The sequence below is a fragment of the Actibacterium sp. genome (genome assembly GCF_055134745.1).
Genome location: NZ_JBSRVX010000035.1, coordinates 1 through 56925, shown reverse-complemented (window position 1 = coordinate 56925; position 56925 = coordinate 1). Strand labels below are relative to the sequence as shown.

Here is a 56925-nt window from a genome sequence, read left to right as displayed (position 1 = left end):
AACTGACCCAGATTGCCCTTGGCATCCGCGAAGGCGGCGGCGGGCTGATCGAACTGGTCTCGGACTGGGAACTGGGCCACGCCAATGAATTCGCCATGATGCGTCGCGTCGTGGAAAATTCCGGCCTGCCGATGGTGTTCTCAATGAACCAACGCAATGCCGAACCCGATAAATGGAAGATCGTGGTCGAGGCCTGCGACCGCGCTGTTTCCGATGGTCTGAACATGCGCCCGGTCTTTCCGCCCCGCGCCATCGGCGTGATGATGGGCCTGTCGTCCACGCAAAACCCGTTTTCGGGCTGCCCGACCTATAAATCAATTTCCCACCTTCCGCTGACCGAGCGGGTCAAGGCCATGCGCGACCCCGAAATCCGCGCGAAGATCCTGTCGGAAGACCCTGTAAAGGAAAGCACTTTCCCGTTGATGCATCTATTGGGATACGACTGGATGTTCCCGCTGGGCGATCCGGTCGATTATGAACCCAAACAGGAAAACTGCATTACCGCCATCGCCGCGCGCGAAGGCCGCAGCGCGCCCGAAGTTGCCTATGACATCCTGCTGTCGGATGAAGGCCGCAACTTCATCTATGTCGCGATCGTGAACTATGCCTCTTACGATCTGTCCTTTTCCGAAGCATTGCTGGCCAACAAGAATGCCATCGTCGGGCTGTCGGATGGCGGGGCGCATGTCGGCTTCATCTCGGATGGCGGGTTCCCGACATTCCTGCTGACCCATTGGGGCCGTGACCGCGCGACCGGAAAACTGCCCCTGGCCGAACTGATACGCCGCCAGACCAGCGACACCGCCCATACGATGGGCCTGTATGATCGCGGCGTGATCGGGCTGGGCAAGAAGGCCGATGTGAACGTGATCGACTTTGACAGGCTGGCGCTTAAACGCCCCTATCTGCGGGCTGATCTTCCCTCGGGCGCCAAACGCTTTTTGCAGGATGCCGAAGGCTATACCGCGACGATAAAGTCCGGGGCGATCAGCTATCGCAATGGCGAAAGCACCGGCGCGCTGAAAGGCGTGTTGTTGCGCGGCGGTCCACGTGCCGCAACGGCCGCAGCCGCCGAATAGAAGCATGACGCTGCGCCACTGTTCGGCGCAGCCTTTTGCAGACCCGTCAAGGCAGGGCTGTGGCCCGGCCTTGACAGTGGCAAGGACCGATAAAATCGGTGTTTTAATTTTTGGCACTTTTGCCTAGTGTGGCGCGGAATCACAGGGAAGAGACCATGCCAACAGAACACCTCGCAACCGGCTTTCATACCCCGGATGAAACGCTCAGTGCCCGTGAAATGCATGACTTCGCGTCGCGCGCGGCCAGCGGCTTTCGTTCGCTGGGTATCGTCGAAGGCGATGTCGTCGCAATCTTGATGCGCAACGACCTGCCCTTCCTGCAGGCCATGATCGGGGCCAATATCTGCGGCGCCTATGCAGTGCCGGTGAACTGGCACCTGGCCCCTGCCGAAGTGGACTATGTGCTGAAAGACTGCGGCGCACGCGTTCTGGTCGGTCATGCCGATCTACTGCACTCTATCCGCCAATACGTTCCCGATGACATGGTCCTTCTGTCGGTGTCCACCCCGCCGACCATCGCCGGGATATACAAGGTTTCGCCCGAAAACGCTGCCAATCCAGCCGGGGCGCAGGATTGGTATGGCTGGGTCAAGACGTTTCAGCCCTGGGATGGCCCATCACTGCCTGTGCCGGGCTCGATGATCTATACATCGGGCACCACCGGCAAGCCCAAGGGCGTGAAGCGCGTCCCGATGGCCCCTGACGCCCTGCGCCGCTATACCGAACAATTCAAATCCGTCTACGGCGTGGATGAACATATCCGCACGATGATCTCGACGCCGCTTTATCACGCCAGCCCCAATTCCTTTGGCCGCTTCGCCATGATGGGCTCGGATTTCACGCTGCTGCTGTCGAAATTCGATGCCGAAGAAATGCTGCAAATGATCGAAAAGCATCGCATCAACAACATGACCACCGTGCCCGCGGTCTTTGTGCGCCTGCTGAAGCTGCCGCAGGACGTGCGCGATAAATACGATATGTCCTCGCTGAAATGGATCAGCCATACCGGCGCCGCCTGCCCGCCCGAGGTCAAGAAGGCGATGATGGATTGGTGGGGTCCGATCATTCACGAAACCTATGGCGGCACCGAGGTCGGCATGGCTCTGCATTGCAACCCGCAGGACTGGCTGTCGCATCCCGGCACCGTGGGGCGCACCGTCAAGGATTGCGACATCAAACTGTATGATGACGATGGCAACGAGGTGAAACAGGGCGAACCCGGCGAGATCTACGTCAAGAACGATGCCTTTCCCAATTTCACCTATCTCAACAGCCCCGAAAAACGCGCCTCGGCCGATCGCGGCGGTTATGTCAGCATCGGCGATGTCGGCTATTTCGACGCGGATGGCTTTTTGTATCTGTGCGACCGCAAATCGGACATGGTGATTTTCGGGGGCACCAATGTCTATCCCGCAGAAATCGAATCCGCGCTGGTGCAGAATCCCGGTATCGCGGATTGCGCGGTGATCGGCATTCCCGACCCCGATTTCGGCGAGGTGCTGATGGGCTATGTAACCCGCGCCAAGGGCAGCACCGTCACGGCCGAGGAATTACAGAAATGGCTGTCCGACAAGATCGCCGGCTACAAGATCCCCAAGAAATGGGAATTCGTCGATCAGCTCCCGCGTGAGGAAAGCGGAAAGATCATGAAGCGCAAACTGAAAGAGCTGCACAAACCCGCCGCGTGACGCATGACGCCAAGAATAAAAGGGCCATGTCCTTGGACGTGGCCCTTTACCGATTCAGTCAGACCCCCGGAACGGATCAGTCGAACACGATCACATTGCGCAGGATCGACCCTGTCTTGGTCGATTTGAACGCCTCGTTGATCTCTTCCAGCTTGTAGGTTTTCGAAACCAGCTCATCCAGCTTCAGCCGGCCCTGCTTGTACAGCGACACAACCTTGGGAATATCGATACCGATATGGAATTCACCCATTTTCGACCCGGCAATGGTTTGGCCCATCGACACCATCCCCACCGGTGAGTATTCCGCGCGGTCCTTGGAATCGGCCAGACCGATGATATAGGCCTTGCCCAGCTTGGCCATCAGGCCCTGTGCCTGCTCGATGGCAACCTTGGACCCCACGGTGACAAAGACATATTCCACCCCGCGCCCCTCGGTAAGATCCTTGACCTTCTGCGCAAGGTCGTTGTCACGGGCATTCAGCGCATGCGTCGCACCGAAGCTTTTGCTGATCTCGCCCTTTTCGTCAGAGATATCGATACCGATGATGGTCTTGGCACCGCCGATGGCCGCACCCTGCACCGCGTTCAGACCCACGCCGCCCAAACCGATGATGGCCACATTGGCCCCGACCGGCATCCGCGCCGAATTCCAGACCGCCCCCAGCCCGGTGATCACACCACAGCCCATCAGGCTGGCTGTCACCAGGGAAATATCCTTGGGAATGGCGCAAACCTGGCTTGCGTTCACAGTGGTATACTCGGCGAAGGCACCGGTGCGAATGCCCTGCTGCACAGGCTCGCCCGCCGCATCCTTGAAGGGGCTGGAACGGTCCAGCGGAAAGACCGACTCGCAATGCACATGATGCCCCTCGACACAGGTATGGCAATGTCCGCAGGATGCGATCAGCGTGACCACCACGTGATCGCCCGGTTTCACATTCGTCACACCCGGTCCGACAGATTCGACCACCCCGGCCGCCTCATGCCCCAAAATCATCGGCGGCTTTGCGGTAAGCGCCCCGCCGGTGTGGAACCAAAGATCGCTGTGGCACACGGCACAGGCGGCGATCCTGACCTTGACCTCATTATCCGAAGGCTCGGCCACCTGCACATTTTCGATTGTAATCGGTCCGTTGAACTCACGGATAACGGCTGCTTTCATGATACTCTCTCCCTTGATAAATCCGCTGCTATCACAAGACGAAACCAATGGAATCTTTTTTTGTCCCTCGCCCGGCGTCATCCATATCTTTTCCCATCACCTTGGCGCAAATACTCTCGCCGAAGGCACCGGGCCGCATCAGCGGCCAGGAATGAATTGACGCGCGCAGCGCGTCGCATCCGGCTATCCCAGCACCCGGCGATATAGATGCCAGGTGGCATGCCCCAGCACCGGCAAAACCACCAGAAGCCCCGCAAAGCCGGGAAGCATACCGACGAACAACAGCGCCGCAACGATCATCGCCCAGGGGATCATCGCGCCCAAATTCTCGGTCACGCTGCGAAAGCTGGTGATCATGGCGGTCACGAAATCCACCTCGTGATCCAGCAGCAGCGGCAGGCCGGTGACGGTAATGGCAAAGATCAGCGCCGCCAGCGCCCCGCCCACCAGCGTGCCCACCCCCAGCATCATCAGCCCGTTTGCCGTCAGAAACACCTCATGGGAACTCGAAATATTCGTCATCGTGCTCAACCCCAGAAACAGGGCAAAGATCATGTGGCCGATAAAGGTCCAGAACAGCAGGATCAGCACGATGATCGCGCATAGCGAGGGCAGCTGGCGGTTTTTCTGGCGCCAGATCACGCCCAGAATTTCGCGCCACTGCAACGGCTGCCCGGCCTCGCGCCGGCGGCTGATCTCATAAAGGCCCACGGCGGCAAACGGGCCCAGCAGCGGAAAGCCGAATACCGCAATACCCAACCAATAGATCTGACCGGTGGCGCGGGTAAACCACCACAACCCCAGCCCGATCAGAACATAAAACCCGCCGAAAAACAGCCCGTATCCCGGCGCTGCCAGAAAATCACGCCATCCCTGCGCCAGTGACTGGCCGATATCCGCCAGCGTCACATGCCGGATTTCGGGCCGGTACGGCCCTGCAATATGTGTCATTCTTTCCTCCCTCGACCGCCCTTTGGGCGTTTTGGAGAGAGTTTAACCCGATTGACGGGCAATCAGGCAAGATCAGTCGGCACCCTGCGCCTCGGCGCGGCTTTTGCCAGACACGTTCAGCGCCAGCGTCGCGGCCATGAACCCGTCCAGATCACCATCCAGCACGCCCTTTGTGTCAGAGGTCTCGTAGCCGGTACGCAGGTCTTTGACCATCTGATAGGGCTGCAGCACATAGGACCGGATCTGGTTGCCCCAGCCGGCATCGCCCTTGGCCTCATGCGCCTCGTTGATGGCAGCGTTTCGGCGATCCAGCTCCATCTGATACAGCCGTGATTTCAGGGCCTTCATCGCAATATCGCGGTTCTGGTGCTGCGATTTCTCGGAACTGGTCACCACGATTCCGGTTGGAATATGCGTGATGCGCACCGCGGAATCGGTGGTGTTCACATGCTGGCCGCCCGCACCCGACGACCGATAGGTATCTATGCGGATATCAGAGGGGTTTACCTCGATCTCGATATTGTCATCGACCACGGGATAAACCCAGACCGAGCTGAACGAGGTGTGTCGTTTTGCCGCGGAATCGAAGGGCGAGATACGCACCAGCCGATGCACGCCGCTTTCGGATTTCAGCCAGCCATAGGCATTGGGGCCGGAAATCTTGTAGGTCGCGGATTTGATCCCCGCCTCTTCGCCCGCGCTTTCGGATTGCAGTTCGACATCGTAACCCTTTTTCTCGGCCCAGCGCACATACATGCGCGCCAGCATATTGGCCCAGTCGCAGCTTTCGGTGCCGCCCGCACCCGCATTGATTTCCAGAAAGGTGTCATTGCCGTCGGCCTCGCCATCCAGCAGGGCTTCCAGTTCTTTCTTTGCGGCCCTGTCGGCCAGCGCCTTCAGCGCGGCCTCGGCCTCGGCCACCACGGCTGCATCGCCTTCCATCTCGCCCAGTTCGATCAGTTCGATATTGTCGGACAGGTCCTGGGCGATACCGTCATGGGTTTCCATCGCATCGACCAGCATCTGCCGGTCGCGCATCAACTTTTGCGCGGCGGTGGGGTCGTTCCACAGATCGGGGTCTTCGACGCGGGCGTTGAATTCTTCCAGCCGGTAAGGCGCGGTTTCGACATTCAGGCGCTGCGCCAGCAGGGCCAGCGATTTGCGGATGGCATCAATGGTGTTTTGCGTATCGGCACGCATGGGCGGCAGGCCTTTGGGTTGGATCGGTCAGATGGCGGTGATACAGGGTCGGGCCGGGTCGGGCAAGTCTGCCCGCCCCTAATACAGCCCACCAGACGACACAGTGCCAAAGGTGGCTTTTGGGCCCACCGTGGCCTTTTTACCTGTCGAGGTCGTCACCTCTTCGCCGTCATCCACCTCGCCCGGGGCGTATAGCGGCAGGTTCGATCCCATCGCAAAGCCGCCGTCGATCATCGCAGCCATGCCGAACAGCGGGTCTTCGCCATCGCGGAAATATTCGGCCACCACATTTTCGCCCGCGGCCCCGTCGGCCAGGCGTTCGCCGGTAAACCGGTCGATCTTGATAAAATGCCCACCCGGCGGCACGCGGAACGGCCCGCCGCCATATTTTTCGGTTGCCGCCTGCATGAACTGGTTGAAGACCGGGCCGCACATCCCGCCCCCCGATGCGCCCCGCCCCAGCGGTTCGGGCTGATCGAACCCGATATAGCAGCCCGCAACGATATTGGATGTGAACCCCACGAACCAGACATCCTTGGCGTCATTGGTGGTGCCCGTCTTGCCGGCCGTGGGCACCGGCAGGTTCACGGCGCCCGCCGCCGTTCCGCGCTGCACCACCCCTTGCAGCATAGAGGTCAGCTGATAGGCGGTGATCGCGTTGATGACCCTTTCACGGTCCGACACGATGCGCGGGGCGGCGCCGGCATCCAGCGACGCCACCTGACAATCGGCGCAGCGGCGCGGATCATGGCGATAGATCGTGCGGCCCCAGCGGTCCTGCACCCGGTCCACCAGCGTGGGCTCAACCCGTTCGCCGCCATTGGCGAACATCGCATAGGCCGCCACCATGCGGAACAGCGTGGTTTCCTGGCTGCCCAGTGCATTGGCCAGATAGGGATCAAGCCGGTCATAGACGCCAAAGCGTTCGGCATATCGGGCGACGGTTTCCATCCCCACCTCTTGGGCCAGGCGCACCGTCATCAGGTTGCGCGACCGTTCGATCCCGGTGCGCAGCGGTGTCGGCCCATAGAATTTCTGCGAGGCATTCTGTGGCCGCCAGATCTCGCCACCGGATTCGATTTCGATCGGCGCGTCGATGATGATCGTGGCCGGGGTGAAACCGCTGTCCAGCGCCGCGGCATAGACAAAGGGCTTGAAGCTGGAGCCCGGCTGACGCGTGGCCTGCGTGGTGCGGTTGAACACCGATTGCTGATAGGAAAACCCGCCCTGCATGGCGATCACCCGGCCGGTGTTCACATCCATCGCCATGAACGCGCCCTGGATCCTGGGCACCTGCCGCAGCGACCAGCGCACGAACGACCCGTCGCTGTCCTTGGTGATCTTGCGCACATGCACGACATCGCCCACGGCAACCAGATCATCGGCCCCCTTGGCACGCGGCCCCAGCTTGCCATCGGCATTCAGCTTGCGCGCCCAGGTCACGTCGGATGCCGGTATCCAGTTGCCCTCGGCGCTGTCGGGCATGTCTTCGATGCCAACACGGGCCTGTCCCTTGGACAGTTCCAACACCACCGCCGGATACCAGCCGTCGATATCGCGCGATACATCCACGGCCCGCAATGCCGTGCGCCAGTCGTCTTCGGCTGTCAGCGTATCAGGGGCAATAACCTGCCCGGTGCCGCGCCAGACACCGGCGCCCCGGTCATAGCTTTCCAGCCCGTCGCGCAGGGCACGCGCGGCCTGAACCTGCATATCCGGGGCAATGGTCGCGCGGATGGTCAGCCCGCCGCCAAAGAATTCGTCCTGCCCGAAATCCTTGCTCAACTGCCGGCGAATTTCATCCGTGAAATAATTGCGCGGTGGAAGCGTGGCGCGAAAGGGCGGGAAATCGCCATTCTGCACGGTCTGCAGCGGCGCATTGCGGGCGTTCTCATAGGTGGCAAGGTCGATAAATCCGTTTTCATGCATCTCGCGCAGCACGAAGTTACGCCGCTCCAACGCGCGCTCCATTGCGCGCACGGGGTGATAGGTCGACGGCGCCTTGGGCAGCGCGGCCAGATAGGCGGCCTCTTGCGAGCTCAGCTCGTCCAGCGTCTTGTTGAAATAGGTCTGGGCGGCGGCGGCCACACCGTAAGAATTCTGGCCCAGGAAAATCTCGTTCAGATACAGTTCCAGAATGCGATCCTTGGACAGCGTATCCTCGATCCTGGTGGACAGAATCAGTTCCTTGATCTTGCGCTCGCCGGTGCGGTCGCCCGACAGCAGGAAATTCTTGGCCACCTGCTGGGTGATGGTCGATCCGCCACGCAATGTCTGGCCGCGGCTTTTGATCACGTCGAACGCCGCTGACAGCATCCCCCGCGCATCATAACCGCGATGCTGATAGAAATTCTTGTCCTCGGCAGAGATGAATGCCTGCTTCACCAGATCGGGAATTTCGTCGGCCGGGGCGTAAAGCCGCCGTTCCTCGGCGAATTCGTCGATCAGGCGGCCTTCACCCGAATAGATTCGGCTGATGGTCTTGGGGGTATAGCTGGCCAGTTCTGCATGATTGGGCAGATCGCGCGCATACATCCAGAACACCGCGCCGATCACCAGCGCGACCAGCGCCACGCCGATCGTGACAAAGCTGAACAGCGCGCCCCAAAAAGACAGAAATATCCTCAACAAGCCCGCATTCCTTTTGTCTTGACCCCGCCCTTATAGGGCTGGCCGCGGACCGGGTCAAAACTTACGCCCCGTCCAATGGGCCGAAACATGCCATTGCGCCCATCACGATATGGCGAGGGGCTTGTGCGCGGGCGCGCCGCGCTATAGCGGCTGTTGCATGCGCCCTGATGACATCTTGACCACCTATGCCCGCATCGCCGCCGGTTTCGATCGAAACCGCGACAAGACCCTGTTCGAACGTCCCTGGCTGGATCGGCTTCTGGCCCATGCCGTGGGGCGCGAGGTGCTGGATCTGGGATGCGGCACCGGTCGCCCCATCGCCGCCTATCTGACCGAACGCCGCGCCCATGTCACGGGTGTGGATGGCGCAGCGGAAATGGTGACGCTGTTCGCCCGCAGCCTGCCCGGCGCAACGGCAGTTCAGGCCGATATGCGCGGTCTGGATCTGGGCCAGAAGTTCAACGCGATCCTGGCCTGGAACAGCTTTTTTCACCTGTCCCCGGATGACCAGCGCGCGATGTTTCCGGTCTTTGCGGCCCATGCCGCGCCGCGCGCGGTGCTGATGTTCACATCCGGCCAGACCGCCGGCGAGGCAACCGGCCAGATCGAAGGCGAACCGGTCTATCACGCCAGCCTGTCGCCCGAAGAATATCGCGACCTTCTCGCCGCAAACGGGTTCGAGGTGATCGCCTTCACCCCCGAAGACCCCGATTGCCGGGGTCATTCGGTCTGGCTGGCGCGTCTTCGACCTATTGCCGCAAAAGACCGGCCTGCGCCGCGTCGCTGATCGCCCAGGCCTGCAACCCCTGCGCGATGCCTTGTGCCGCACGCGCGCGCCAGTCGGGATCGGTCAGGTTGGCCAGATCACGGGCCGATGACAGAAAGCCAAGTTCGACCAGCACGGACGGAATATCGGGGGCCTTGAGAACCGAAAACCCGGCCGTCAGGCGGGGCCGCTTGTGCAGCCGCCCGATCCGGGCGCGCAACCCTTCGACCAGCGCATCGGCCAGTTGATCGGCGCGCGGTGCGGTTTCGCGCCGGGCCAGTTCCATCAGCACATTGGCTACCACGTCATCCTTGTCTTTCAGATCAACCCCCGCCAGCAGGTCGGCGCGATCGTGGCGCTCGGCCAGTTTTTGCGATGCCTCGTCCGATGCGCTGTCCGACAGGGTATAGATCGTGGCACCGCTGGCATTGCCTTCGGGCACGATATCGGCATGTAGTGAAATGAACACATCGGCACGGGCGGCGCGCGCGATCGAGATTCGCGCTTCCAGCGGCACGAAACTGTCATCCGACCGGGTCAGCGCCACCTCGTGCCCCGCGCGCAGCAGAACCTCTTGCAGCTCCAGCGCGAAGGTCAGCATCAGATCGGCCTCGCGCACCTGATCGCGTTCGGCGCCTGGATCAATGCCGCCATGGCCCGGGTCCAGCACCACACGCAAGGGGCGGCTGCCATCCTGGCGCTTGCGCGGCGGCGGCAGGTCCTGGGCCTTGGGCAACCCCCACAAAACCGATTCCGGCGTCGATACCCGGGTTGCAAACTCTGCCATGCTGACCGGCGCAAGGGCCAGGTTCAGCACCGCCCGGCCCGTCACATCATCGCGCCGCATCACCGCCGACTGGATGTCGAATGGCCCGGACATCTGCACCACCATCCGCGACCAGCCCGGCCGCACCGGCCCGGTCTGCACCGCGACAACCCTGTCACCGCTGGCCAGCGCCGGCGCATCGACCCCGGCCCAGTCGATTTCCCGGAAATCGGCAACCAGCCGCGGCGGGTCGGCCAGAAGCCGCAGCCGATAAGGCACGGGCTGGCTCAGATCCAGCCGCAGCACGATTCCCGCCCCGTCATCGCGCAGATACGACGCCGCCGCATCAACCCGCGCCAGCGCCGACAGTTCCTGGGCCCGCGCCCCGATGGCCGAAAGCCCGACCAGCAGGCACAGCCCCATTATCCTTGCCATTTGCCGCATTTGTCCGTCCCTGCCCGACCGAAAAATCTTCCAGAAGATTTTTCGCACGAAGAAAATTCGTGAATTTTCTTCTTCTACCACCCCGCGCGGCCGTATCACAGCCCGCGCGCGGCCATGAAACGTTCCAGCCGCGCCAGCCCTTCCACGATATCCTCTGTCGCCCGCGCATAGGAAAATCGCAACATGCCCGCGCCCCGCGCCGGATCGAAATCAAGGCCCGGCGTCACCGCCACACCCGCCTTGTCCAGAATCTCGGCCGCAAGGGCGCGGCTGTCATCGGTCAGGTCCGACACATCGGCATAGATATAAAAGGCCCCGTCGGGCGGCGCGATCCGGTCAAAGCCCGCGCGCGGCAAGCCATCCAGCATCAGGCGGCGATTTTCCCGGTAAACCGCCAGATTGGCCTGCAATTCCGCAGTGCAATCCATCGCCGCCAGCGCCGCAACCTGTGCCGCATGCGAGGCGCAGATGAACATGTTCTGGGCCAGTCTTTCGATCACCCGCACATGGGCCTGCGGCACCACCATCCATCCCACGCGCCAGCCAGTCATGGAAAAATACTTGGAAAACGAATTGATGACATAGACATCGTCGCTGATTTCCAGCGCGCTGACGGCACGCTGTTCATATTCGATACCGTGATAGATTTCGTCGGAAATGAACGCCGCCCCGCGCGCCTGACAGGCCCCGATCAGCGCCGCCAGCGCATCGCGCCCCAGCATCGTGCCGGTGGGATTGGCCGGCGATGCCACCAATAGCCCGGCCAGCCCGTCTGGCAGATCGCCCGGCACCGGCTGCAAACGGTTTTCCGATGATGTTTCGATCAGATCCGGCACCAGCCCCAGCGCGGTCAGGATATGCCGATAGGACGGATAGCCCGGCGCGCCGATGCCGACCCGGTCACCGGTGTCGAACAGCGCCGTAAAGGCCAGCAGGAACGCCCCGGACGATCCGGCGGTGACGATCACCCGTTCCGGATCAAGATCGACATCATACCAGTCCCTGTAATGGATTGCGATCCGTTCCTTCAGTTCCGGAAGCCCGGTTGCGACGGTATAACCCAGCGCATCCCGCCCCATTGCCTGCACCAGCGCCGCGCGCGCATCGGCGGGGGCTGGCGTGCCCGGCTGGCCCACCTCCATATGGATGATATGGCGGCCTGCCGCTTCGGCGCGGGCGGCGGCCTGCATCACATCCATCACAATGAAGGGATCGACAACGCCGCGTCTTGAGTTCCGCATCTTCCTCTCCCAGACTGGGGCAATGCGGTTTTTTCAGCACCGGTCGGCACAGTCAAGACATCCTGCACGACGCCGTTGGGCGGCGGCGGTGGCGCTTTGCCTGGGGCTGGCGGCACCGATGGCGCAGGCCCAAGGTCTGATCCGCGACGCCGAGATTGAATATGCCCTGCGTGAACTGGCCCGGCCAATGGCCAATGCGGCGGGCCTGCCGCCGTCGCAACTGCGCCTGCTGGTGGTGGCCGACCCGTCGCTGAACGCCTTTGTGGCCGACAGCAGCACCATCGTGCTTCATTCCGGCCTGATCCTGAAACTGGGCAGTGTGGCCGAATTGCAGGCGGTTCTGGCCCATGAACTGGCCCATATCGCCAATGGCCATATCGCGCGGCGGGCCTCGAACGCACAGGGCGCGCAATCGCTGGCCATACTGGGCGCGGCCCTTGCCGCTGCCGTAGCCATGGCGGGCGACAGCCAGGCGGCGATCGGGCTGGCGGTCGGCTCGGGGTCGGCGGCCATGCGCGGCCTTCTGGCCCATACCCGCGCCGAGGAAGCCTCGGCCGATCAATCGGGGCTGCGCTACATGGCGCAGGCTGGTGTTGATCCCGACGCGATGCTGCGGGTGCTGGATATCTTTCGGGGGCAAGAGGCGCTGAATGTCGGTCGGCAAGACCCCTATGTAATGACCCATCCGCTGACGCGCGACCGTATCCGCGCGGTCGAGGCCTTTGCCCAGGCCTCTGGCGCCAGAACGGCCCAGCCCGACGCCACGACGCAATACTGGTTCGCCCGCGCGCAAGGCAAGCTGGGCGCGTTTCTGCAGGCGCCATCCTTCACTCTGCGCCAGATCGCGAAGGGGGATACATCCGATGCTGCGCTGATGCGCAGGGCGGTGGCCTATCACCGTCAGGCCAATGCCGGGGCGGCACTGGCACAAATGGATCAGCTTGCGGCGCGCCGCCCCGAGGACGCATTCATTCAGGAACTGCGTGGCCAGATCCTGCTGGAATCTGGTAATTTTGGCGCGGCGGTGGCCGCCTATGGGCGCGCCGTGCAACTGGCCCCGCGCGAGTCGCTGCTTCAGGCCGGCCTTGGCCATGCCCTGCTGGCGCTGAACACGCCCGACGGCAACCGGCGCGGACTGGCCGCCCTGGAACAGGCCCGGGGGCGCGATGCCTTTGATCCGCGCATGCTGCGCGATCTGGCGCTGGCCTATGCGCGCGCCGGCAATAACGGCATGGCTTCGGTGGCAACCGCGGAACGCTATGCCGTTCTGGGCCGCCTGGCCGATGCCGCAATCCACGCCAGGCGGGCGCAAGGGTTGCTGCCGCACGGATCACCCGGCTGGCTGCGCGCCGAGGATATCCTGCGCGCCGCCCCACCCGCCAAATAATAACCCGCAGATTGCCGCCCTTCCCGCGCCATGCGATACTGATCCGAACCACCTGCGGCCCCGGTCGCCCCAAATGGAAAGACCTGCCATGATCCGCAATATCATCGCCGCTGCCCTGCTGGCCCTTTCGGTGGCCGCACCCGCCGGCGCCATGGACCTGGCCACGATGTCAGACGCCGACCGCGCGGCATTCCGTGCCGAGGTGCGCGCCTATCTTCTGGACAATCCCGAGGTGCTGATGGAGGCTATCGCCGTTCTGGAACAGCGCCAGGCCCGCGATGCAGCGCAGACCGACATCGCCCTGGTCAAGGCCAATGCCGCATCCCTGTTCGACGATCCCGCATCCTGGTCGGGCGGCAACATGCAGGGCGACATTACCGTGGTCGAATTCATGGATTACAAATGCGGTTATTGCCGCAAGGCGTTCGAAGACGTCGAAGAGCTGATCGAATCCGACGGAAACATTCGGTTTGTCCTGAAGGAATTGCCGATCCTGGGCGACGAATCCGTTCTGGCCGCACGCTTTGCCATCGCCACCCTGCAAGTGTCCGGGGATGACGCCTATAAGGCGGTGCATGATGCGATGATGACCTTCAAGGGAAAATTTACGCAGGCATCCCTGCAAAAGCTGGCCGACAAGCAGGGGCTGGACAGCACCGCCATACTGGCCGCCATGGACAGCGCGGCAGTGACAAAGGTCATCGCCGATAATAACGCGCTGGCCCAGCGGATGCAGATTTCGGGCACGCCCACCTTCGTGATGGGCGCCACGATGCTGCGCGGCTATGCGCCGCTGAACGTCATGCAGAAGATCGTGACCGATGAGCGTGCCCAATAGACCGGCACACGATCGCATCTTGTAATGCGCCGCCCCTGCGCCTAGATTAGTCAGGTCCTTTCGGGGACTATGGCGATAAACGCGCCCGTAATAAGCGGATCGGACCCGGGGGCGGTACCCGGCGACTCCACCAATCATCCTTCATTTGGGGATCATGGGGTCGAAACAGGATCGACGGACGTCTAAAGGGGTTTGCTTTTGCCCGGTGAGGTACCACCGTTATCGGTCCGACAAAGCTAGTTGCAAATGACAACAAAGCTCCGATGGCTCTCGCAGCGTAAGCTGTGCGAAATATCGAAAACTAAGCCCTTGCGCTTAGCAGCGTAAGGCGGGGTTCGCAGGCACCTGGCAACAGAAGCCTGCACTTTCCTTTTCCATATCCCGCAGATCGGCGATTGACAGCGCGACCTGTCTTTTGCCATCACTGCCCCATGGGGCCACGCGCGAACGCCCCGTGAGGCGTCAGCCCAAGTTTCGCATCCGCTGAACCATTTTTCAGGAAGGATGCCCGATGCCCGCCCCCAACGAGATCACCCCACAGCAGTTGATGCGCCTGATCGGCACGCCCGATGCGCCGCTGATCGCCGATATCTGCACGCCCGACGATTTTGCGCTCGATGCGCGTCTGATCCCTGGGGCCAGACGGATGAGCCATACCGACATGCCGGCACTGGCCCGCCAGATCGGTGATGCCCGCGTGGTGGTAAGCTGCCAGAAGGGCGCCAAGCTCAGCCAGGGTGCGGTGGCCTGGCTGCGCGATGCAGGCCTGCAGGCCGAATATCTGGCGGGCGGCCAATGGGGCTGGCGCGATGCCGGGCTGCCGCTGGTGCCTGCCGCAGCGATCCCTGCCCCGGTGGATGGCGCAACGCTGTGGGTCACCCGCCACCGGCCCAAGATCGACCGCATCGCCTGTCCCTGGCTGATCCGCCGCTTTGTCGATCCGGGCGCGCGGTTCCTGTTCGTCGCCCCGGCGCAGGTTTCGGGCATCGCCGAACGCTTTGGCGCGACGCCCTTCGATGTCGAGGATGTGGTTTTCAGCCACCGGGGCGATGACTGCACCTTTGACACGATGCTGCAGGAATTCGCGCTGGTGACCGAGCCGCTGTCGCGCATGGCCACCGTCATCCGTGCCGCCGATACCTACCGGCACGATCTGGCGCCGCAGGCCGCGGGGCTGCTGGCGCTGTCGGTCGGCCTGTCGCGGCAGTTCCGCGACGATCATCAGCAATTGGCGGCCGGGATGGTTCTTTATGACGCGCTCTATCGCTGGGCGCGCGATGGCGCGGATGAAGGCCATGACTGGCCTGCCGGGCGGGTGTAACAGATGGAACCGCACAGCTATCGCAACCTGTTCACCGTTTTTGGCCGGATCGGCCTGCTGTCCTTTGGCGGACCCGCCGCCCAGATCGCGCTGATGCATCGCGAACTGGTCGATCGCCACGGCTGGCTGGACGAGGCGCAGTTCCTGCGCGCGCTGTCGTTCTGCATGTTGTTGCCCGGCCCCGAGGCGATGCAGCTTGCCACCTATGCCGGCTGGCGGCTGCGCGGGGTGCCGGGCGGGTTGCTGGCCGGATTGCTGTTCGTGGTGCCCGGTGCCTGCGTGGTGCTGGGACTGGCGATGGCCTATGCCGCCTGGGGCAACCTGCCGCTGATGCAGGCGCTGTTTGTCGGCGTCAAGGCGGTGGTCGTGATCGTGGTGATCGAGGCGCTGTTGCGGGTGTCGAAACGCGCGCTGAAAACCGCTGCGGCCTGGTGGGTGGCGGGGCTGTCGTTTCTGGGTCTCTTCGTGCTGAACCTGCCCTTTCCGCTGATCATCGCGCTGGCGGCCCTTTGGGGCTATGTCGCATCGCGCAACGCCGCCGTTCCCACCGCCGCCCCCGTCCATGTTTCGCGCGCTGGCACCGTGCGGACCGTTCTGCTGTGGTCGGGCCTGTGGCTGGGTCCGGTGGCGGCGCTGTGGCTGTTCCAGCCCGGCCTGCTGGCCGATGTCGCGCTGTTTTTCTCGAAACTGGCCGTGGTCACTTTTGGCGGCGCCTATTCGGTGCTGGCCTATATGACGCAGGCGGCAGTGCAGGATCACGGCTGGCTGACAACCGCGCAGATGATGGACGGGCTGGGGCTGGCCGAAACCACGCCGGGGCCGCTGATCCTGGTCACGGAATTTGTCGGCTTTCTGGCCGGATATCAGGCGGGCGGCTGGAGTCTGGGGCTGGCGGGCGCGGCGATCACGCTGTGGGTCACGTTCACCCCGTGCTTTTTATGGATCTTCGCCGGGGCGCCCTATATCGACCGTCTGGCGACGCGCCCGCGCCTGTCGGGCGCGTTGGCGGGGGTTACGGCGGCGGTGGTCGGCGTGATCGCCAATCTGTCGGTCTGGTTCGCCGCCCATGTGTTTTTCGGGCAGATCGCGATATGGCAGGCCGGTCCGATCCGGCTGATCCTTCCCGGTCTGGCATCGCTGGATACCGCTGCCTTGGGGCTGGCCGCCCTCGCCGCCGCGCTGCTGTTGTGGCGGCACTGGCCACTGCCGCTGGTGCTGGGGCTGATGGCCCTGCTGGGTGTTGTGGTTTCGGGCGACGTCTGGGCTGTATTTTCCCGATAACCGCCCCTTTCATAATATCCCGAATCCCCTATTGTGAGGGCAGGCACGTCAAGAAGGCAGACCATGTCCAAACGCATCGATTATGGAAATCTCATGCACAGTGCGATGCGCGGCCTGATCCGCCACGTATTGCAGGATGTCGCGGCGGATGGTCTGCCCGGCCAGCACCACTTCTTCATCACCTTCAGCACCCGTCACCCCGATGTGGTGATCGCGGATTGGCTGCGCGAACGCTATCCTGAAGAAATGACCGTGGTCCTGCAACACTGGTATGACAATCTGATCGTCGAGGATGATGCCTTTTCGGTGACGCTGAATTTCGGTGACAATCCCGAGCCGCTGTTCATTCCCTATGACGCGATCCGCACCTTTGTGGATCCTTCGGTTGAATTCGGGCTGCGATTCGAAACCCATGACAGCGATGACGATGACGAGGATGATGACATCGACATGGTGGATGACGATCCCGATACGCCCCACCGCGATGCCGAGGTCGTCAGCCTGGACAGTTTCCGAAAGTAACCCCGCCGGCTGGCCTGATCGGGCCAATGCCGCATTCTCCAGAAAATGAGAAAGCATGGCACGCGATCTGTCCCTGTTCCTGGGTCAGTTGATCCGCAAACCCGACCAGGTTGTATCCCTTGCCCCGTCCAGCGAAGCACTGGCGCGAGCAATGTGTGCGGCGATCGGGCCCGAAACCGGATCTGTAGTCGAACTTGGGCCCGGCACCGGCAAGATCACCCGCGCCATTCTGGCCCGCGGCATCGCGCCAGCCGATCTGAGTGCGTTCGAACTGAACCCCACCTTTGTCGACATCCTGCGGGCCGGATTCCCCAGTATCGACCTGCATCATGCACCGGCGCAGGAAATGGCCAGACTGACCCAGCGTAACTTCGGCGCCGTTATATCGGGCCTGCCACTGCTGTCCATGCCGCTACCCGTGCAGCGCGCCATTGTCGGCGCTGCCTTTACTGTGATGAAACCCGACGGCATCTTTGTGCAGTTCACCTATGGCCCAAACCCGCCCGTCGCCGCAAACCTGCGCACGGAATTGGGCCTGACCTGGGAACGTTCAGCCAAGATCTGGGGCAATCTGCCTCCTGCCCGCGTTTATACCTTTCGCCGCACCATCATCTGAGCGGATAGCGATAACAATCGCGCGCCCCGCGCCCCGGTAATTGTCAAGCCGGGACGCGGGCCTTATAGGCGTGGGTGAAATCCAGCCCTTGAAGGACCGCCCGATGACCCAGACCCGCACCGAGACCGACAGTTTTGGCCCGCTAGAGGTTCCCGCCGACAAATACTGGGGTGCGCAGACCCAGCGCAGCATCATCAACTTTCCCATCGGCTGGGAACGCCAGCCGGTCGCGATCATCCGCGCCCTTGGCGTGATCAAGAAGGCCTGTGCGCTGGTCAACAAGGCGCAGGGCGACATGGAACCCCGGATCGCCGATGCCATCGCCGCCGCCGCCACCGAGGTGATCGACGGCAAGTTCGACGACAATTTCCCCTTGGTGGTCTGGCAGACCGGTTCCGGCACCCAGTCGAACATGAACGCCAATGAGGTGATCAGCAACCGCGCGATCGAGATGCTGGGCGGTGTGATGGGATCGAAAAAGCCCGTGCACCCCAATGACCACTGCAACATGGGCCAGTCCTCGAACGATACCTTCCCCACCGCGATGCATGTGGCAATCGGCATGATGGCGCGCGATGTGCTGTTGCCGGGGCTGGAAAAGCTGCACGGCGCGCTGGCGGCCAAATCCGAAGAGTTCAAGGATATCATCAAGATCGGCCGCACCCATACCCAGGATGCCACGCCGCTGACGCTGGGCCAGGAATTTTCCGGCTATGCCAAGCAGGTCGAAAAGGGCATCGCGCGGGTGAAATCCTGCCTGCCCGATATCTATGAGCTGGCACAGGGCGGCACGGCAGTCGGCACCGGGCTGAACACGCGCGTCGGATTTGACGCGCGCGTGGCGGCCGAGATCGCAAGCATCACCGCCCTGCCCTTTGTCACCGCCCCCAACAAGTTCGAGGCGCTGGCCGCCCATGACGCCATGGTGATGTTTTCGGGCGCGCTGAAAACCGTGGCCGCCAGCCTGTTCAAGATCGCCAACGATCTGCGGCTGCTGGGGTCAGGCCCCCGGTCCGGTCTGGGCGAGCTGATCCTGCCGGAAAATGAACCCGGCAGTTCCATCATGCCGGGCAAAGTCAACCCGACCCAGGCCGAGGCGCTGACCATGGTCTGCGCCCATGTCATGGGCAACGACGCCGCCGTGGGTTTCGCCGGCAGCCAGGGTCATTTCGAGCTGAACGTCTATAACCCGATGATGTCCTATAACGTGCTGCAATCGATGCAGTTGCTGGGTGACGCGGCAGGCAGCTTCACCGACAACATGGTGGTGGGCACCCAGGCCAATACCGTGCGGATCGACAAGCTGATGAAGGAAAGCCTGATGCTGGTGACCGCATTGGCCCCCACCATCGGCTATGACAATGCCACCAAGGTCGCCAAGACCGCGCACAAGAATGGCACCACCCTGCGCGAAGAGGCGATTGCGCTGGGCTTTGTCGATGGCGAGACCTTTGACCGGGTGGTGCGCCCCGAAGACATGATCGGCCCCAAGGGCTGATCATTCCCGCATGGACAAGGCGGGGCATCCTGTGCCCCGCTTTTTCCCGCATTGGCGCCGCGTGATCCCGATTGGCGGCGCAGCGCGACCGGGCTATGCTGCCACCATGAGCGAAATCACGAATCTGAAGCGATTCCGCAAGGAACGCGATGCCGCGCTGAAACGCGCGCAGGCCGATGCCAATGCCGTGAAATTCGGGCGTGGCAAGGCGCAAAAGGTGCTGGATGCCGCCCGCGCCGAACAGGCGCGGCGCAAGCTGGACCAGCACCGGATCGAGGATGACGAGGCATGACAGCCCGGCCCGTCAAACATTCGCTTACCTTGAACGGGCACCGCACAAGCGTATCACTGGAAAGCGATTTCTGGCAGGCCTTTCGAGAAATTGCCGCCGAAAAACATATGCCCATCAACGCGTTGGCCAGCGAGATTGATGAAGGTCGCGGTGTGGATACCGGCCTTGCAACCGCGATCAGGCTGTATGTGCTGCGACACTTTCGCAACCGCTGACATGCCCTAGCCTGCCGCCGCCTGTGCCAGCGTGCGGATACGCTCGATCATGGCCCGCAGCCCGTTTGAACGCTGCGCCGACAGATGGTCGGTCAGCCCCAGCCGCGCCAGTTCGCCACCCGCATCGACGCGCAGCACATCGGCCACGCGCAGCCCGTCATACAGCGCATGCAGGATGGCAATCAGCCCACGCACGATCATCGCATCGCTTTCCCCCTGGAACCGGAACACGGCGTCGGGGCCCGTTCCGGCGATGCTGGGCACCAGCCACACCTGGCTGGCGCAGCCCTTCACCTTGGTCGCGGGCACGCGCAGGGCCTCGTCCAGCACCGGCATGGCCCGGCCCAGGTCGATCACATGGCGATACCGGTCTTCCCAGTCGTCAAGAAATTCGAACGTGTCGACAATGTCTTCAAAGGCTGCGCTTGCCATTGGCTTCTCCGTTTGGGCCAGAACTAGGGCCTGGGCGGCCAAAGGTCCAGAGCAAGGCGCAAGACGGGTTTTCAAGGGGTCCGCTTTGCGCTACCCATCAGGCACATGCGGGGGGTTGTCATGAAAAGATCGGTTCTTGGCGTCATGGCTGTGGTCGTCCTTCTGGGCGGATGCAGCACGGTTGGCCAGTCGCGGCTGAATCCGTTCAACTGGTTCGGCGGTCGCCAGCCGCAGCCACAGGACGCCTTTTCTCCCGCTGCCGTGCCGGCGGATCCGCGCCTGCCTGTGCTGCAGGTCACGCAAATGCGTGTCGATCCCATGCCGGGCGGCGTGATCGTTCAGGCCGTGGGCGTGACCCAGACACTGGGGTATTGGGACACCGCTTTGCTGGCCGATAATGACGGCATTCCCGTGAACGGGGTTTTGACCTTGCGCTTTGTCGCCGCCCCGCCGGCCACGCCGATGCCGCAGGGCAGCCCCGGCGCGCGCGAATTGACCGTCGCGCGGTTCATTTCGGATCAGTCGCTTTATGGGGTGCGCAGCATCGCGGTGCAGGGCGCCACCAACCAGATCGTCAGCCGGCGCTGAGGTCGACCACCACCACGCTGCTGCCCTTGGCCGCCAGCGCCAGTTCGCCCCGGCACAGCCGCAACGCATCGCTGCCGAACACCTCGGCGCGCCAGCCCTTCAACGCCATGACATCGCGCTGCCCGGCGGCGATCTGGTCCAGATCGGCGCTGGTGGCGATCAGCTTTTGCGCCACGCCCTCGTCCTCGGCCTTGGCCTTGAGCAATACGCGCAACAGATCTGCCAGCGCCGGATTGACCTGCAGCGAGTCATGCCCGCCCTGCACACGCGGGTATTCTGCAGCCGGCATGTCCTGGGCGCGCTTGACCGCGGCCAGAATACCATCGGCGATCTCGCCCCGCCGCGCCTCGCGCAGCAACAGGCGCGACCGGCCCAGATCTTCATGCGTCACCGGCTTGGTCGAGGCCAGTTCCAGCAGCGCGTCATCCTTATAGACACGGCTGCGCGGCACATTGCGCGTCTGGGCATATTCCTCGCGAAAGCGAGCCAATTCGCGCACCACGGCCAGGAATTTCCCCGAATGGGTGCGTGTCTTGACCCGCTGCCAGGCATCCTCTGGCATCACGATATAGGTAGAGGGATCGGTCAACACATTCAGTTCTTCGGCCAACCACCTGTCACGCCCTGATTTTTCCAGCTCTTTTGCCAGATACTCATAGACCTGCCGCAGATGGGTGACATCGGCCAGCGCATAGGTTTTCTGCGCCTCGCTCAGCGGCCTGCGCGACCAGTCGGTAAAGCGCGAGGTCTTGTCGATCGTCGCCTTGGCGATCTTGCGCGCCAGCGTCTCGTATCCCGCCTGTTCGCCAAAGCCGCACACCATCGCCGCAACCTGCGTATCGAACAGCGGCTGCGGGAAAACCCCGCCTTCGACAAAGAAGATTTCCAGATCCTGCCGCGCGGCATGGAACACCTTGACCACGGATGTATCGGTGAACAGGTCATAAAGCGGCGCCAGCGACAGCCCGTCAGCCAGCGGATCGACCAGCACCGCCTCGCCATCGCCCGGCAAGGCCAGTTGCACCAGACACAGCTTGGCGTAATAGGTGCGCTCGCGCAAAAATTCCGTGTCTACAGTGATATAGGGGCCATTCTTGGCCAGCTCGCAAAACGCGGCCAGGTCATTGGTATTGGTCAGTGTGCGCATTCGGGGCCGTTTATTGTTGATGTTCAAAGGGTCTGGCACCCTCCACCCGTCTCGTCCTCATAGGCAATCGGGCGGCGAAAGAAAAGCCATCAGGGCAGAAACAATGGCCGACGGTCTCCGACGGCAAACCGGCGCAGCACCGCGGGATATAATTGATGCTCCATCGGCAGAACCCGCGCGGCCAGCGTTTCGGGCGTGTCCCCCGGCAGAACCGGCACGCGCGCCTGCCCCAGAATCGGCCCGCCATCCAGCTCTGCCGTCACCTCATGCACAGTGCAGCCATGTTCGGCATCCCCGGCCTCCAGCGCGCGGGCATGGGTGTGCAGGCCGCGATACTTGGGCAATAATGACGGATGGATGTTCAGCATGCGCCCCTGCCAGCGGGCAATGAAATCGGGTGTCAGGATACGCATGAACCCCGCAAGGCACAGGATATCAGGCCGCGCCGTATCAAGCTTTACATTAAGATCGGCCTCGAACGCGCTGCGATCTTTTCCATAAATCCGGTGATCGACATGGGCCACACCCACCCCCAGATCAGCCGCCCGCTGCAGGCCACCGGCCTGCGGATCGTTCGATGCCACCAGAACCGGGCGCGCTGGATGATCTCCGACCATGCTGCGCACCAGCGCCACCATGTTCGATCCACCGCCCGATATCAGGATCGCGACGCGTTTCGTCACAGCAGCTTGCCGCTGTAACGCATGCCCGCGCCCGGCGTCACGGTGCCGATGGTGAAAACCGTCTCGCCTGCCTGCTCCAGCAAGGCGACCAGTGCCGCCGCCCGGTCGGCCTGCACGGCCAGAACCATGCCGATACCGGCATTGAAAGTCTTCAGCAATTCGGCCTGTTCGATCCCGGCGGTTTCGGCCAGCCAGCGAAACACCGGCGGCAGGGCCCATGCGTTCAGGTCTATATCAGCGCCCAGATCATCCGGCAGAACACGGGGCAGGTTTTCGGTCAAACCGCCACCGGTGATATGGGCCAGCGCATGCACGCCCCCCGCCCGCACCGCCGCTAGGGCCGATTTGACATACAGCCGCGTGGGTGTCAGCAATGCCGCCCCCAGCGGACCCTCCCCAAAGGGGGCAGGATCATTCCATCCAAGGCCGGACATCTCGACCACCTTGCGCACCAGCGAATAGCCGTTGGAATGCACCCCGGCGCTTGCCAGACCTAACAGCACATCCCCCGCCGCCACACCGGCCGGCAGATCGGCGCCGCGCTCCATCGCGCCAACGGCAAAACCCGCCAGATCGAAATCGCCCCCGTGATACATGCCGGGCATTTCGGCGGTTTCGCCGCCGATCAGGGCACAGCCGGACAGCGCACAGCCCGTCGCAATACCTTCGATCACGGCACTGGCCTGATCAAGATCAAGCTTGCCGGTTGCAAAATAATCCAGAAAGAACAACGGCTCGGCACCCTGACAGACCAGATCGTTGACACACATCGCAACCAGGTCGATGCCCACGCCCCCGACATTTCCGGTCTCGATCGCGATCCGCAGCTTGGTGCCGACGCCATCGGTCGCGGCCACCAGAACCGGGTCGACATAACCGGCGGCTTTCAGATCGAACAACGCGCCGAACCCGCCCAGCCCCGACATAGTGCCCGGGCGCGACGTGCGCCTTGCCGCCGGCTTGATCCGCTCGACCAGCGCATTGCCCGCGTCGATATCGACCCCCGCATCGGCATAGGTCAGCCCGTTCTTTTGCCCCGTCATCGCATTCCCCTGTATCGTCGGGGCTGCGATAGAGCATTGCGCGCCAACTGTCCACGATCCCGGCACCACAGACCGTCCAAAATGAAACGAAGGCCCGAAAGGGCCTTCGTTTCGCTCGCATCGGGCACAAGCCAAGTCACCGTTGGCTTAACGTGATGTTATTGATCATCTGCTTGCCTTCATCGACACCCTGTTCAATGGTATCCCAAGTGATGATGACCTCATCGCCGGGTTTCACCTTGGTAACGTCAACATCATCAGGCACCGAAAACGATTGCCCATCCACCAAGGTTATGGTGTTCGTATCCATGTCCACCGTGTCGATGGCGCCCATCGCAACCTTGTCTTCGGCCAGGACCGATGAGGCGGACAGTGCGACCGCCACTGCGGCGGCCAAAAGGGTCTTGCTGGTCATTGGTTTACTCCTCTGCCCCGAAAGGACAGTCTGCGAGACGATCCGGAACAACCCGTCGCCGGGACGCTCATGCGCCACGACCGGCATCTCCTCGCCTCTGGTTGAAAACCTGCACGGTCGGAAATTGGTTCCAGTCACATCTGCGCGATACAACAGAACGCCGCGCCGCTTGACCCGCCCCGCCGCGCGCGCTATCCGACCGCATGGCGGGCCTGTAGCTCAACTGGTTAGAGCAGAGCGCTCATAACGCTTTGGTTGCGGGTTCAAGTCCTGCCGGGCCTACCAAATTGCCGCTTCGCCCCATTCTTGACCATGGAAGCCTCCGGCGGGAGTATTTCAGCCAAGAAGATCATGGGCATCACCTTGGCATAAATACTCATTCCCCGCCCCGGATCGGGCGGTGCGGCACGATCAGCGCGCCAGCACCAGCTCGGCCTTTAGCCCGCCCAGCGCGGCGCTGTCCCCCAGCCGCAGCACACCACCATGGCTGCGGGCAATATCGGATGCGATGGCCAGACCCAGCCCCACGCCGGGTCCGCGATTCTGGTTGCGGGCCTCGTCCAGCCTCATGAAAGCCTTCATCGCAGCCTCGCGCTGGTCGGCGGGAATGCCGGGGCCGTCATCCTCGATGGTGAACCGCAGCACCCGATCGGTCACATCCAGCCCGACAAGGCAGGTCTTGCCATAGTTCAGCGCATTGTTCAGCAGGTTTTCCAGCGCCCGCTCTACGGCCATCGGGCGCAGCATGGCCGGCGCGTGATCAGGCGCCGCCCCCAGCGTTACCACGCGCCCGCCACGCGCGGCATTGGCCACCACCCGCCGCAGCAGATCGGCGGCATCGACCGGTTCGGGATCATCCAGCGCATCGGCGCGCGCGAAATCCAGAAACGCGTCCAGCATCCGCTCCATATCCACCACATCGCGCAGCATCTCGGCGGTTTCGGGGTCGTCACCGGCCATGGAAAGACCCAGTTTAAGCCGGGTCAATGGCGTGCGCAGATCATGGCTGACGCCCGACAGCATCAGCGTGCGCTGCTCGATATGGCGCTCGATCCGGTTGCGCATATCCATGAAGGCATTGCCGGCCGCGCGCACCTCGGTGGCCCCGGCGGGCCGATAGCGGAACGGGCGGCCCTTGCCGAAGGATTCGGCCGCGACAGCCAGCTTCTTGATCGGGCGCAACTGGTTGCGCAGGAAAATGAACGAGATCAGCGTCATCAGCACGCCGGTTGCGATCATCAGCACCAGCAGCTGATGCGGATTTGATGCCGACACCCGCCGGCGTGACAGTTCCACCGTCATCGGCCCAAGATCGGTGGCCATCGTGATCTGGACCATCGCGCTGTTGCTTTTCAGGTCGATCCCCTGGATTGTCGGCAGTGCTGCGCGCAGGGTGGCGATCACGACGCGCCCTGACAGATCATAAAACGCGCGCCGGTCGCGCAAGGCGCCCTGCCCCGGCAGTTGCACCTGCAGGGCAAGCGCCTGTTGCAGATCGGCGATATCGCTGTTGGCGCGCGCGGCATCGGGGGCCGCATTCACCCGGTCCAGCAGCAATCCGATTTCCTGGGTCACGTTACCAGACATCTGACGGGTGACATCTTCGAAATGGCGTTGAATGAACACCACCGAGACGACAAGCTGCACCGTGACGATCGGCACGATCAGGATAAGTGCCGCCCGCCCGTACAGGCTGCGCGGAAGCATGCGTTTGATCCATTTCTCTGCCATTGTATAAGCCTAACGGGGCGCAGGCGCGGAAGGAAGAACAAGATGGACGATATCGCGGCATTCAACCCCGAACCGGGCCGGGCCGAAACGCTGGAACCGGGGTTGCGCCGGGTGCTGGCGCCCAATCCTTCGGCCATGACGTTCCGGGGCACCAATACCTATATGCTGGGTCAAGGCCGTGTCGCGGTGATCGACCCCGGCCCCGACCTGCCCGCGCATCTGCACGCGATCCTGGACGCGCTGAACCCGGGCGAGGAAATCAGCCACATTCTGGTCACTCATTCCCATGTCGATCACTCCGCACTGGCCCCCGCACTGGCGCAGGCGACTGGCGCGCCGGTGCTGGGCTTCGGCGACAGCACGGCCGGGCAGCGCCCCGCCCTGGCGGCCCTGTCGGGAATCGGCGGCGGCGAAGGCATCGACCATGACTTCCGTCCCGATATCTGTCTTGCCGATGGCGACAGCGTGCAGGGCGACGGCTGGGCCGTCAGCGCGTTGTGGACGCCGGGCCACATGTGCAACCACCTGTCATTTGCCTGGAACGATGCGATGTTCACCGGCGATCATGTGATGGGCTGGGCCACGTCGATGGTATCGCCCCCTGATGGCGATCTGAATGCCTTCATGACCTCGCTTGCCCGGCTGTCGGGCCGGGGCGACCGTGTATTCTATCCTGCCCATGGCGCACCGGTCGACGCCCCACAGACCCGCCTGGACGGGCTGATCGCCCATCGCCGCGGGCGCGAGGCCCAGATTCTGGCCGCCCTTGCCAGCGGGCCCGCCAGCGCCAGCACCCTCGCCGCGCGTATCTATACCGATGTGGACCCCCGGCTGTTGCCCGCAGCCACCCGGAACGTTCTGGCCCATCTGATTGATCTTGCAGAAAGAAACATCGCCGCACCACAAGGCGCGCTGACATTGGAGAGCACCTTTGCCCTTGCGTGACGCCCTTGTCAGTTTTCTGACACTTCCCCTCTGGACGCGCCCGCATGCTGTTGCTATACGGCGCCCGTGTTCCGGCGTAGCTCAGCGGTAGAGCAGTTGACTGTTAATCAATTGGTCGTAGGTTCGATCCCTACCGCCGGAGCCAAAATCTCTCAATGAGATCAAGATGATGAGAACCGCTACGAAGGCGGTTTTTCTCGTTTTTGGCTGGCTCTGCGACAACCCTGCAACAATCAGGGTTAGTGTGCCATAATCTCCATCAGATCAGTCGAATGATAAAATTCGCCTCTCTGGACGAAGACCGCCGGACGCGACACCCTATCGAATTCTGGGCTGGCTTCGCTGGATGTCGCCGGTATCCAGAACGGGCGAGGCGTCGCGACCTTCGGCGTCGAGAAGGCTGGCTACGCGTTCCAGCGCGGCAACGATCATCGACTGTTCCCAATCGGCCAGGCTTTCGAACTGACGCACATATTTCTGCTGCAGCGGATCGGGCGCATCGACAATCGTCCTGTGCCCCAGTTCCGTCAGAACGATATTGGTCTGACGCTTGTCGGTTTCGGATCTTTGCCGCTGGACCATCGCCTTGGCCGCCAATCGGTCAAGCAAGGTGGAGATGGTGGCGGGCGTCACCTGCATCTGCGCGGCGATCTGCTTTGGCGTGACGCTGCCTCTGGCCAGCACGATCTGCAACACCCGCACCTGCACCGGCGTAAGGCCGGACACCCTTGCCAGTTCGTTCGCATAATCTTCGACCGCGCGCAAAATACGGCGGATCGCGATCAAACTTGCATCCGTGCGGTCCATGTCACCGTCCTTTTGCTGTGCTGGAAATCAGTGCCACCGACATTGGACGCAAGCAACATATTTTAATTAGCTACACTATTAATAATAAAAGCGGCCCCTAAAACAACAGTAGCAATTTTTACAGATATATCAGTTCTTAAGGCAAAATTTGTTCTTTTGTGACAAATTTTCTTTATTTTGGGAACCCTTGATTACTAAGTCTTACTATGTATATCTGCCCTCAGAAGCAACTTGAAGGTGCTGATGCCCATATCCAAGACACACGATCAGGACATGCCGGCTGTCACAATGCGGCAACCAACCCCCGAAGATGGCCCCGCGATCTGGCGGCTTGTCCGGGACTGCCCGCCGCTGGACGTCAATTCGATGTATTTCAACCTGATCCAGTGCGACCACTTTCGCGACACCTGTATCGTCGCCGAAACCGATGGAAATGTCGTCGGCTGGATCTCGGGACATATCCCGCCCAATGCAGCCGATACATTGTTCATCTGGCAGGTGGCCGTCGCCGCGCAGGCGCGCGGTCGTGGTTTGGCCCAGGCAATGCTGCGCGCGCTGGTGGCGCGGCCGGTCTGCCGGACGGCACGCCGGATACAGACGACGATCACCGATGACAATGCCGCATCCTGGGCTACTTTCGCGGGTTTTTCACGACAGATCGGCGGGGGCATGACCAGCACCCCATATTTCGATCGCGACACCCATTTCGGCGGGGCCCACGAGACAGAAAACCTGGTCACGATACCGCTGCACGCCGCTGCGGATCAGGGCATCCGACCTTCAATACATGCCGCAAATCAACAAAACTAAGAGGTTTCAACATGTCGACCATATCCTCCACCAAAGCCGGTATTTTTTCCGGCCGCGAAAGTCAGGTTCGAAGCTATTGCCGGTCGTTCGACACGGTCTTTACCCGGGCCCAGAACGCCTTCCTGCACGACACCAACGGACGTGAATATATTGATTTCCTGGCTGGCTGTTCTTCACTGAACTATGGCCATAACGACCCCGTCATGAAAGAGGCGCTGCTGCAGCATATCGCCGGTGACGGGCTGGCCCATGCGCTGGACCTGCACACCGACGCCAAAAGTGATTTCCTGCGCGCCTTTCAGGATATCATCCTGAAGCCGCGTGGAATGGACTATCGGCTGCAGTTCACCGGCCCCACGGGCGCCAATGCGGTTGAGGCCGCGATGAAGCTGGCCCGCAAGGTGACGGGCCGCCACAACATCATTGCCTTTACCAATGGTTTTCATGGCGTGACGATGGGCGCGCTGGCGGCCACCGGCAACGGATATCACCGCGATGGTGCCGCCATGCCGCTGCAGGGCGTCACCCGCCTGCCCTATGACGGGTATCTGGGTGACAGCGTGGATACGGCAGATCTGCTGGAAAAGATGCTGAACGATGCCTCATCAGGGCTTGATGCCCCCGCGGCCATCATTCTGGAAACCGTGCAGGGCGAAGGTGGGCTGAACGCGGCATCGCCTGCCTGGGTGAAACGGATCGCGGGTCTGGCGCGCGAACATGGCGCGCTGCTGATCGTGGATGATATTCAGGCCGGCTGTGGCCGCGTCGGCACGTTCTTCTCCTTCGAAGGCATGGGCATCAAGCCCGATATCGTGACCATGGCCAAATCGCTGTCCGGCTATGGCCTGCCGATGGCGCTGGTGCTGATCCAGCCAGAGCATGATATCTGGAGCCCGGCCGAACATAACGGCACGTTCCGCGGCAACACCCATGCCTTCGTCACCGCGACGGCCGCGATCAAGACCTATTGGGCCGATGGGGAATTCGAAGCCCAGATCGCCCGGAAAGCCACGCTTGTGACCGAAGAATTGCGCAAGGTCGCCGATGCGATCCCCGGCGCCCGCCTGAAAGGACGTGACATGATGCAGGGCGTCGACGTCGGATCCGGCGAACTGGCCGGGGATATCTGCGCCCGCGCATTCGAGGGCGGTCTGATCATCGAAACCTCGGGCCCAGATGACGAGGTCATCAAGGTGCTGGCCCCGTTGACCACACCGGACGCCACACTCAAGGCGGGGTTCGACATACTGCATGCCGCGGTGCGCGAGACAATGCATAAGAACAAACTGGCGGCGGAGTAACAGCATGATTGTCAGAGACCTGAAAGATCTGAAAAACACGCATCGTGACATTGCACACCAGCAATGGACATCGGTGCGCATGCTGCTGGCCGAGGACGGGATGGGATTTTCATTCCACATCACCACCCTGGCCACAGGCTCGGAACATCAGTTCCACTACAAGCACCATCTGGAAAGCGTCTATTGCATATCGGGCCGTGGCTCGATCACCGATCTGGGCACGGGCGAGACGCACCAGATTCACCCCGGCGTGATGTATGCGCTGAACGCCCATGACCGCCACATCCTGCGCGCCGAACAAGAGCTGGTGATGGCCTGCTGCTTCAATCCGCCCGTCACCGGCGACGAAGTGCATCGCGAAGACGGGTCATACGCACCGGCGGCCGAGCTTGAAGAAACCTGAAAAGCTGAACGGAGGCATATTCGATGAATAGACAGACACGCGAAGATTTGCATTCGCAGGCCGATCCCTATGCGACGCGCCTGCCGGATGGTGAACGATGGATAGAACGCGCCGACCCGGTCGTCTGGACAGGATCGCAGCCAGAGGGCGACCACGCGCCCCTGTCGGCGGACGATGTCGCCAGCTATGAACGCAATGGCTATCTGGTCCAGCGCGACCTGTTCACCCCTGACGAGGTAAGCGCCCTTGTCCAGGCGGCGACAGAACTGCGCGAGGCGCCCAAAGGCGCGTTGGGCGATGATGCCGTCTATGAACCGGGCGCCGAAGAACTGCGCACGCTGTTCCGGCTGGAAACCCATCACGCGCTGTTCGACCTGCTGGCGCGATCGCAGCGGGTGGCCGGGGTGGCGCGGCAATTGCTGGCGGATGATATCTATATCCATCAGTCGCGCCTGAACTATAAGCCCGGCTTCACCGGCAAGGAATTCTATTGGCATTCCGATTTCGAGACCTGGCACGCCGAAGACGGTATGCCGCGCATGCGTGCGCTGTCGGCCTCGATCCTGCTGACCGACAATGACGCGCTGAACGGCCCGCTGATGCTGATGCCAGGCTCGCAGCGCGTCTTCATCGGCTGTCAGGGCGAAACCCCGCAGGACAACCACAAGACCTCGCTGCGCAAACAGGAAATCGGCACGCCTTCACAGGACAGCCTGTGCCGCCTGTCCGACCGGTTCGGCATCGACCATGTCGCAGGGCCCGCGGGCACGGTGATCTTCTTTGACTGCAACACGATGCACGGATCAAACGGCAACATCACACCGAACCCGCGTTCGAACGCCTTTTTCGTGTTCAACGCCGTATCGAACAGGCTGACCGCGCCCTTTGCCGCGGTCCGGCCCCGCCCGCCCTTCCTGGCCCGTCGCAAGGGCTGCGAACCGCTTGCGCTGCATCGCCAGCCTTTGTCGGCCAGCGCCTGACGGCACCGGAACACCCACAGTTGCCGATGCGCCTGCGATCCTCGCGGCAGGCGGTCCATGCCGCCCGCTGCGCCTGAATACGAAATGCGGCCTCACGCACCGACAGGCCTGATTTTGTTCAACGATCAAAACGGTGCCGCCCTTGGCGGTGCATCACCGGCGGCCCATTTGAATGCAAGCGGATTGAATGGTGCCCCCACACGGACTCGAACCGCGGACCCTCTGATTACAAATCAGATGCTCTACCAGCTGAGCTATAGGGGCATTGCCCTGCATTTAGCGGCAGCCGAATAAACGTGCAAGTGCAAACGGGTCTAACGACTGGCCCGTGCCAGCAACAAGACCGCCAGCAGGCCCACGCCGATCACCAGCAGCGCCGCGGGCGAAGCATCGGCGATGTTCTCCAGCGATGCCTTTTCATAGACCCGCGTGGCCAGCGTGTTGAAACCGAATGGGCGCAACAGCAAGGTGGCCGGCAATTCCTTGACGCAATCGACAAAGACCAGCAACAGCGCCGTGCCGACAGATCCGCGTATCAGGGGCAGATAGACCGCCGCCAGCGCCCCCCGGGCACTGCGGCCCAGCGATCGCGCGGCCATGGGCAGGCTGGGTGGTATACGCCCCATCGCGGCATCCACTGCCCCCTGTGCAACAGCGAAAAAACGCACCACATAAGCCAGCACAACCGCGAAGGCCGATCCGGTGACAAGCAGCCCGATATCAACCCCAATCGCGGCCTCTATGAAATCGGCCAGGGCGTGATCGAAGGCCGCCATCGGGATCAGGATGCCGACCGCCAGAACCGCGCCGGGCGCGGCATAGCCAATCGTGGTCACTGGCAACAAAAGTCGCGGCAAGGCCCGCCCCGACAGGCGCACCCCATAGATCAGGAACAACGCCGCAACCACCGTCAGCCCCGCTGCCGCCCCGCCCGCCCCCAGCGTATGCAGCAGGGCCGGCATCAATTGCGGCGCCGTCCAGCCACCCTGCGCGCCCATTGCATGGGACAGGATCACCCCCCCCGGCAGCAGGAAGCCAAAGCCGAAAGGGATCACGCACAGCGCCGTTGCTCCCCAGCCCCACAGGCCGCCCAGACGGATCGGGGCGATCGGGCGTATGTGACGCGGAGGGTTGAAATACTTCATTCGCCGCCGGCTGACCTTTTCCATCGCCATCAGCACCAGAATCACCATCAGGATCACCAGCGCGATCTGCGCCGCACCGCCAGCATTGCCCCCGTCCAGCCATACGCTGAAGATGCCCGTTGTCAGCGTCTGCACGGCAAAGAAATCGACAACGCCGAAATCATTGACCGTCTCCATCATCACGATGGCCGTTCCGGCCGCGATCGCAGGGCGCGCCAGTGGCAGCCCCACCCGCCAGAACCGCCCCAGCGCCCCCGCGCCCAGGGCACGGGCAACCTCGTACACGCCGCCCGATTGTTCCCGAAATGCCGCGCGTGTCAGCAGATAGACATAGGGATACAACGCCGCCGACAGGACCAGAACCGCCGCGCCGCGCGACCTGATCTCGGGGAACCAGTAATCGCGGGCATCCGACCAGCCGAACAGCGCGCGCAGGCCCGTTTGAACCGGCCCGGCATATTCCAGAAAATCCACCAGCGCATAGGCCCCCACATAGGCCGGGATCGCCAGCGGCAACAGCAACAACCATTCCAGCCAGCGCGACAACGGAAAGCGATACATCGTGATCAGCCAGGCCGCCCCGGCCCCGACCGCCGCCGACAGCCCCCCCACCCCGATCATCAAAAGCGCGGTATTGCCCAGATAGCGGGGCAAGGTGGTTCGCATCAGATGGGGCCAGATGTTTTGCACCGGGTTCAGCGCCAGAAAGACCACAGAAACGATGGGCAGCAAGACCAGAACGGCAATCAGCACCGCCCCTGCCGACCACGGATCAACCCGAAGCGGCCAATGGATCGGGCTTTTTGTCCGAGTGTTTTGGTCAATCATAAAATGCCATTACCGCAATGTGCCTTCACTGTCCAGAAAAGCTGCTGTATCACACGTTCATACAACCCGTGGTAAGTTAGGGGTCATATGCAGGTCGTCTATCATCTGGGGGCGCATTGCACCGACGAAGACCGGCTGCTGAAATGCTTGCTGAACAACAAGGGCCCGCTGGGCGGCGAGGGAATTCTGGTTCCCGGCCCCGGCCGCTATAGAACCGCCCTGCGCGAGGCGATGATCTCTCTGCGCGGCGCACCGGCCAGTGCCGAAGCGGAACAGGCGCTGCTAAACACCCTGACCGATGGCGCGCAGGGGCGCCGGCTGATCCTGTCGAATGCGTCCTTTCTCAGCGCCCCCGACCGCGCGCTGGACGCCAATGCGATCTATGCGGCGGGCGATCAGAAATCCTTTTGGCTGACGCAGATATTTCCCTCGGCACAGGCCGAACTGTTTCTGGCTATCCGCAACCCCGCGACCTATATCCCCGCCCTGTTCGAAGCCTCGCGCGCGGCCGATTTCCGCAGCTTCATCCGCGATATTCCCGTGCGAACCCTGCGCTGGTCCGATACCGTGCGTCGCATGCGCGACGCCAATCCCGATGCCATGCTGACCGTATGGTGTAACGAGGATACGCCGTTGATCTGGACAGAGCTGTTGCAACGCCTGTCCGGCCACCCGCCCGGCATGCACATGGACGGCGCCGATGATTTCGTGGCCGGCCTGATGTCAAAAAACGGCCTGAAACGGATGCGCGACTATATCCAGCGCAACCCACCCGGCAACGAATTGCAGCGCCGGCGCATCACCGCAGCCTTTCTGGACAAATTCGCCCTGCCCGAAGAAATCGAACTGGAAATCGACCTGCCCGGCTGGAGCGAAGACCTGATCGAGGATCTGACGGAAATCTACGAAGAAGACCTGTTCGAAATTGAGCGGATGGACGGCATCACCTTCATAACGCCGTAACCCGCCCGCCTACATGCCCAGCGCCTCTTTATACATCTCCAGAATCGCCTCTTCCTCGGCAATGTCATCGCGGTCGCGCTTGCGCAGCGCGATAACCTTGCGGATCACCTTGGTGTCATAGCCGCGCCCCTTGGCCTCGGCCATGACCTCTTTTTGCTGGTCGGCGATATCTTTCTTTTCCGCATCCAGCCGTTCGATCCGCTCGATAAAGGCCCGCAATTCGTCTGCGGTCACGCGATAGGTCGTGTCGGATACTATGTCGTTCATCTGGGCCTCACCTCGTCTGCGGATTCAAGCCCCGCGATAGCGCCCGCCGCGGGCGCCCGCAACCCCCCGGTGCACTTGCACTGGCCAGCATGATCGGTTACCCGCCGGTTCAAACCAAAGGGAGCATCGCAATGGATAGTCTGATCTGGGCCGGGGCCGCCATTTCCGTGATCGGTCTGGCGGGGTTGCTGCGGTGTATCCAGCTGGCACTGCGCGCCAAACGGGCCGGCCTGTCCGACGATGCAATACGCGCGCGCCTTCAAAAGATCGTGGCCCTGAACATGGGGGCATTGTTCGTGTCGGTGATCGGCCTGATGATGGTCATTCTGGGCATCAACCTGGGCTGACACCATCTCGCCCTGTCGCATCTTCTTGGAATAAATACTCAATAAAACGCCGCCGTTCATGCAACGGCGGCGGTTCCTGCCAATCCGCGTGAAGATCAGGCGCGCTCGGAATATTCCATCGTCTCGGTGTTCACCACGATATCTTCGTCGGGGCCCACGAAGGGCGGCACCAGAATACGCACGCCATTGTCCAGGATCGCGGGCTTGAAACTGTTGGCAGCGGTCTGGCCTTTGACAACCGGCTCTGTCTCGACGATCTTGCAGATCACCTTTTGCGGCAGGGTCGCGTTCAGCGCCTCGTCCTCGTGATATTCGATATGGACGGTCATACCGTCCTGCAGGAACGGGCGGCGTTCCCCAAGAATCTCTGCCGGCAGTTCGACCTGCTCATAGGTCTCGGAATCCATGAACACCAGCATCCCGTCGGTTTCGTAAAGGAACTGCTGATCCTTCTGGTCAAGGCGCACCCGCTCGACCTTGTCGGCGCTGCGGAAACGCTCGTTCAATTTTGTGCCGTTGCGCAGGTTGCGCAACTCGACCTGCGCAAAAGCCCCGCCTTTACCGGGCTTTACGTGATCGACCTTCACGGCCGCCCACAAACCGCCGTCATGTTCAAGCACATTTCCGGGGCGAATTTCGTTACCATTGATTTTTGGCATGTGGCATTACTTCGCAAAAAGGTTGATCGGATTTGGTCCGCACCTATATATTGGCGAAGAACGCGTGACAAGACGACTAAATACGGTGTGCCCAGACCCTCAGCCATGCACTGAACGCATAGGTGATATTCCAAATGGACCATACCGAATCGTTGAATAAAAGTCGTATCCAAGCCCACGCCTGAAACGCAAGAGCAAGAATAAAAAGGACGACGAGATGAAGGATTTCGTTGATGGCACCGCTTTCAACCACGAGCAGGGCAACCGGTCGCGCAAGCTTTTCGCCGCGGTCGTGCTGGCCGCGCTGGATGACGCGATTGCCGATGACAAGAAATACGGTAACGGACCCGAGCAAATCGCCCGCTGGGCGCGTTCGCGCGACGGACGCGAGGTTCTGTCCTGCGCCGGTATCGACCCCAATGAACGGGTTGTGACCGGGCTGATGGAATTTGTCAGCCGCGGTGTGCGCACATCCGTGGCGCTGTCGCGCGAGGAAAGCGAACGCCGCCACCAGCAGGAACAGGCCGAAGCCGCCTGACCATCAGAAACCTGAACAGAAAAAAACGCGCCCCTTTCGGGGCGCGTTTTTCATTGTTCCGCATTAAGGATATCTAATCCAGTTCGCGGCTGGCCAGCGCGCGATTGATCTCGCGGCGCACCAGCTTGCGCACATTACGGGTGATCCGCTCGCCCAGCGCGCCCTGCAGCTCTTCGCGCACGATATCGCTGATCATCTGGCGCAGCATGTCTTCGTCCAGCACTGCGGGGTCTTCATCATCCCACAGGCCGCCGCTGCCTTCGGTCTCATCGGCCTCAGCGCTCTCGTCGTCCAGGTCGTCGGAAATGTCATCATCCGCGTCGTCCCTTACCTGCGGCTCGTCCGTCGGCACGCCATCGAAATCGAATGTTTCGAATTCACGCGGCGGCGTCATCTCGCTGCCATCGGGCTCCCAGTCCTCGTCGCGGGCGGAAATCGCTGCCTCAAGATCGGCGATCCGATCTTCGAGCGAGACATTGTCCCAAGGGTCGCCGGCAGGGGCGGCATTGGCCTCTGGCATGTCTTCTTCGGGATCGACATCCTCGATGGCCGTGTCAGCGCCGGCCGCGACATTGCCCGATGTCAGAAATTCGAATGTCTGGGATTCGGCAATCGCATCGGCCAACAGTTCAGATGCAGCCGCTTCGTCAATGGCATTGTCCAGCGGCTCGGGCGCCTGCTCCGCCGTGGCATCCGGTGGCGTGGCGGGCTGTGTAGCGATCCGGGGCTCCGCCCCGTCCGGGGTCTGGTCGGCCTGCGTATCGCTGTTTTCCTCCGCCTCTACTGGCGCGGATACCCGGAAGGCAGAGGTCAGAACCAGCTTGTCAGGTGCGTGGGACGCCGCCGGGGCAGCGGCGGGCTGTGGTGCAGGCTCGTCCGCGACCAGTCGCCGGATCGACGACAGCACATCCTCGATGTCCATTCGCTTGACTGGGTCAGACATGGCCGGCCTTTCCTTCTGCCTTTGAAAAAGAGTAGCGCGGGTCGCCCCCTCCTACAACATTTATGGCAGAGGTTTCATTTTTGGCCGATGCTTTTCAACACCTTGTCCAGCTTGTCACCCTGCACGCTGCGCACGGGCGCATTGCGCACCGCATCGTAATAGGCAGCCGGATCATAGGTCGGGATGCCCAGGTTCAGATAATCGACCGTCAGCAACCCCATCCGGGCCAGCACCTGATAAGCGGCGACATACTGGCCGGTGGTTGCCTGCACGCGCGCATTGCGGGCATCCAGCAGATCCTGTTCGGCGTTCAGCACATCCAGCGTGGTGCGCGACCCCAGACGGGCCTCTTCGCGCGTGCCCTCAAAGGCAAGCTGCGCCGCCTCGATCTGCTGATTGGCGGCGATAAGCTGCGCCCGCGTCACCGCCAGGTTCGCCCAGGCGCCGCCCAGTTGCTGTTCGACCTGACTGACCGTCTGATGCAGGGCCGCGCGCGAGGCATCGCGATTTGCCGCCGCCTGACGCTCTGACGATTTCAGCGCCCCGCCACTGTACAGCGTCTGGTTCAGTTGCAAGCCCACGCTGCTGCTGTCGCGGTCGCTGTCATATTGCGTATAGGCCCCCTGCACCGAAACCGAAGGGCCGCGCGCCGCGCGCGCCCGCGCCACGGTCATTTCCGCAACGGTCACGTCATGCTGGGCCGCCAGAATCGCCGGATGGGTGCGCACCGCGATCGCGCGCGCCTCGTCCAGCGAAGCAGGCAGAACCGGCGCGGTGGGCGCGCTCGACAGATTTTGGGGATATTGCCCGGTCGCGGCCTTGTACGCCTCGCGCGCTACGGCAAGGCTGCCCTGCGCAGCCGCAAGATTACCACGTGATGCAGCCAGAAAGGATTCGGCCAGCGATACATCGGTGCGGGTCACTTCGCCGACTTCGAACCGGTCCTCTGCCGCGCGCAGCTGTTCCGAAATCAGCCGAACATTGCTTTCCCCCAGCGTCACGGTTTGCGAGGCGCTCAGAACATCCATATAGGCCTGAACCGCGTCCAAAAGCACGGATTGTTCGACATTCACCAGACCGGCGCGGGCTGACAGGACGCTTTCCTTGGCGATGTCGATTGCCAGCCTGCTGGCCCCACCGTCATAGACATTCATGCTCAGGTTCAGCGATGCAGACGCCGCCAGGCCGCTGGGGCCCTGCAACGGATCGCTGTAACCGGCGTTACCGATAAAGGCCAGAACAGGGCGCAAGGCCGCGATGCTTTGCGCAACGCCTTCATCCGCAGCGCGCAACAGCGCCCGGTTCTGTTCCAGAAGATTGCTGTTCTTATAGGCCAGGATCAACGTATCGGTCAGCGTTTCCGCCCGCCCCGCTGTTGCCGATGCGCCACTCAGGGCCGCGAATGCCAGCAGTCCGACAACCGCACCACGAAAACCTTTTTTCATCTGATCCTGCCTCTGCCTTCAAATCAATCCAGACCGATCGGGCCTGGAATACCCCTGTTACAGCGCCGGTCTTCCGATTTTCTCTGCGTCTAATGCGCAGATTTCAAAGCGAAAATTCTGCCTGCCGCTCAAATCCCGGCAATACCGGGGCCGTTGCGTTGAAGACAAAGCGCCAAGTCACTGTTTCGCCTATCATATACCCGATCCGGCAAAGCCCCAAGGCCCCTTCCATGAAAATTGCGGCGATGCGGCCTCCGGGCCGCAATTGCGCAATCAGAGCGGGAGGGATCTGCTCTGCGCCACCCTGCAGGATAATCACGTCATAGGGGCCATGCTTGGCCGATCCGGCGGCAAGATCGCCTTCGATCACCGCGGCATTGTCCGCCCCATGTTCTGACAGCGCAGTCTGTGCAGCCGCCGCCATCCCCGCATCCTGTTCGACAGCAACCACCGCTTCGGCCAGTTTCGCGATGACGGCTGTGGAATAGCCAAGCCCGCATCCGACATCCAGAACCATCTCGGTGGGCTGTATATCCAGCGCATCCAGCATCTTGGCCAGCGTGCGCGGATCCAGCACAACGCGCCCGCCCCCCAGCGGCACATGTTCGCCGATATAGGCAGTTTCGCGCAGCCCCGGTGGCACATATGCCTCACGCGGGACCGTCAGCATCGCGTCGATGGTCGGGTATTTGGTGACATCCGATGGCCGGACCTGTGTATCGACCATCATCCGGCGGCGGGTGGCATAATCTGTCATGGATGAAACTCTTGGTCTGAAAGCGATCGGCCTTGTCTTGCCACAGAAACATTGGCACGGCAACATCCGCATAGGTTTTCAGACGCTTGCACCGGCAATGACCTTGCGCTATGTCGGCGCAGCCTGGCGAGTTGGCGGAGTGGTTACGCAGCGGATTGCAAATCCGTGCACAGGAGTTCGATTCTCCTACTCGCCTCCAGGCGCCTCTATTGGCGCAACCGTCTGAAAATCATGTGGTTGACGCTACGTCGCCCCGCAATTGACAGTTGCGCAAGATCAATTTCCACACCAAATACTTTGACAATTGAGATGCGCCCGGTTTTTTACGGGACCCATGACTGTATGAATGGTATTGTTTTTGAGACATAAGATGCGACAGATCGCCCCGGATTGCCGCGAAGACCGTCACATCTTACAACCGCCACAGTTGGCGAGGACAACCACATCATGATGAAAATATTCAAACCGTTTCACCGCTTTGCGGCCATCGTGGTTGCGATTGCCATGGTGGTCTGGGTCGCCACGGGCGAGTTTTCCTCGGTCGGCAGCGCGCAGGCGGCGCCAGAGGAAACCGCATCCGGCAGCGCACCGCAGGCTGACCCGCACGATGCGCTGAAAACGGTCGCCTATGTTACACCCGTTCTCAGCGATCATGCCCGCGCCATCGTGGTGCCCGGCGAGACCGCACCGGACAAGCGGGTAACGCTGGTGGCCCGTTCCAGCGGCATCATCGCAAAGCTGAACGTGACGCAAGGCCAGCACGTCGAGCAGGATCAGGTGCTTGCCTCACTTGAAGGGGCCGATATCCTGGCCGCGGTCCATACTGCAGAAACCCTGCTGCAACAGCGCCAGCGCGAGGCCGAAGCCGCGGAAAAACTGTTCAAGCGCGGCGATTATCCGCAATTGCAGCTGGATGCCGCGCGCTCGGCGCTGGCGCAGGCGCAATCGCAACTGGAACAGGCGCAATCCGGGGCCGATCGGCTGAATGTGGTCGCGCCCTTTGGCGGCATCATGGATGATGTCATCGCCGAACAGGGCAGTTGGGTGCAGCCGGGTGCCGAAATCGGCACTTTGCTGTCGCTGGACCCCATGGTGATCACCTGCGACATCAGCGAAATCGACGTCGGTATCATCCGGGTCGGCAGCCAGGCGGATATCCGGCTGGCCGACGGGCAGAAGGTATCCGGCAAGATCCGCTATATCGGAAACGAGGCATCGCGTCAGACTCGCACCTATCCGGTCGAGATCGAGGTTCCCAATCCCCAGGGCGCGATCAGGTCGGGCATGACGGCCGAAGTCACATTGCGCGCCCCTGCCCTGCCAGCCGCCAACCTGCCGGCATCCGCCGTGATCCTGTCGGCGGATGGGGCACTGGCCGTGCGGGTGGTCGATCAGGGCGGCATCGCCGCATCGCTGCCGATCCAGGTGCTGGATGAAAACCGTGATGGCCTGATTGTTACCGGGTTGTCGAAAGACAGTCGCGTCATCGTGTCGGGGCAGGATCTGGTCAAGAATGGCGAGCGGGTGAACGCCGTCATTTCCAAGGGCGCGGGTGCCCAATAGCCATGAATATCGTCGAACTTGCCATTCGCAATACCCGGCTGACGCTCAGCCTGTTGCTGTTCTTGTTCATCACCGGCGCGATGGCCTATATTTCGATCCCCAAAGAGGCCGAGCCCGACGTCCAGATCCCCATCATCTATGTCAGCATGGGCTATCAGGGCATTTCTCCCGAAGACAGTGAACGCCTGCTGTTGCGGCCGATGGAAACCTCGCTGAAATCCATCTCGGGCATCAAGCAGATGACATCGACCGCCTATCAGGGTGGCGGCAACGTGCTGATCGAGTTTCAGGCGGGAACTGATCTGGACAAGGCCCTGGATGACGTGCGCAACAAGGTTCAGGATGCCAAGCGCGACCTGCCGCAGGGGGCCGACGAACCCACCGTAAACGAGGTCAATATCTCTGAATTCCCGGTGCTGGTCGTTACCCTGTCGGGCAATCTGCCCGAACGGGTTCTGTCCACCGCCGCGCGTGAATTGCGCGACCGCATCGAAGAGGTGCCCGGCGTTCTGGACGCCGCCCTGCAAGGCGTGCGCGACGATCTGGTCGAGATCGTGATCGATCCGGTGCGCCTGACATCTTATGGCGTGCGGCTGGATCAGCTTGTGGCGGGCGTCGGCGCCAATAACAGCCTGATCGCGGCCGGCGCGGTCGAAGGCGATGCCGGGCGTTTCGCAGTCAAGGTGCCGTCCTTGATCGAAACGGTCGAAGACGTGGCCAACCTGCCGGTCGTCTCAGACGGATCGGCCGTGGTGCGCGCCCGCGATATCGCCACGATTCAGGCCACCTATAAGGATGCCGAAACCATTACCAGGCTGGACGGCAAGCCCGCCGTCGCCATCGAGGTTTCCAAACGCACCGGCGCGAACCTGATCGAAACCGTCGACGCGGTCAAAGCCCTGTCGCAGGAATTCACTCAAAAACTGCCCGACGGGGTGACGCTGTCGTTCAGCCAGGACAAATCCACCTCTATCCGCCAGTTGCTGACGGATCTGCAAAACAGCGTGCTGACGGCTGTCATCCTGGTGTTCATCGTGATCCTGTATGCCCTGACGGGGCGGGCCTCGATCCTGATCGGTCTGGCGATCCCGGCATCGTTCCTTATGGGGATACTGGGCCTGTCGATGGCCGGGCTGACCGTCAACCTTGTGGTGCTGTTCAGCCTTATCCTGGCGGTGGGGATGCTGGTGGACGATGCGATCATCGTCACCGAATTCGCCGAACGCCGCATGTCCGAAGGCATGGACAAGCGCGAAGCTTTCGTTCTGGCCTCCAAACGGATGGCCGGTCCGGTCATCGCCGCCACGCTGACCCGCGTTGCCGCATTTTCGCCGCTGCTGTTCTGGCCGGGCATTGTGGGCGAGTTCATGAAATACATGCCGATCACCCTGATCGCCACCTTGTCGGCGTCAATGCTCTATGCGCTGGTGTTCACCCCCACACTGGGCGCGCTGATCGCCAAGCCGGTCAAGGAAACCAAGGCCGCACGCGACGGCGCCTATATGTGGGTCGTCAACCGCGCCATCCGCCATCCGTTCATCGTGCTGTCGGTGGCGCTGGCCATGCTGGTTGCGGTGCCGGTGGCCTATGGCAAATACGGCAAGGGGGTTGAATTCTTCCCCGATGTCGAACCCGATTACGGCCTGCTTTATGTTCATGCCCGCGGCAATCTGTCGATCGACGAAAAAGACACCCTGGTCCGCCAGGCCGAGGCCCGGATACTGGGCTGGCCCGGCATCACCTCGGTCTATACCCGCGTGGGCAAGGCCAGCGGCGGTGGCAATGAAGTCGCCGAAGATGTGGTTGGCGTCATCCAGTACGAATTCGCAGACTGGCGCGAACGCAAGGGCGCGAATGACATTCTGGCCGACCTTCGTATTGCCATGTCCGGTATTCCCGGCGCGCTGATCGAGGTTTCGGTGCCGCAGGCCGGCCCGCCCACCGGCAAGGCCATCCAGATCGAGCTGAGCGCCGACAACCCCGTGGCCCTGCCCGATGTCGCGCGATCGGTGGCGGCCAAGCTGGCCGAAACGCCGGATGTGATCGACATATCCGACGGTCTGCCACCGCCGGGCGTGGATTGGGAACTGGTGGTGGATCGCTCGGAAGCCGCGCGCTATGGCGTGGCCCCGGCCTCGGTGGGGGCGGTGGTGCAATTGGTGACAGGCGGGCTGAAACTGACCGATTTCCGCCCTGCAGGGTCGGATGACGCGGTTGATATCCGCCTGCGCCTGCCCGAAAACCGGCGCACCGTGACCGCGCTGGACGATCTGCGGGTTGAAACCGCTGCGGGCTCGGTGCCGATCATGAATTTCGTGGATCGCAACCCGGTTCCATCAACCGGCACACTGACACGCATCGACGCGCGCCGCACCGTGACAGTCGAGGCCGGCATTCGCGAAGGCGTGCAGGCCGATGCCGTGCGTCAGGCCATTACCGCCCAGCTTGAGGCCGCCAATCTGGATCAATACGGCGTGCGCTGGAAACTGGCCGGTGAAGATGAGGAACAAAAAGAAGCAGGCGCCTTCCTGGCCAAGGCCTTTGGCGCCGCGCTGTTCCTGATCTTCGTGGTGCTGCTGGCGCAGTTCAACAATTTCGTATCGGTGGGGCTGGTGCTGTCGGCGGTGGTCTTGTCCACCATCGGCGTGTTCCTGGGGCTGTTGATTATGGGCCAGCCCTTTGGCGTGGTCATGACCGGCATCGGCATCATCGCGCTGGCGGGCGTGGTGGTGAACAACAATATCGTTCTGATCGACACCTATGACCACCTGCGCCGCGAAGGCATGGACAAGCTAGAGGCAATCCGCGAAACCTGTCGTGAACGCGCGCGCCCCGTGGTGCTGACCGCGCTGACCGCCATCCTGGGGGTTCTGCCGATCGCGTTCGGGCTGAACCTGGAACTGATGTCGCATGAAACGACCTTTGGCGCGCCATCCACCCAGTGGTGGATTTCGCTGTCCAGCGCCATCGTGTTCGGGCTGGCGTTTTCCACGGTTCTGACGCTGATCGTCACGCCATCGCTGCTGATGATCGTCACCCGCTCGAACAAGCGCGAGAATGCCGACCGCGGCGGCAAACTGATCCGCCTGCCCGGCCGCAAACCCAAACCGGCCGCCGAATAGCATCCTTGTGCCCTGCCGGGCTTGTCAGCCGGGCGGGGCTTGCCTATGGCTTGGGCCAGACATCATGATGGGCCGCGCGTGTTTCTTTACCGAATTGCAATCAGTCTGGTCGCCCCGTTTCTTGTGCTGCGTCTGGCGCTGCGGGACGGGCGCGCCGCCCTTCGCGAACGCCTGGCGCTGACCCCCGATACCCATGACGGCCAGCGGCGCGGGCCGGTTCTGTGGCTGCATGCGGCCTCGAACGGCGAACTGACCGCCGCGCGCGGATTGATCGACGCACTGCTGGCCCTTGATCCGCGGCTGCGCCTGATCATCACCTGCAACAGCATCACCGGGCGCGACCTGGCCATGGGCTGGGCGCTGGCGCGCACCGATATACGGCTGGCGCCGCTGGATTTGCGCCCGGTGCTGCGCCGGTCCATCGCGCGGTGGCAGCCTGATGCTCTGATCCTGATCGAAAATGAACTCTGGCCCAACCGCATGGTCCTGATGCAGCGCCTGTCGCGCCCCGTTATCGTGGTATCGGCGCGAATGTCGGCCAGAAGTGCCGCGAACTGGGCGCGTCTGCCGGGCCTGTCGCGGCGCGTGATGGAAAGCATCGCCTATCTGTCGGCACAAGATAGCGCGTCAGAGCGTCACCTGCTGGCGCTTGGCCTGCCCGAAACCGCCCTTGGCCCGGTTTTGAACCTGAAGACTGACACGGCGGCGGGCGCGGCCGATGCCCGGGTTCTGGCGCAACTGCGACCCGGTTTCGAGCGGGCCAGAACGGTGCTGGCGGCCTCGACCCATGATGGTGAGGAAACGCTGGTGCTGCGCGGCTTCGCGGCGGCGCTGGCGAAACGCCCCGGGCTGAAGCTGATCCTGGCCCCCCGCCACCCCCAGCGGCGTGACGAGATCCTGCGCCTGATCGACCGCAACGGGCTGCGCGCCGCGATCCGATCGCAGGGTCAGGTGCCGGATGCGCAAACACAGGTCTTTCTGGCCGATACCCTGGGCGAGATGCCGCTGTGGTATGAATTGGCCGGGGTTGTGTTTGTCGGCGGTTCGCTGGTGCCGCGCGGCGGGCATACACCGTTTGAACCGGCCGCCCATGGCTGCGCCCTGCTGCATGGCGCGCATGTGGAAAATTTTGCTGACAGTTTCGCCGCTCTTGATGCCGCGGGGGCCGCGATCACCGTCGCGGGCGCGGATGACATTACCGCGGCCCTGCTGTTGCTGGATCACGACAAGATCGCCGATATGGTGGCACGCGCAGCGCCGGTGATGACCGCATTGCGCGACGGCCCCGGCCTGCGCCCCCTGTTGGACCGGCTGCGCCTTCTGACAGGAATCGCACAGGGCTGACCGGCACGGCTTTGCCATTTTGCTGACGTCTTTCTATTGTATTATCTGCAATGAAGTGACAGCATTTGCACAATGGATTGATCAACCGGGCCAAAGACCCGGCATATGATATGAGCGAGCGAACGTGAGCCTGGAAAAGTCGTCCCAATCGCCGGTGCGGTCCGGCCAGACGACCGAAACCGATCCGCGCACCCAGATGGCGGCGCTGTGCTTTCGTGTTCTGCGTGACAATCCGCAGGTTCTGCTGATCACCAGCCGCGATACCGGGCGATGGGTCATCCCCAAGGGCTGGCCGGTCGACGGCAAGGCACCAGCCGATTCAGCGGCGCAGGAAGCCTGGGAAGAAGCTGGCGTCGTGGGAAAGGTTTATGACACGGTGGTGGGCCTGTATTCCTATGACAAAGTGCTGGAACCGGGCAGCACCTTGCCCTGTATGGTCGCGGTCTTCCCGTTGCGGGTCAAACGTCTGGCGGCTGACTTTCCCGAAAAAGGCGAACGTCGCTTGAAATGGTTTTCACCCCGCAAGGCGTCGGCGCGGGTTCAGGAACCCGAACTGGCGCATATCCTGGAAAATTTCGATCCGCGCCCGTTTCGGTGATGGCCTGTCCGGTCCGCACTTTGTAAATCCGTTACAAATGCCTATCTTGGTTTCAAATGATCGCAAGGGGTGCCCATGATCCGCTATGCGCTGAAATGTGCCGAAGGTCACCAGTTCGAAAGCTGGTTTCAATCTGCTGACGCTTTTCAAAAGCTGCAAACCGGCAGCCTGTTGTCTTGCGCGGTTTGCGGCGGCACCGGCGTTGAAAAGGATCTGATGGCGCCACATGTCGGCGCCCCGACACGCAGCGAACGCGCCCTGACCGGGCCTGCCTCGCCCGCGCAGCAGGCGCTGGCAGAATTACGCCGCAAGATCGAGGACAACGCCGATTATGTCGGTGACAGCTTCGCGGCCGAGGCCCGGCGCATCCACTTGGGCGAGGCCCCCGAGCGGATGATCTATGGCGAGGCCAAACCGGCCGAGGCCCGCGCCCTGCTGGAGGACGGCGTGCCCGTTGCCCCCTTGCCCTTTGCACCCGGCCGCAAAGCCAATTAAGGATATCCCATGACCCCCCTCATTACCGGCGCGAACCGCGGCATAGGCTTGCAGATGTTGACGGATTATGCAGCCCAAGGCCCGGCCATCGGCACGGCACGCGGCAATCATCCGGTGGTGGCCGGGGCCGATTGGCAGCGGCTGGATGTCACCGACCCACAATCGCACAAGGCGCTGGCGCGCGCGCTGTCGGGCCGGCGCATCGACCTGATCGTATGCAATGCCGGGGTCTATCTGGACAAGGGGCAGGTGCTGGAAACCGGCTATCCCCCTGATATGTGGGCACGGATGTTCGCAACCCATGTCACGGGTGTGTTTCTGACGGTGCAGAACCTGCTGCCCAATCTGGCATTGTCCGACACACCGAAAATCGCGATCATTTCATCGCAGATGGGGTCCGATACCCGCGCGCCTGGCGGGTCGTATATCTATCGCGCCTCAAAGGCGGCGGCGCTGAACCTGGGCCGCAATCTGGCCACTGATCTGAAACCGCGCGGCATTGCCGTGGGTATCTATCACCCCGGCTGGGTGCAGACCGAAATGGGCGGCGCATCGGCGGAAATCACACCCCAACAGGCCGCCGCAGGGCTGCGCGCGCAGTTTGCCGCGCTGTCGCTGGCCAATACCGGCTGTTTCAAAACCTGGGACGGCCAGGACCACCCGTTCTGACCCGCACCCGTGGCATACCCCCCTTGACCCACTTGCCCTTGCCCGGCGCTTGACCTAACACAGGCCGCAACTGAAAAAGGCACAGAGGCTGTCATGCCGCTTCTCGTTATGAAATTCGGCGGCACGTCTGTCGCCGATCTGGATCGCATTAAGAACGCCGCCCAAAAGGTGAAGCGCGAGGTTGACCGTGGCTATGACGTGATCGTCATCGTCTCGGCGATGTCGGGCAAGACCAATGAGCTGGTCGGCTGGGTCGAAAGCACCTCGCCGCTGTTTGATGCGCGCGAATATGATGCGGTCGTGTCGTCGGGCGAAAACGTCACCGCCGGGCTGATGGCGCTGACCTTGCAGGAAATGGACGTGCCGGCGCGCAGCTGGCAGGGCTGGCAGGTGCCGCTGAAAACCACTTCCGCCCATTCGTCCGCCCGGATCGAGGAAATCCCCCGCGCCAATATCGACGCGAAGTTCGCCGAAGGTATGAAGGTGGCCGTGGTCGCCGGCTTTCAGGGCATCAGCGCCGAAGGCCGGATCACCACGCTGGGCCGGGGCGGATCGGATACCACCGCCGTGGCCTTTGCCGCCGCTTTCGGGGCCGAACGCTGCGACATCTATACCGATGTGGACGGCGTCTATACCACAGATCCCCGCATCGAGGACAAGGCGCGCAAGCTGGACAAGATCGCCTTCGAGGAAATGCTGGAACTGGCGTCCCTGGGGGCCAAGGTTCTGCAAACCCGTTCCGTCGAACTGGCGATGCGTTATAAGGTGCGCCTGCGGGTGCTGTCGAGCTTTGAGGAAAATACCGAAACTTCGGGCACGCTGGTGTGCGACGAGGAGGAAATCATGGAACAGAATATCGTATCCGGTGTCGCCTATTCCCGCGAAGAGGCAAAAATGACGCTGACAGCGGTCGAGGATCGGCCCGGCATCGCCGCCGCAATCTTCGGTCCACTGGCCGAAGCAGGTGTGAATGTCGACATGATCGTGCAGAACATCAGCGAGGAAGGGCGCACCGACATGACCTTTTCCTGCCCGATCAATCTGGTCGGACGCGCCCAATCCGCGATAAACAAGGCCCGCGACCGGGGCGAAATCGCCTTTGGATCGCTGGTCGCCGATACCGATGTCGCCAAGGTTTCGGTCGTGGGCATCGGTATGCGCAGCCATACCGGCGTTGCCAGCACGATGTTCCGCGCGCTCGCCCAGGAAGGTATCAACATCAAGGTCATTGCAACCTCTGAGATAAAGATATCCGTGCTGATCGACCGGAAATATATGGAACTTGCCGTGCAAGCCCTTCATGATGTGTTCGGACTGGATAAAGCAGCCTGAAATTGGGGGCAAATGCCCGAGACAAGTGAAAGCGAAAGCCGCAAACTGCTGGGCCGTTTGCGCGATGTGATGGCCGAACCCGCCGCCGGGCAGGAGCGGCTGGACCGTATTACACATCTGATTGCAGATTCGATGCATACCGAAGTGTGCTCGATCTATCTGTTTCGCGATTCCGAAACGCTGGAACTTTGTGCAACCGAAGGGCTGAAAGCTGAATCCGTGCACCAGACCCGGTTGCGGGTCGGCGAAGGTCTGGTCGGGCGCGTGGCGCGCACGGCAACCGCCGTGAACACCGGCAATGCTCCCGCCGAAAAAGGCTTTCGCTATATGCCCGAAACCGGCGAGGAAATCTATTCGTCCTTTCTGGGGGTGCCGATCCAGCGTCTGGGCGAACGCCTGGGCGTGCTGGTCGTGCAATCCAAACGGGCGCGAGAATATTCCGCAGATGAGGTTTACGCGCTGGAAGTTGTCGCCATGGTTCTGGCCGAGATGACCGAACTGGGCGCCTTTGTCGGCGAAGGCGCGGCCCTGTCGGCGCTGCATCAACGCCCGGCCAATTTTCATGGCACCAGTGCACAGGAAGGCGCGGCCGAAGGCCATGTCTGGCTGCATGAACCCCGTGTCGTTGTCACCAATCTGGTGGCCGACGATACCGAAAGCGAAAAGGACCGCCTGACCGGCGCGCTGAATCAATTGCGCCTGTCGCTGGATGATATGCTGAACATCGCTCGCACGGGCGATCACGAGCAATTGCAGGTGATGGAAGCCTATCGCATGTTCGCCAATTCGCCCGGCTGGATCCGGCGGATGGAAGAGGACATCGCCCGCGGCCTGTCGGCCGAAGCGGCTGTTGAAAAGGAACAATCTGCCAACCGCGCCCGGATGCAGACCGTGCCCGATCCCTATCTGCGCGAACGCCTGCATGATCTGGACGATCTGTCGAACCGGCTGCTGCGCATCCTGACCGGGCAAGGGTCCGAAACGGGGGCCGAGATGCCGGAAAACCCGATACTGGTGGCGCGCAATATCGGGCCGGCCGAATTGCTGGCCTATGGGCGCACGCTCAAGGGTGTCGTGCTGGAGGACGGATCCGTTGGCAGCCATGCCGCCATCGTGGCCCGTGCGCTGGCGATTCCGCTGGTGATCAATGCCAAGCAGATCACCACCGAGGCCCTGAACGGTGACACGATCCTGGTCGACGGCGATCGCGGTGTGGTGCACCTGCGCCCCGAAGAGGCCGTCGCCGCCGCCTTTCGCGACAAGACCGCAATGCACGCCAAGGCGCAGGAACGCTATGCCTCGATCCGGGAAAAGCCCTGCGAAACCCTGGATGGAAGCCATATAACCCTGCTGATGAATGCCGGCTTGATGGCCGATCTGCCCTCGTTGAAGGGTTCGGGCGCCGAAGGGGTTGGCCTGTTTCGCACAGAATTGCAGTTCCTGCTGCGCAACAAGGTGCCCCGCCGCGACGAACTGGCGGCGCTCTATGCGCGCGTCATGGATGCGGCGCAAGACAAGCCGGTGACCTTCCGCACGCTGGATATCGGGTCAGACAAGGTGCTGCCCTATATGAAACCGCAGGACGAACCCAACCCCGCGATGGGCTGGCGGGCAATTCGCGTGGGGCTGGACAAGGTCGGCGTGATGCGGATGCAGTTGCAGGCCCTGATCCGGGCCGCGAACGGGCGGCCGCTGCATGTGATGTTTCCCTTCGTGGCGCAGTTCGAAGAATTCACCGCCGCCCGCGATCACCTGCTGCGCGAAATCGACCGCGAGGAAAAACTGGGCCATGCCCTGCCCGCTTCGGTGCGCATCGGCGCGATGCTGGAGACCCCCAGCCTGGCCTTTGCACCACGCCAGTTCTTTGAGCTGGCCGATTTCATATCCATCGGCGGCAATGACCTGAAACAGTTCTTTTTTGCGGCCGACCGTGAAAACGAACGGGTGCGCCGGCGCTATGACACGCTGAATGTCAGCTATCTGACCTTTTTGCAGCGCGTGGTCGATCGCTGCGATGACGCGGGTACCCCGCTATCATTCTGCGGCGAAGATGCCGGCCGCCCGATCGAGGCATTGTGCTTTGCCGCCATCGGCTTTCGCTCGCTGTCAATGCGCCCGGCCTCGATCGGGCCGGTCAAGCACCTGCTGCGCCGGGTCGATCTGCGCGATGCCCGCGCCGTTATTGATACGGCGCGCGACAGCGGCGCCCAGTCGGTTCGCGCTGCGGTGATGGACTGGATGCGCGGTCAGGATTGGGTGACCTGACGCCACGGCGCAGCGACCGGATAGCATCAGCTTTGGCATCCAATTTCCTGTAAATAAACGATATTGGCGATGCCCGGCGCGATCAGGCCGCCGTCCCCTTGTTGCGCAGACGGGGTTGCATCCGGTCACGTAACGCTTCGATCAGATCAGCCTGGGGCCGGCCACTGTCACGGGCCAGGGCCTTCAGCCCGAACCGGATATGCGCCATTTCCTGATAATAGCGCGCGAAAATCATGTTGATCGCCGCCCCCGACATGGCCCCCAGAACCGGCACGGTCTGCGCCGCCAGTTTCTGCCCCAGCGCGGCCGCCAGGCGCGGGGCCACGCGTGCAATCATGCCATGCACCGCCGGACCGGTCAGCGTGACCCGCGCAGTCAGGAAGCCCAGATCGGCAGCATCGTCGCGCATCAATGGCCCGGCGGCGGCAAAGACCTGCAGACATTCCGCCTGCACGTCATCATCGGCCGGGTCAAACCCGTATTGCGTGGCTATGCCCTGAATTGCCCGCATCAGAACCGTGGTCGTGATCGGCAATTCAGCCAGTGCCGTAGGCAAGCCGCCAAAGCCGCCCGCCGCCCCCATGGTTGCGGCGGCAATCGTGGTCTGGCGCGCGGTTCCATCGGGCAATCGCCCGCCCCGGCTGCGGGCGGCAGCATTCAGCGCGGCGCGCAGGGCGGCCTCGGTCGCGGCTTCCAGCCGGTCCTTTATCGTATCCGGCAGGCGCTCCAGCAAATTCTCGGCCTGCCCGCCCACCAAGCCAAGCACCCGCATACCGGGACCGGACGCCTGGCGATAGCGCCGCGCCAGCGCATCAAGCGCCACCTCAGGCTCTGTTGTCACGATAAGTTCTGTGCCAGTCATCGACATGCCCCACGCTTTGCATATGCCAAACATGGGGCCGTGCCGTGCCCTGCGCAAGCATCCTCAGACGGCGCGCCGCACCTTGCCGCGTACACCGCGCCATGCGCCATCGATCAGATCATAGCCCAGAACCCGGTCGGGATTGGTCGGTGGAGGCATCACCACACCATTCAGCCGCACGAAGCCGAAGCGCCCGTAATAGGGCGCATCGCCCACCAGCATCACCCGCGCCCAGCCCAGCGCCGCGGCGCGTTCCAACGTGACCTGGATCAGCAACGCCGCCAGACCTTCGCCCTGATGCGTGGGGTGCACGGCCACCGGGCCCAGCAAAAGCGCGTCATGTTTGCCCACCCGCACCGGCCAATAGCGAATTGCCCCGGCGAGGCTCCCGTCAGAATCGCGCGCCACCATGCACAGATCAGCCACCGGCGGCACGTCATCGCGCAACCGATACGACGACAGCGCAGTGCGCCCCGGCGCAAAGCACAGGTCGAACAGGGCCTCGACCTCCCACCAGTCGGCGGGGGTTTCGGTCTGAAGCGTGATGTCCTGTCTCACCCCTGCCCGATCCTTTGTTCGGTTTTTTCTGGAAACGCCCCTAGCACGCGGCTAGCTGTTGGGCAAACAAGACCCGGAGCCAGCAACATGTTTTATCGCCCCGAACAGGGCCACGGTTTGCCGCATAACCCGTTCAACGCCATTGTGGCGCCCCGGCCCATCGGCTGGATTTCAACGCGCGACGCCGATGGGATAGACAACCTGGCGCCCTATTCGTTTTTCAATGCGGTGGCCTATGTGCCGCCGCAGGTCATGTTCGCCTCGACCACCGCCAAGCCTGACCGTCACGGAACCAAGGACAGCGTGGCCAATATACGCGAAACCGGCGTGTTTTGCGTGAATATCGTCGAATATGCGATGCGGGATGCGATGAACCGTACATCGGCGGCCTTGCCGCGCGGGGCGGATGAATTCGCCGCGGCCGATATCGCGCGCGCGCAATGCGACACCATCGCCTGTTCGCGCGTGGCCCATGCCCCGGCCAGCCTGGAATGCCGCCTGACGCAGATCGTGCCGCTTGCAGGCGAGGCGAATTTCGTGGTTTTCGGCCAGGTCACAGGCATCCATCTGCGCGACGATTGCCTGACTGATGGCCGTTTTGACGTGCTGAAATTCCAGCCGTTGGCGCGGCTTGGCTATAACGACTATACCGCCGTCACCGATCTGTTCAGCCTGAAACGCCCCTAATGGCCCGCGCCAAGAATGCCGGTGCGCACCGAATAATTGGTGGCGATCTGGTAATCGGGGTCGTCATCCGAATCCACCATCAACTGCCCCGCCCGCGCCAGCAGGCTGTGGCAATCGCGGCTCAGATGGCGCAATTGCACCTGCTTGCCGGCGGCCTCGTACTTGGCGGCCACGTTTTCGATGGCGGTCAACGCCGATTGGTCCGCCACGCGGCTGTCGGCAAAATCTATGACCACGCGGGCCGGGTCGCTTTGCGGCTGGAACAGTTGAATGAACCCTTCGGCCGACCCAAAGAACAGCGGCCCCTGTATCTGGTAAACACGGGCGCCTTCAGGCGTGTCATAGGTTTTCGCGTGAATGCGCTTGGCATTGGTCCAGGCATATTCCAGCGCCGACACGATGACCCCCACCACCACCGCGATGGCCAGATCGGTGACAACGGTCGTGATCGTCACCAGCACGATCACCAGCGCATCAGTCAGCGGGATCTTCCGCATGATCTTGAACGATTGCCAGGCAAAGGTGCCGATCACCACCATGAACATCACCCCCACCAGCGCGGCCAGCGGTATCTGTTCGATCAGCGGGCTGGCCACCAGAATGAACAGCAGCAAAAACAGCGCCGCCGAAATGCCCGACAGCCGCATCCGACCGCCCGATTTGACGTTGATCATCGACTGGCCGATCATTGCACAGCCGCCCATGCCGCCAAAGAACCCGGTCACCACATTGGCCGTGCCCTGGGCGATGCATTCCTGCGATGCGCCGCCGCGCTTGCCGGTGATCTCGCCCACCAGGTTCAGGGTCAGCAGGCTTTCGATCAGGCCGATCGCGGCCAGGATCAGCGCATAGGGCGCAATGATTTCCAGCGTTTGCAGGTTCAGCGGCACGCCCGGAAAATGGAACTGCGGCAAGCCGCCCTTGATGGACGCCATATCGCCCACCCGCGGCACGTCGATGCCGAACGCGATCACCAGCCCGGCGATGATCCCGATACCGGCCAGCGGCGCAGGGATGGCCCGTGTCAGTTTCGGCATGCCCCAGATGATGACCATCGTCGCCACGACCAGTGCCAGCATCGTCACCAGCGGCCAGCCCGTCATCCATTGGCCATCCGCCTTGAACTGCGTCATCTGCGCCAGGAAAATGACGATCGCCAGCCCGTTGACAAAGCCCAGCATCACCGGATGCGGCACCAGGCGGATGAACTTGCCCAGCCTGAATACCCCGGCCAGCACCTGCAAAATACCCATCAGCACCACGGTGGCGAACAGATATTCCACCCCGTGATCCGCCACCAGCGCCACCATCACCACCGCCAGCGCCCCGGTCGCCCCCGAGATCATCCCAGGCCGCCCGCCGATCAGTGCGGTGATCAGCCCGACCATGAAGGCCGCATACAGCCCGACCAGCGGATGCACCCCGGCCACAAAGGCAAAGGCCACCGCCTCGGGCACCAGCGCCAGCGCGACGGTCAGCCCCGACAGGATTTCGGTCTTGATGCGCGCAGGCGTCAGCCCCTGCGGCGACATCGACAGATCGGACAGCGGGTAACGGTCGACAAAGGCGGCAAGAAGGGATCGGGCCACGGGCATTCCTGATATATGGATCGGTTTGATTGCGTCTGCGGTCCTATCCCATACAGGCGCCGGTGAAAACCACCGAACCGGCATGGCGCGAATGAAATTGGTCCCGAACCTTATCAGCCGCTTTCAATCACAGGGCGAGCCGTGCAAACTGATCCCGCAACACAGGCACAGGGGCAGACATGGCACGGATGATCGGGGTAATCGGCGGATCGGGCGTATATGATATCGACGGGCTGGCCGATGCGCGCTGGCAGCGGGTTGAAACACCCTGGGGGCCACCGTCGGATGAAATTCTGACCGGCACCCTGGGCGATATGCCCATGGCCTTTGTGCCACGTCACGGGCGCGGGCATGTGCATGCGCCGTCGGCGGTGCCTTATCGCGCCAATATCGACGCGCTCAAACGGCTGGGTGTGACGGATGTGGTGTCGGTATCGGCCTGCGGTTCCTTCCGCGAAGATTTCGCGCCGGGCGATTTCGTGATCGTCGATCAATATATCGACCGCACCTTCGCGCGTGAAAAATCGTTCTTTGGCACCGGCTGTGTCGCGCATGTCAGCCTGGCCCATCCCACCTGCCCCAGCCTGTCGGCGGCCTGCGCCACGGCGGCGCGCGCAAGCGGCGTGACGGTGCATGACACCGGCACCTATCTGGCGATGGAGGGGCCGCAGTTTTCAACGCTGGCGGAATCGAAACTGTATCGGGATGTCTGGGGCTGTGACGTGATCGGCATGACCGGCATGCCCGAGGCCAAACTGGCCCGCGAGGCAGAGCTTTGCTATGCCTCGGTCGCGATGATCACCGATTATGACAGCTGGCACCCCGATCACGGCGCGGTCGATATCACCCAGATCATCGCCACGATGCACCACAATGCCGACAAGGCCCGCGCCCTGATCGCCCGCCTGCCCGCGCTGCTGGCCCCCTGCGCGGCGGGCTGCGATCACGCGCTGGACCACGCAATCCTGACCGCGCCCGACAAACGTGATCCGGCCCTGCTGGCGCGGCTGGATGCGGTGGCAGGGCGGGTGTTATAGGCGATATCAATCGCCATTCTGGTGATCTTTCAGGAACCCGCGTATGAACCCGCGGATTTCGCGCGCGGCGCTGGTATCCATGTCGTTGCACAATTGCACAAAGGCGTCGCGATCGTCCTTATCCAGCCGCAAAACCAGCTGGCTGTTCTTCTTTCCTGTCTTTTTTTCGGCCTTCTTGGTCACGATAGCGGCATTCCGGTTCCTTGACTTTCAAAAAACGTATATACATCTGATATTATACGTTACGACACTTTACGTTTCATCCGACAGGAAAGATACGAAAATGATCCTTCAGGCCGCGCGCTCCATGCTGGTTCAAGACCAGATGGACTGGAACAAACCCCACCTGAACTGGGTGCCCGAATGGCACTATCGGCTGTTTCGGCTGGTCAAACGCTAGGCTGTCCGCAAGCCGTGCCTTGTATCGGGGCGTTGTATCCGCCAGACAGGGCGTGCCCCTGTCGAAGGTTGTTTGAATGCTGACTCAGCCAACTGTCAAAAACTATATCCGCACCATTGTCGATTTCCCGCATGAAGGCATCCTGTTTCGCGATGTCACCACGCTGTTCGCCGATCCACGCGGTTTTCGCATGTGTATCGACCAGATGCTGCATCCCTATGCCGGACAGCGCATCGACAAGGTTGTCGGGCTGGAGGCGCGCGGCTTCATAATCGGCGGCGCGATTGCCCATCAGTTATCGGTCGGCTTCGTTCCGATCCGCAAGAAGGGCAAACTGCCCGGCACCACGATCAGCCAGGATTACAAGCTGGAATATGGCGACGCGATCGTCGAAATTCATGATGACGCGATCCAGCCGGGCGAAACGGTGTTGCTGGTCGATGATCTGCTTGCCACGGGCGGCACCGCCGAGGCGGGTATTCGCCTGGTCGAACGGCTGGGCGGCAATATCCTGGGGTGCAGCTTCATCGTCGATCTGCCCGACCTTGGCGGGCGCGCCAGGCTGGAAGCGATGGGCATGGACGTTCAGGCCTTATGCGCCTTTGACGGGCTGTGACCGCTATGGCTGCAGCAGCGCGCGCGCGGCGGCGCGGGCGGCGTCGGTAATGGTGTCGCCCGACAGCATGCGGGCAATCTCGTCTATACGGTGATCGTCATCTATCGGGATGACCGATGACAGGGTCATGCCATCCTCCACCCGCTTGGTGACCCGCCAGTGATGCGCCCCGCGCGCGGCCACCTGCGGGCTGTGGGTCACAACCAGAACCTGCCCGCCTTTGGCAAGCGCCTCCAGCCGCCTGCCCACGGCATCGGCAGTTGCCCCGCCCACCCCACGGTCGATTTCATCGAAGATCATTGTCAGCCCGGTGGCGCTGCGCGTCAGGCAGACCTTCAGCGCCAGCAAAAACCGCGATAATTCCCCACCCGACGCGATCTTGTTCAGCGGCCCAGACGGCGCGCCGGGATTGGTGGCAACGGTAAAGGTCACCGCATCACAGCCATCCGGGCCTGAATCGGCGGCGGTGATTTCGGTGGAAAACACCGCCCTCTCCATCTTCAGCGGGGCAAGTTCCGCCGCCATCGCACTATCCAAGGCAAGGGCAGCCGTCCGGCGCTGGTCCGACAAGCCGCGCGCGACGGTATCATAATGCGTCTGCGCCGTATCCAGCACCTTTTTGAGGGCCGTCAGATCGGCGGCCCCGGCATCAAGCGCGGCCAGACGCGCCCGCAGTTCATTGGCGAACCCGCCCAGATCATCGGGCAGAACGT

The 56925-nt window shown here is 62.3% G+C and carries 56 protein-coding genes, 4 tRNA genes and 1 other RNA gene (1 of these 61 only partly in view); 36 read left to right on the top strand and 25 right to left on the bottom strand.

The genetic code is table 11. The annotated features are described in order from the left end of the window. Both ACTCHC_RS07865 and ACTCHC_RS07860 read left to right on the top strand, forming a co-directional pair. Positions 1–1079, top strand: partial view of an N-acyl-D-amino-acid deacylase family protein gene (locus ACTCHC_RS07865; protein ID WP_463021936.1) — the 3' portion only. The gene continues 577 nt to the left of window position 1, outside the view; the window shows 1079 of its 1656 coding nt (coding positions 578–1656); its start codon lies off the left edge, out of view; it ends in the stop codon at positions 1077–1079. A gap of 155 nt (positions 1080–1234) precedes the next feature. After that, on the top strand, positions 1235–2767 hold the full coding sequence (locus ACTCHC_RS07860) for an AMP-binding protein (protein WP_463021929.1): 1533 nt from the start codon (positions 1235–1237) through the stop codon (positions 2765–2767). A gap of 76 nt (positions 2768–2843) precedes the next feature. Here ACTCHC_RS07860 and ACTCHC_RS07855 read toward each other — a convergent pair whose 3' ends face one another. The 4 genes from ACTCHC_RS07855 to ACTCHC_RS07840 form a co-directional block, all read right to left on the bottom strand. Beyond that, positions 2844–3929, bottom strand: a complete 1086-nt coding sequence (locus tag ACTCHC_RS07855) for a Zn-dependent alcohol dehydrogenase (protein WP_463021928.1) — start codon at positions 3927–3929, stop codon at positions 2844–2846. Positions 3930–4112: 183 nt separating this feature from the next. After that, entirely contained in the window at positions 4113–4880 is a 768-nt protein-coding gene (locus ACTCHC_RS07850; RefSeq protein WP_463021927.1) for a DUF2189 domain-containing protein, read from the bottom strand. 72 nt (positions 4881–4952) lie between these two features. Beyond that, complete coding sequence (gene prfB / locus ACTCHC_RS07845) at positions 4953–6080, bottom strand: peptide chain release factor 2 (protein WP_463021926.1); 1128 nt, start codon at positions 6078–6080, stop codon at positions 4953–4955. A gap of 78 nt (positions 6081–6158) precedes the next feature. Beyond that, positions 6159–8711: a penicillin-binding protein 1A gene (locus ACTCHC_RS07840; protein ID WP_463021925.1), complete on the bottom strand. Its 2553-nt coding sequence runs from the start codon at positions 8709–8711 to the stop codon at positions 6159–6161. A 157-nt stretch (positions 8712–8868) separates the two neighbouring features. Between ACTCHC_RS07840 and ACTCHC_RS07835 the strand changes: the two genes are divergently transcribed. Beyond that, positions 8869–9498, top strand: coding sequence for a class I SAM-dependent methyltransferase (locus ACTCHC_RS07835; protein WP_463021924.1), 630 nt, complete (start codon positions 8869–8871; stop codon positions 9496–9498). Here ACTCHC_RS07835 and ACTCHC_RS07830 read toward each other — a convergent pair. Then, positions 9461–10678 carry an N-acetylmuramoyl-L-alanine amidase gene (locus ACTCHC_RS07830; RefSeq protein ID WP_463021923.1) on the bottom strand — a complete coding sequence of 406 codons (1218 nt, stop codon included), beginning with the start codon at positions 10676–10678 and terminating at the stop codon, positions 9461–9463. The genes ACTCHC_RS07835 and ACTCHC_RS07830 overlap by 38 nt on opposite strands. Positions 10679–10782: 104 nt before the next feature. Continuing rightward, positions 10783–11928: a pyridoxal phosphate-dependent aminotransferase gene (locus ACTCHC_RS07825; protein ID WP_463021922.1), complete on the bottom strand. Its 1146-nt coding sequence runs from the start codon at positions 11926–11928 to the stop codon at positions 10783–10785. Positions 11929–12016: 88 nt separating this feature from the next. Between ACTCHC_RS07825 and ACTCHC_RS07820 the strand changes: the two genes are divergently transcribed. From ACTCHC_RS07820 to ACTCHC_RS07775, 10 genes are all read left to right on the top strand, one after another. Then, positions 12017–13315, top strand: a complete 1299-nt coding sequence (locus ACTCHC_RS07820) for a M48 family metalloprotease (RefSeq protein ID WP_463021921.1) — start codon at positions 12017–12019, stop codon at positions 13313–13315. 88 nt (positions 13316–13403) lie between these two features. Beyond that, entirely contained in the window at positions 13404–14153 is a 750-nt protein-coding gene (locus tag ACTCHC_RS07815; RefSeq protein WP_463021920.1) for a DsbA family protein, read from the top strand. Positions 14154–14168: 15 nt separating this feature from the next. Continuing rightward, positions 14169–14519: a transfer-messenger RNA gene (ssrA, locus tag ACTCHC_RS07810) on the top strand. Positions 14520–14664: 145 nt separating this feature from the next. Then, positions 14665–15474 carry a chromate resistance protein ChrB domain-containing protein gene (locus tag ACTCHC_RS07805; RefSeq protein ID WP_463021919.1) on the top strand — a complete coding sequence of 270 codons (810 nt, stop codon included), beginning with the start codon at positions 14665–14667 and terminating at the stop codon, positions 15472–15474. Between the two features lie 3 nt (positions 15475–15477). After that, positions 15478–16755, top strand: a complete 1278-nt coding sequence (chrA, locus tag ACTCHC_RS07800; protein WP_463021918.1) for a chromate efflux transporter — start codon at positions 15478–15480, stop codon at positions 16753–16755. Positions 16756–16818: 63 nt separating this feature from the next. Beyond that, a complete protein-coding gene (locus ACTCHC_RS07795) occupies positions 16819–17277 on the top strand; it encodes an SspB family protein (protein ID WP_463021917.1) in 459 nt (152 codons plus the stop codon). A 55-nt stretch (positions 17278–17332) separates the two neighbouring features. Then, positions 17333–17893, top strand: coding sequence for a class I SAM-dependent methyltransferase (locus ACTCHC_RS07790; RefSeq protein ID WP_463021916.1), 561 nt, complete (start codon positions 17333–17335; stop codon positions 17891–17893). 103 nt (positions 17894–17996) lie between these two features. Next, positions 17997–19391 (top strand): class II fumarate hydratase, encoded by a 1395-nt coding sequence (gene fumC, locus ACTCHC_RS07785; protein WP_463021915.1) that lies wholly within the window; start codon positions 17997–17999, stop codon positions 19389–19391. 31 nt (positions 19392–19422) lie between these two features. After that, entirely contained in the window at positions 19423–19683 is a 261-nt protein-coding gene (locus tag ACTCHC_RS07780; protein ID WP_463021914.1) for a DUF4169 family protein, read from the top strand. After that, on the top strand, positions 19680–19898 hold the full coding sequence (locus ACTCHC_RS07775) for a ribbon-helix-helix domain-containing protein (protein WP_463021913.1): 219 nt from the start codon (positions 19680–19682) through the stop codon (positions 19896–19898). The genes ACTCHC_RS07780 and ACTCHC_RS07775 overlap by 4 nt, the downstream gene beginning before the upstream one ends. Positions 19899–19904: 6 nt before the next feature. On the opposite strand, the gene ACTCHC_RS07770 is transcribed toward ACTCHC_RS07775, so the two are convergent. Next, positions 19905–20330: a SufE family protein gene (locus ACTCHC_RS07770; protein ID WP_463021912.1), complete on the bottom strand. Its 426-nt coding sequence runs from the start codon at positions 20328–20330 to the stop codon at positions 19905–19907. Between the two features lie 120 nt (positions 20331–20450). On the opposite strand from ACTCHC_RS07770, the gene ACTCHC_RS07765 reads away from it, so the two are divergent. Continuing rightward, positions 20451–20918, top strand: a complete 468-nt coding sequence (locus tag ACTCHC_RS07765; protein WP_463021911.1) for a hypothetical protein — start codon at positions 20451–20453, stop codon at positions 20916–20918. Here ACTCHC_RS07765 and rnd read toward each other — a convergent pair. The 4 genes from rnd to ACTCHC_RS07745 form a co-directional block, all read right to left on the bottom strand. Next, the gene (rnd, locus tag ACTCHC_RS07760) at positions 20905–22065 is read right to left on the bottom strand and encodes a ribonuclease D (protein WP_463021910.1); all 1161 of its coding nucleotides are present in this window, start codon (positions 22063–22065) and stop codon (positions 20905–20907) included. The two genes, ACTCHC_RS07765 and rnd, sit on opposite strands and share 14 nt — an antisense overlap. Positions 22066–22154: 89 nt before the next feature. Next, positions 22155–22748: a phosphoribosylglycinamide formyltransferase gene (purN, locus tag ACTCHC_RS07755; protein ID WP_463021909.1), complete on the bottom strand. Its 594-nt coding sequence runs from the start codon at positions 22746–22748 to the stop codon at positions 22155–22157. Beyond that, a complete protein-coding gene (purM, locus tag ACTCHC_RS07750; RefSeq protein ID WP_463021908.1) occupies positions 22745–23791 on the bottom strand; it encodes a phosphoribosylformylglycinamidine cyclo-ligase in 1047 nt (348 codons plus the stop codon). Before purM ends, purN begins: the two co-directional genes overlap by 4 nt. Before the next feature lie 136 nt (positions 23792–23927). Then, positions 23928–24206: a DUF1344 domain-containing protein gene (locus ACTCHC_RS07745; protein WP_463021907.1), complete on the bottom strand. Its 279-nt coding sequence runs from the start codon at positions 24204–24206 to the stop codon at positions 23928–23930. Between the two features lie 208 nt (positions 24207–24414). On the opposite strand from ACTCHC_RS07745, the gene ACTCHC_RS07740 reads away from it, so the two are divergent. Then, positions 24415–24491, top strand: a tRNA-Ile gene (locus ACTCHC_RS07740). A 126-nt stretch (positions 24492–24617) separates the two neighbouring features. Here ACTCHC_RS07740 and ACTCHC_RS07735 read toward each other — a convergent pair. After that, the gene (locus ACTCHC_RS07735) at positions 24618–25913 is read right to left on the bottom strand and encodes an ATP-binding protein (protein ID WP_463021906.1); all 1296 of its coding nucleotides are present in this window, start codon (positions 25911–25913) and stop codon (positions 24618–24620) included. A 66-nt stretch (positions 25914–25979) separates the two neighbouring features. Here ACTCHC_RS07735 and ACTCHC_RS07730 point away from each other — a divergent pair, with 66 nt between their 5' ends. Together ACTCHC_RS07730 and ACTCHC_RS07725 are read left to right on the top strand one after the other, a co-directional pair. After that, positions 25980–26882, top strand: coding sequence for an MBL fold metallo-hydrolase (locus tag ACTCHC_RS07730; protein WP_463021905.1), 903 nt, complete (start codon positions 25980–25982; stop codon positions 26880–26882). Between the two features lie 70 nt (positions 26883–26952). Further along, positions 26953–27027 (top strand) — tRNA-Asn (locus ACTCHC_RS07725). A 173-nt stretch (positions 27028–27200) separates the two neighbouring features. Here the strand turns inward: ACTCHC_RS07725 and ACTCHC_RS07720 are convergent. After that, positions 27201–27689 (bottom strand): MarR family winged helix-turn-helix transcriptional regulator, encoded by a 489-nt coding sequence (locus ACTCHC_RS07720; RefSeq protein WP_463021904.1) that lies wholly within the window; start codon positions 27687–27689, stop codon positions 27201–27203. A gap of 288 nt (positions 27690–27977) precedes the next feature. Here ACTCHC_RS07720 and ectA point away from each other — a divergent pair, with 288 nt between their 5' ends. Genes ectA through thpD form a run of 4 tightly spaced genes read left to right on the top strand, consistent with a single transcriptional unit; the run spans position 27978 to position 31183 of the window. Then, entirely contained in the window at positions 27978–28499 is a 522-nt protein-coding gene (gene ectA, locus ACTCHC_RS07715; RefSeq protein ID WP_463021903.1) for a diaminobutyrate acetyltransferase, read from the top strand. A gap of 11 nt (positions 28500–28510) precedes the next feature. Beyond that, positions 28511–29800 carry a diaminobutyrate--2-oxoglutarate transaminase gene (ectB, locus tag ACTCHC_RS07710; protein WP_463021902.1) on the top strand — a complete coding sequence of 430 codons (1290 nt, stop codon included), beginning with the start codon at positions 28511–28513 and terminating at the stop codon, positions 29798–29800. 4 nt (positions 29801–29804) lie between these two features. Beyond that, positions 29805–30203, top strand: a complete 399-nt coding sequence (locus tag ACTCHC_RS07705) for an ectoine synthase (RefSeq protein WP_463021901.1) — start codon at positions 29805–29807, stop codon at positions 30201–30203. A 23-nt stretch (positions 30204–30226) separates the two neighbouring features. Further along, positions 30227–31183, top strand: a complete 957-nt coding sequence (gene thpD / locus ACTCHC_RS07700; protein ID WP_463021900.1) for an ectoine hydroxylase — start codon at positions 30227–30229, stop codon at positions 31181–31183. 188 nt (positions 31184–31371) lie between these two features. On the opposite strand, the gene ACTCHC_RS07695 is transcribed toward thpD, so the two are convergent. Together ACTCHC_RS07695 and ACTCHC_RS07690 are read right to left on the bottom strand one after the other, a co-directional pair. Further along, a tRNA-Thr gene (locus ACTCHC_RS07695) sits at positions 31372–31447 on the bottom strand. Positions 31448–31497: 50 nt separating this feature from the next. Further along, the gene (locus tag ACTCHC_RS07690; protein WP_463021899.1) at positions 31498–33156 is read right to left on the bottom strand and encodes an ABC transporter permease; all 1659 of its coding nucleotides are present in this window, start codon (positions 33154–33156) and stop codon (positions 31498–31500) included. A gap of 87 nt (positions 33157–33243) precedes the next feature. Between ACTCHC_RS07690 and ACTCHC_RS07685 the strand changes: the two genes are divergently transcribed. Continuing rightward, positions 33244–34119, top strand: a complete 876-nt coding sequence (locus ACTCHC_RS07685) for a hypothetical protein (RefSeq protein WP_463021898.1) — start codon at positions 33244–33246, stop codon at positions 34117–34119. 9 nt (positions 34120–34128) lie between these two features. On the opposite strand, the gene ACTCHC_RS07680 is transcribed toward ACTCHC_RS07685, so the two are convergent. Further along, entirely contained in the window at positions 34129–34386 is a 258-nt protein-coding gene (locus ACTCHC_RS07680) for a DUF2312 domain-containing protein (protein WP_463021897.1), read from the bottom strand. Positions 34387–34517: 131 nt separating this feature from the next. Between ACTCHC_RS07680 and ACTCHC_RS07675 the strand changes: the two genes are divergently transcribed. Further along, complete coding sequence (locus tag ACTCHC_RS07675) at positions 34518–34733, top strand: hypothetical protein (protein ID WP_463021896.1); 216 nt, start codon at positions 34518–34520, stop codon at positions 34731–34733. Positions 34734–34828: 95 nt separating this feature from the next. Here ACTCHC_RS07675 and efp read toward each other — a convergent pair whose 3' ends face one another. Further along, on the bottom strand, positions 34829–35392 hold the full coding sequence (gene efp / locus ACTCHC_RS07670) for an elongation factor P (protein ID WP_463021895.1): 564 nt from the start codon (positions 35390–35392) through the stop codon (positions 34829–34831). Positions 35393–35609: 217 nt separating this feature from the next. Here efp and ACTCHC_RS07665 point away from each other — a divergent pair, with 217 nt between their 5' ends. Continuing rightward, on the top strand, positions 35610–35930 hold the full coding sequence (locus ACTCHC_RS07665; RefSeq protein ID WP_463021894.1) for a DUF6280 family protein: 321 nt from the start codon (positions 35610–35612) through the stop codon (positions 35928–35930). Positions 35931–36003: 73 nt separating this feature from the next. On the opposite strand, the gene ACTCHC_RS07660 is transcribed toward ACTCHC_RS07665, so the two are convergent. The 3 genes from ACTCHC_RS07660 to ACTCHC_RS07650 all read right to left on the bottom strand — a co-directional run bounded on the left by ACTCHC_RS07660 (position 36004) and on the right by ACTCHC_RS07650 (position 39075). Then, a complete protein-coding gene (locus tag ACTCHC_RS07660; RefSeq protein WP_463021893.1) occupies positions 36004–36873 on the bottom strand; it encodes a hypothetical protein in 870 nt (289 codons plus the stop codon). Positions 36874–36947: 74 nt separating this feature from the next. Then, entirely contained in the window at positions 36948–38318 is a 1371-nt protein-coding gene (locus tag ACTCHC_RS07655; RefSeq protein WP_463021892.1) for a TolC family outer membrane protein, read from the bottom strand. Positions 38319–38421: 103 nt separating this feature from the next. After that, positions 38422–39075 (bottom strand): protein-L-isoaspartate O-methyltransferase family protein, encoded by a 654-nt coding sequence (locus ACTCHC_RS07650; protein ID WP_463021891.1) that lies wholly within the window; start codon positions 39073–39075, stop codon positions 38422–38424. Between the two features lie 125 nt (positions 39076–39200). Between ACTCHC_RS07650 and ACTCHC_RS07645 the strand changes: the two genes are divergently transcribed. From ACTCHC_RS07645 to ptsP, 9 genes are all read left to right on the top strand, one after another. After that, a tRNA-Cys gene (locus ACTCHC_RS07645) sits at positions 39201–39274 on the top strand. Positions 39275–39522: 248 nt separating this feature from the next. Continuing rightward, the gene (locus ACTCHC_RS07640; RefSeq protein ID WP_463021890.1) at positions 39523–40638 is read left to right on the top strand and encodes an efflux RND transporter periplasmic adaptor subunit; all 1116 of its coding nucleotides are present in this window, start codon (positions 39523–39525) and stop codon (positions 40636–40638) included. A gap of 2 nt (positions 40639–40640) precedes the next feature. Next, a complete protein-coding gene (locus tag ACTCHC_RS07635; RefSeq protein ID WP_463021889.1) occupies positions 40641–43760 on the top strand; it encodes an efflux RND transporter permease subunit in 3120 nt (1039 codons plus the stop codon). A gap of 78 nt (positions 43761–43838) precedes the next feature. After that, a complete protein-coding gene (locus tag ACTCHC_RS07630; RefSeq protein WP_463021888.1) occupies positions 43839–45104 on the top strand; it encodes a 3-deoxy-D-manno-octulosonic acid transferase in 1266 nt (421 codons plus the stop codon). A gap of 124 nt (positions 45105–45228) precedes the next feature. Further along, positions 45229–45702 carry an NUDIX hydrolase gene (locus ACTCHC_RS07625; protein WP_463021887.1) on the top strand — a complete coding sequence of 158 codons (474 nt, stop codon included), beginning with the start codon at positions 45229–45231 and terminating at the stop codon, positions 45700–45702. A gap of 75 nt (positions 45703–45777) precedes the next feature. After that, positions 45778–46197 carry a DUF1178 family protein gene (locus ACTCHC_RS07620; RefSeq protein ID WP_463021886.1) on the top strand — a complete coding sequence of 140 codons (420 nt, stop codon included), beginning with the start codon at positions 45778–45780 and terminating at the stop codon, positions 46195–46197. A 9-nt stretch (positions 46198–46206) separates the two neighbouring features. Further along, positions 46207–46866 (top strand): SDR family NAD(P)-dependent oxidoreductase, encoded by a 660-nt coding sequence (locus ACTCHC_RS07615; RefSeq protein ID WP_463021885.1) that lies wholly within the window; start codon positions 46207–46209, stop codon positions 46864–46866. A 93-nt stretch (positions 46867–46959) separates the two neighbouring features. Continuing rightward, positions 46960–48198, top strand: a complete 1239-nt coding sequence (locus tag ACTCHC_RS07610; protein WP_463021884.1) for an aspartate kinase — start codon at positions 46960–46962, stop codon at positions 48196–48198. Positions 48199–48210: 12 nt separating this feature from the next. Then, positions 48211–50463 (top strand): phosphoenolpyruvate--protein phosphotransferase, encoded by a 2253-nt coding sequence (ptsP, locus tag ACTCHC_RS07605; RefSeq protein ID WP_463021883.1) that lies wholly within the window; start codon positions 48211–48213, stop codon positions 50461–50463. A gap of 82 nt (positions 50464–50545) precedes the next feature. Here the strand turns inward: ptsP and ACTCHC_RS07600 are convergent, their stop codons facing one another. Then, complete coding sequence (locus ACTCHC_RS07600; protein WP_463021882.1) at positions 50546–51325, bottom strand: EcsC family protein; 780 nt, start codon at positions 51323–51325, stop codon at positions 50546–50548. Between the two features lie 63 nt (positions 51326–51388). Beyond that, complete coding sequence (locus tag ACTCHC_RS07595; RefSeq protein ID WP_463021881.1) at positions 51389–51883, bottom strand: GNAT family N-acetyltransferase; 495 nt, start codon at positions 51881–51883, stop codon at positions 51389–51391. Between the two features lie 87 nt (positions 51884–51970). On the opposite strand from ACTCHC_RS07595, the gene ACTCHC_RS07590 reads away from it, so the two are divergent. Beyond that, positions 51971–52570 carry a flavin reductase family protein gene (locus tag ACTCHC_RS07590; protein ID WP_463021880.1) on the top strand — a complete coding sequence of 200 codons (600 nt, stop codon included), beginning with the start codon at positions 51971–51973 and terminating at the stop codon, positions 52568–52570. Here ACTCHC_RS07590 and ACTCHC_RS07585 read toward each other — a convergent pair. Further along, positions 52567–54102, bottom strand: coding sequence for a SulP family inorganic anion transporter (locus ACTCHC_RS07585; protein WP_463021935.1), 1536 nt, complete (start codon positions 54100–54102; stop codon positions 52567–52569). The two genes, ACTCHC_RS07590 and ACTCHC_RS07585, sit on opposite strands and share 4 nt — an antisense overlap. A 236-nt stretch (positions 54103–54338) precedes the next feature. On the opposite strand from ACTCHC_RS07585, the gene ACTCHC_RS07580 reads away from it, so the two are divergent. Further along, positions 54339–55196, top strand: a complete 858-nt coding sequence (locus tag ACTCHC_RS07580) for an S-methyl-5'-thioadenosine phosphorylase (protein ID WP_463021879.1) — start codon at positions 54339–54341, stop codon at positions 55194–55196. A 6-nt stretch (positions 55197–55202) separates the two neighbouring features. Here ACTCHC_RS07580 and ACTCHC_RS07575 read toward each other — a convergent pair whose 3' ends face one another. Next, the gene (locus ACTCHC_RS07575; RefSeq protein WP_463021878.1) at positions 55203–55379 is read right to left on the bottom strand and encodes a hypothetical protein; all 177 of its coding nucleotides are present in this window, start codon (positions 55377–55379) and stop codon (positions 55203–55205) included. A gap of 293 nt (positions 55380–55672) precedes the next feature. On the opposite strand from ACTCHC_RS07575, the gene ACTCHC_RS07570 reads away from it, so the two are divergent. Then, entirely contained in the window at positions 55673–56212 is a 540-nt protein-coding gene (locus tag ACTCHC_RS07570) for an adenine phosphoribosyltransferase (RefSeq protein ID WP_463021877.1), read from the top strand. A gap of 3 nt (positions 56213–56215) precedes the next feature. On the opposite strand, the gene ACTCHC_RS07565 is transcribed toward ACTCHC_RS07570, so the two are convergent. Further along, positions 56216–56925, bottom strand: a 710-nt coding sequence (locus ACTCHC_RS07565; RefSeq protein WP_463021876.1) for a DNA repair protein RecN, incomplete at its 5' end; no start/stop codon positions are given.

Bases quoted from the DNA above. Each gene is read 5' to 3' on its own strand.
- ACTCHC_RS07590 (WP_463021880.1), top strand. From the start codon at position 51,971: ATGTTTTATCGCCCCGAACAGGGCCACGGTTTGCCGCATAACCCGTTC.
- ACTCHC_RS07570 (WP_463021877.1), top strand. From the start codon at position 55,673: ATGCTGACTCAGCCAACTGTCAAAAACTATATCCGCACCATTGTCGAT.
- ACTCHC_RS07655 (WP_463021892.1), bottom strand. From the start codon at position 38,318: ATGAAAAAAGGTTTTCGTGGTGCGGTTGTCGGACTGCTGGCATTCGCG.
- ACTCHC_RS07770 (WP_463021912.1), bottom strand. From the start codon at position 20,330: ATGGCAAGCGCAGCCTTTGAAGACATTGTCGACACGTTCGAATTTCTT.
- rnd (WP_463021910.1), bottom strand. From the start codon at position 22,065: ATGCGCACACTGACCAATACCAATGACCTGGCCGCGTTTTGCGAGCTG.
- ACTCHC_RS07795 (WP_463021917.1), top strand. From the start codon at position 16,819: ATGTCCAAACGCATCGATTATGGAAATCTCATGCACAGTGCGATGCGC.
- ACTCHC_RS07860 (WP_463021929.1), top strand. From the start codon at position 1,235: ATGCCAACAGAACACCTCGCAACCGGCTTTCATACCCCGGATGAAACG.
- ACTCHC_RS07665 (WP_463021894.1), top strand. From the start codon at position 35,610: ATGAAGGATTTCGTTGATGGCACCGCTTTCAACCACGAGCAGGGCAAC.
- ACTCHC_RS07585 (WP_463021935.1), bottom strand. From the start codon at position 54,102: ATGTCGCCGCAGGGGCTGACGCCTGCGCGCATCAAGACCGAAATCCTG.
- ACTCHC_RS07735 (WP_463021906.1), bottom strand. From the start codon at position 25,913: ATGCTTCCGCGCAGCCTGTACGGGCGGGCGGCACTTATCCTGATCGTG.
- ACTCHC_RS07640 (WP_463021890.1), top strand. From the start codon at position 39,523: ATGATGAAAATATTCAAACCGTTTCACCGCTTTGCGGCCATCGTGGTT.
- ACTCHC_RS07765 (WP_463021911.1), top strand. From the start codon at position 20,451: ATGAAAAGATCGGTTCTTGGCGTCATGGCTGTGGTCGTCCTTCTGGGC.
- ACTCHC_RS07615 (WP_463021885.1), top strand. From the start codon at position 46,207: ATGACCCCCCTCATTACCGGCGCGAACCGCGGCATAGGCTTGCAGATG.
- ACTCHC_RS07690 (WP_463021899.1), bottom strand. From the start codon at position 33,156: ATGATTGACCAAAACACTCGGACAAAAAGCCCGATCCATTGGCCGCTT.
- ACTCHC_RS07825 (WP_463021922.1), bottom strand. From the start codon at position 11,928: ATGCGGAACTCAAGACGCGGCGTTGTCGATCCCTTCATTGTGATGGAT.
- ACTCHC_RS07685 (WP_463021898.1), top strand. From the start codon at position 33,244: ATGCAGGTCGTCTATCATCTGGGGGCGCATTGCACCGACGAAGACCGG.
- ACTCHC_RS07850 (WP_463021927.1), bottom strand. From the start codon at position 4,880: ATGACACATATTGCAGGGCCGTACCGGCCCGAAATCCGGCATGTGACG.
- ACTCHC_RS07815 (WP_463021920.1), top strand. From the start codon at position 13,404: ATGATCCGCAATATCATCGCCGCTGCCCTGCTGGCCCTTTCGGTGGCC.
- ACTCHC_RS07650 (WP_463021891.1), bottom strand. From the start codon at position 39,075: ATGACAGATTATGCCACCCGCCGCCGGATGATGGTCGATACACAGGTC.
- ACTCHC_RS07790 (WP_463021916.1), top strand. From the start codon at position 17,333: ATGGCACGCGATCTGTCCCTGTTCCTGGGTCAGTTGATCCGCAAACCC.
- ACTCHC_RS07775 (WP_463021913.1), top strand. From the start codon at position 19,680: ATGACAGCCCGGCCCGTCAAACATTCGCTTACCTTGAACGGGCACCGC.
- ACTCHC_RS07805 (WP_463021919.1), top strand. From the start codon at position 14,665: ATGCCCGCCCCCAACGAGATCACCCCACAGCAGTTGATGCGCCTGATC.
- ptsP (WP_463021883.1), top strand. From the start codon at position 48,211: ATGCCCGAGACAAGTGAAAGCGAAAGCCGCAAACTGCTGGGCCGTTTG.
- efp (WP_463021895.1), bottom strand. From the start codon at position 35,392: ATGCCAAAAATCAATGGTAACGAAATTCGCCCCGGAAATGTGCTTGAA.
- ACTCHC_RS07855 (WP_463021928.1), bottom strand. From the start codon at position 3,929: ATGAAAGCAGCCGTTATCCGTGAGTTCAACGGACCGATTACAATCGAA.
- ACTCHC_RS07705 (WP_463021901.1), top strand. From the start codon at position 29,805: ATGATTGTCAGAGACCTGAAAGATCTGAAAAACACGCATCGTGACATT.
- fumC (WP_463021915.1), top strand. From the start codon at position 17,997: ATGACCCAGACCCGCACCGAGACCGACAGTTTTGGCCCGCTAGAGGTT.
- ACTCHC_RS07580 (WP_463021879.1), top strand. From the start codon at position 54,339: ATGGCACGGATGATCGGGGTAATCGGCGGATCGGGCGTATATGATATC.
- ACTCHC_RS07620 (WP_463021886.1), top strand. From the start codon at position 45,778: ATGATCCGCTATGCGCTGAAATGTGCCGAAGGTCACCAGTTCGAAAGC.
- ACTCHC_RS07610 (WP_463021884.1), top strand. From the start codon at position 46,960: ATGCCGCTTCTCGTTATGAAATTCGGCGGCACGTCTGTCGCCGATCTG.
- ACTCHC_RS07600 (WP_463021882.1), bottom strand. From the start codon at position 51,325: ATGACTGGCACAGAACTTATCGTGACAACAGAGCCTGAGGTGGCGCTT.
- ACTCHC_RS07660 (WP_463021893.1), bottom strand. From the start codon at position 36,873: ATGTCTGACCCAGTCAAGCGAATGGACATCGAGGATGTGCTGTCGTCG.
- ACTCHC_RS07830 (WP_463021923.1), bottom strand. From the start codon at position 10,678: ATGGCAAGGATAATGGGGCTGTGCCTGCTGGTCGGGCTTTCGGCCATC.
- ACTCHC_RS07635 (WP_463021889.1), top strand. From the start codon at position 40,641: ATGAATATCGTCGAACTTGCCATTCGCAATACCCGGCTGACGCTCAGC.
- ectB (WP_463021902.1), top strand. From the start codon at position 28,511: ATGTCGACCATATCCTCCACCAAAGCCGGTATTTTTTCCGGCCGCGAA.
- ACTCHC_RS07675 (WP_463021896.1), top strand. From the start codon at position 34,518: ATGGATAGTCTGATCTGGGCCGGGGCCGCCATTTCCGTGATCGGTCTG.
- ectA (WP_463021903.1), top strand. From the start codon at position 27,978: ATGCGGCAACCAACCCCCGAAGATGGCCCCGCGATCTGGCGGCTTGTC.
- ACTCHC_RS07680 (WP_463021897.1), bottom strand. From the start codon at position 34,386: ATGAACGACATAGTATCCGACACGACCTATCGCGTGACCGCAGACGAA.
- ACTCHC_RS07730 (WP_463021905.1), top strand. From the start codon at position 25,980: ATGGACGATATCGCGGCATTCAACCCCGAACCGGGCCGGGCCGAAACG.
- prfB (WP_463021926.1), bottom strand. From the start codon at position 6,080: ATGCGTGCCGATACGCAAAACACCATTGATGCCATCCGCAAATCGCTG.
- ACTCHC_RS07745 (WP_463021907.1), bottom strand. From the start codon at position 24,206: ATGACCAGCAAGACCCTTTTGGCCGCCGCAGTGGCGGTCGCACTGTCC.
- ACTCHC_RS07835 (WP_463021924.1), top strand. From the start codon at position 8,869: ATGCGCCCTGATGACATCTTGACCACCTATGCCCGCATCGCCGCCGGT.
- ACTCHC_RS07720 (WP_463021904.1), bottom strand. From the start codon at position 27,689: ATGGACCGCACGGATGCAAGTTTGATCGCGATCCGCCGTATTTTGCGC.
- purM (WP_463021908.1), bottom strand. From the start codon at position 23,791: ATGACGGGGCAAAAGAACGGGCTGACCTATGCCGATGCGGGGGTCGAT.
- thpD (WP_463021900.1), top strand. From the start codon at position 30,227: ATGAATAGACAGACACGCGAAGATTTGCATTCGCAGGCCGATCCCTAT.
- chrA (WP_463021918.1), top strand. From the start codon at position 15,478: ATGGAACCGCACAGCTATCGCAACCTGTTCACCGTTTTTGGCCGGATC.